This window comes from Streptomyces sp. NPDC051322 (assembly GCF_040689485.1).
Taxonomy (GTDB): Bacteria; Actinomycetota; Actinomycetes; order Streptomycetales; family Streptomycetaceae; genus Streptomyces.
Genome location: NZ_JBFBAK010000004.1, coordinates 398,471 through 451,609 on the forward strand (window position 1 = coordinate 398,471; position 53,139 = coordinate 451,609).

Genomic DNA, 53,139 nt, shown 5'->3' on the forward strand with positions numbered 1-53,139 from the left:
GCCCCGTCCCTAGGTTGAGGAGTGGAATCAGGGCAACGGTTCAATCCCCCTTTCGGAGGCCTTCGGTGACTACGCGAGCGCAGCGGCAGCAGCGCCCGGCACACCCCCTCGTCGGGGCGTTCGTGCGCTTCGTCGTCTGCGGCGGCGGGGTCGGGCTCGCCTCCAGTGGTGTGCTGTTGCTGCTGCACGGGCGGATACCTCTGGTGGTCGCCAATGCGCTGATCACGGTGGTGTCCACGGTGGTCGCGACCGAACTGCACGGCCGAATCTCGTTCCGCGACGAACACACCGCACGGGGCACGGCACGCGGCTGGAGCGGCTGGGCGGTCCATCTGCAGTCGGGGCTGACGGTGGCGGTGAGCTACGGCTTCACCACGGTCGCGCTGCTCGGCCTGTACGCGGTGCGGTCCGGTCCTTCCGCCCTCACCGAGCAGGCCGTGTATCTCGCGGCGTCCGCGCTGGCGGGCATCGGCCGGTTCGTCGTGCTGCGGGCGGTGGTCTTCGCCGGCCGCGGCGCCACCACGGTGGAACCCGTGGGCGGCGCTGCGGCCGCCGGACCGATGGTGATGGCTGCCTGACCCGGGCGCCACGGCCGGGTCCACGCAGCTCAGTCGGTCAGCTCAGTCGGTCAGTTTCCGAGGCCTTCCACGACCACCGAACCGGGCAACGAGGCGATGGCCTTTCCGGGCACGATGAGCTTGCCCCTGCGGCGTCCGCTGCCCACCAGCACCCACTCGAGATCGACGACGGCCGGGTCCACCAACAGCGGCCAGTCGCCGGGCAGTCCGACCGGGGTGATCCCCCCGTACTCCATGCCGGTCCGGCCGATGGCGGTGTCCATCGGAGCGAAGGACGCCTTGCGGGCGCCGAGTTGCCTGCGAACAGCGCCGTTGACGTCGAGCCGGGTGGTGGAGAGCAGCAAGCAGGCAGCGAGGGACACCTCCCCGCCGCGCTTGCCCGCGACCACGACGCAGTTCGCCGAAACGCCGAGCAGCTCCTGGCCGTAACGCTCCACGAAGGCGGCGGTGTCAGCGACCTCCGGGTCGCTGTCCACGTACACCAGTTCCTCTGCCGGAACACCGCCCCGCCAGTTGCGTACGGCGTCGGCCACCGGCGCGGGGAGCAGTTCGAGGCAGTCGGGAGCAGGGCGTACATCGTCGAACGTACCGATGGGAGCGCGCATACGGCTCACGCTAACAGCCGGCGCGCGCCGTCCGGTGCGGTGTGGTGCGGGCTCCCGTGTCTCAGCCGACGGGCGGGATGGAGACGGCCATCGTCATCTCGACCGTCTCCGCGCCTTCGTTGCGGTAGGCGTGCGGCACATTGGACTCGAAGGTCGCCGAAGTGCCCGCGGGCATCGCGTGCGCCACTCCGTCGACGACCAGCGTCAGTTCTCCGGCGTCCACATGCAGCAGCTCCACGGTGCCCGGCGGGTGGGCGTCGGACGCGCTGCCGTCGCCGGGCATCAGGCGCCAGGACCACAGCTCGAGCGGCCCCCGGGCCTCGGTGCCGACGAGCAGCGTGGTGTGGCTGCCCCCTTCCGTCCACCACATGCGGACCGCCTGATCCTCGGGCACGATCCTGACCTGTGGCCCCTGCTCGTAGTCGAGCAGGGTGGTGATGCTGACACCCAGTGCGTCGGCGAGTTTCACCGTGGTGCCGACACTGGGGTTGGTGCGGGCCTGTTCGATCTGGATGATCATGCCCCGGCTGACCCCGGAGCGCGCGGCGAGGGCGTCGAGGGTGAAGCCACGTTCGCCCCGCCAGCGCTTCAGGTTGCGGGCGAGCGACTGCGTGAGCTGGTCGAGGTCCGACACATTCCGTCCATTATTGTAGATGGAAGAGTTCAATATCTTGTACTACGGTGTGGTGCACCCGTTGATTCACCGCACTGTACTGCGAGGCCTTGATGACAGCCCTGTTCGCCCTGGCCACCAGCCTGCTCTGGGGGCTGGCCGACTTCGGCGGCGGCCTGCTGACCCGGCGGGCGCCCGCGATGACCGTGGTGGTCGTCTCACAGTCGGTGGCTGTGCTGGTCCTGGGACCGATCGTGCTGGCCACCGGCGGGTGGAGCGAACGCGGACCGCAACTGTGGTTCGCGGTGGCCGCCGGCGTGGTGGGGCCGGTCGCGATGCTCAGCTTCTACAAGGCGCTGGCCCTGGGGCCGATGGGTGTCGTGTCACCGCTCGGTTCACTCGGCGTCGCCGTCCCCGTCGGCGTCGGCCTGGTGCTCGGCGAGCGGCCCGGCGTCCTGCAGTTCGCCGGGATCGCCGTGGCGGTGGCCGGTGTGGTGCTCGCCGGAGGTCCCGAACTGCGCGGAGCAGCGGTCCAGCGCAGGGCGGTCGCCCTCACTCTGGTCGCGGCCGTCGGATTCGGGGCGGTGATGTCCCTGATCGCCGAGGCGTCGTCCACGCTCACCGGTCTCTTTCTCGCCCTGTTCGTCCAGCGGGTGGCCAACGTGCTGGTGGGTGGCACCGCCCTCTTCGTTTCGGTCAGGCGTGGTACAGCGGCACTGCCCGAGGACGGCGGCCTGCGACTGATCGGGCGCGCGCTGCCGGCGCTGGCCTTCGTCGGCCTGGCCGACGTGGCGGCGAACGGCACCTATTCGCTCGCCGCCCACGCGGGTCCGGTCACCGTGGCCGCGGTGCTCGCCTCGCTCTATCCGGTGATCACCGCAGTGGCCGCGCGCGGGCTGCTCAAGGAGCGGCTTCGCGCCGTCCAGGCGGCCGGCGCCGGGCTCGCCCTGGTGGGCACCCTACTGCTGGCGACCGGCTGATCCGGCCGGCTTCGGTGACCGCTCGGGCGGCGCCTATGAGGTTTCCGGCTCCAGGTCGCCGAGCTCCGGGCCGCCGAGCTCCAGATCGCCGAGGGCCAGCAGTTGTTCCGGCGTGATCCCGGCCGGAATCGGTACGGGCGCAGGGGTACGCAGCGGTGGCTGCCAGCCCTGCTCCGGGTCCCAGCGCCGCACCACCCGGGCCGGCGCACCGGCCACCACGGCGTGGTCGGGCACCTCGCCCCGTACGACGGCCCCGGCGGCCACCACCACATTGCGGCCGAGCCGGGCACCCGGCAGGATGACCGCTCCGGTACCCAGCCAGCAACCCGACCCGATGCTGACCGGCTCCATGCGCGGCCACTGCTTGCCGATGGGCTCGTGCGGATCGTCGTAGCTGTGATTGGTCGTGGTGATGTAGACGTACGGGCCGCAGTACGTGTCCGATCCGACCGTGACCGTGGTGTCGGCGATGACATGGCTGCCGCGCCCCAGCACCACGCCGTTGCCCAGGGTGAGCACCGGCTCGGGACCGAGGTTCAGGTCGGGCATCATCCCCGCGGTCAGCGTGACCTGCTCGCCGATGACGCAGTGGTCACCGAGCTCGATCCAGGGCTCGCCGAACACCGTCCCCTGAGGGAAAGCTAGCCGGGTGCCCGTCCCGATGCGCCCGAAGCGCAGCCGCCCCGGACGCTCCGCCGTCACCGCACCCGCCCGCTGGACCCAACGCCAGCCGGTGTGCAGCACACGGGAGGTCAACGATGAGAACGTGTTTCTGCTCCTGAGCACCTGCCTACCGTACTCAGACTGCCCGGCCCCGATCGGACGCCCGGCTGTGATCTTCAACCCAGCTTCGCTTACGGTGCGTGGTGCGCGGCTGCAAGATCCGAGCGCGCGACGCCGCGGAAGTGCGGGAGCAAGGGAGACAGTGATGGCGGAGAAGGCATTGATCAGCGGTGTGGGCGGCAGAAGGCCGCGCATCGACCCCGCCGCCTTCGCGGCACCGACGTCCGTCGTCCTGGGCGATGTGACCCTCGCCGCCGGCTCCAGCGTCTGGTATCACACCGTGCTGCGCGCCGACTGCGGTCCGATCGTGATCGGCGCCGAGACCAACATCCAGGACAACTCCACCGTCCATGTGGACCCGGGTTTCCCCGTGACCATCGGCGAGCGGGTCTCGGTCGGCCACAATGCCGTCCTGCACGGCTGCACGGTCGAGGACGACGTCCTGGTGGGGATGGGCGCGACCGTGCTCAACGGCGCGCACATCGGCGCGGGATCGCTGGTCGCCGCCCAGGCGCTGGTCCCCCAGGGCATGCGGGTGCCGCCCGGGTCGCTGGTAGCGGGTGTCCCCGCGAAGGTCAGGCGCGAGCTCACCGATGAGGAACGTGAGGGCATCAAGCTGAACGCGGCGGTCTATCTGGACCTGGTGAAAGCGCATCGGGAGGCGGACGGAGGCTGACCGCCCCTCAGGTCCGACAGTGCACGGGGCGAAGCGTCAAACGGCTAGTCTGACGTGCATGTTCATACTGGAACTCACTTACCCCGGGCCCCCCGAGCGCGTCGACGAACTGCTCGACGAGCATGTCGCCTGGCTCAACGCGGGGTACGAGGCCGGCGTCTTCATGGCGTCCGGCCGCCAGAATCCGCGGGTCGGCGGCGTGATTCTGGCTGTCGGGGACGACCGCGCAGAGATCGAGAAGCTCACGGCCACCGATCCCCTCTTGATCGGTGGAGCCTGCACCTACCGGATCATCGAGTTCTTCGCGACGATGACCGCGCCCGCCCTTGCCCCGTATCGCCAGCAGCTTCCCTGACGCGCGGGGTCACGCTCGCCTGCCGCGTGGGGGCGCTGGGCGCGGGAACGCACATCAGTCGGCGGTCACGGATTCCGAAGCGGTTTCGGCCGCCGACTCGGCGCGGGCATGGGCCTTCTTGGCGCGGTTTCGCAGGACGAGCATCGAACCGACCCCGACGAGGGCCGCGAGCGCCAGACCGGCGTACGAGAAGTTCTTGAACCAGGACTCCGCGACGACGCCCACGTAGTAGACCGCGGCGGTCGTGCCGCCCGCCCACAGGATGCCGCCGAGCATATTGGCGATGAGAAACTTCCAGTACGGCATGTGCAGGACGCCGGCCAGCGGCCCGGCGAAAATCCGGAGCAGTGCGATGAAGCGGCCGAAGAACACCGCCCACATACCCCACTTCTCGAACGACCGCTCCGCCATCGCGATGTTCGGCTCGCTGAAGTGCCCCGGAAACTTCCGGCCGAGCCAGGCGATCAGTGGTCGCCCGCCCTTGCGGCCGATGGCATAGCCGATCGAGTCACCGATGATCGCTCCCGCCGAGGCGCAGGCACCCAGCACCACCGGGTCGATGTGACCCTCCTGGGAGGCCAGCAGAGCCGCGCTCACCAGCACGATCTCCCCCGGCAGCGGAATCCCGAGGCTCTCCACCCCGATGACCGCCCCCACCAGGAGGTAGATACTGATCGCCGGAACCGTCTCCAGCCATGCCTGGATATGCAACGCCGGCCCCTACCCTTCGAAGTGCCCGTGCCCGGCAGGGCGCCCCCGCGCCGCCTGCGGGAAGCCTACCTGCTAGCCCGGCCAGGAGTTCGGACAGCGGAAAGGCGCCCCAGCCAAGGGGGGCGCCTTCTGGTGCTGCGAGATCCGCATCGCGGGGTCGGTGCGGTCAGGAGTTGGGCCGCAGCGTCCAGACCACCGTCATCTCACCGGTCACCGCGTCGTCCGCACGCCGGATGGAGATGAGGACGGGGAATTCGGGACGCTCGCCCGCGTCGAGTTCGGCCACCACGTCAGCCGCCGGCCGGCCCAGTGTCGCGGTCGCGGTCACTCCTCCCATCGCGAGCTTCTTGTAGTCGATCTCGGCCCGGACCGCGAGCGGCACGGCCCGGTTGAGCTGGTCACCGAACGCAGCGATCACGATCGCACCGCTCGCCGATTCCGCGAGGGTGAACATGGCTCCGGCGTGCGGGCCGCCGATGTGGTTGTGGTAGGCGGCCTGGTCCGGCAACCGGACGACGGCGCGCTCCGCCGTCGTCTCCAGGAACTCCAGGCCGAGAGTCCCGACCATCGGAACGGTGGCAGCGAGCAACTCGCCTGCGGACATCTGATCTGCGCTCATGAGAGGATGTTACCCACGAGTAGGCTACCTTGGCCATCCCTCCACAGGGGCGGACGTAGCAACGCCCCGGTCTCCCCTCTATCGTTACTCGCCATGTGGCCAGGACAGCAGCCGCCCGGGGGCGAGCAGAACCCGCAGGACCAGAACCCGAATCCCTATCAGCAGCCTGGCTCTCAACAGCCGAGCTATCAGCAACCGGGATTCCAGCAGCCGGGATTCCCACCGCCCGGCTCTCCCCAACCGGGGTACCAGCAACCGGGGAGCGACCAGCCGAACCCGTACCAGCAGCCCAATCCGTACCAGCAGCCGACGGTGCCGCAGTACGCCGCGGCGACGCCGCCCGGCGCTCCGCGGCCGCCGGGTGACGGCAAGCGCAGGACCACGATCATCGCCATCGTCGCCGCGACGGCCGTGGTGGCCACCGCGGTGATCACCGGCGTGGTCGTGTTCAAGGGCGACGGCGACAACGGCAAGACGGTTCAGGCCGACAACAAGAAGAAGTCGTCGCCCGCAGCGTCCGACAAACCGACCACCGCGACGTCACCGAGCGCCAATCCGCGGGCCGGCGGCGCGGTCAAGCCGGTCATCGCCGGCTGGAAGGTCGTCGTCAACCCGAAGTGGGGCACCGCGTTCGACGTACCGCCCGACTGGGAGGTCGCCTCGTCGGGGCTCACCTCGGGCTTCGAGGACGACAAGGGCAAGCCGCTCATCGTCCAGTCGGCGCCCGCGTTCTACAAGTCGAAGTGGTGCACCGACGACGCCGACAAGGACGGGAACTCGGAGGACACCGGGCTCGGCGGAGCGGGCACGAAGGGGGCGGACGGGGCGAAGAACACCCAGGAAGTGGCCGAGAACCAGGTGCCCTGGTGGGTCTACGGCGCGTACACCCAGCCCAACAAGAAGCTGGTGAAGACCTCCAAGTCGAAGCCCTACACGACCAAGGCCGGGGTCAAGGGAAGCCTGGCACGGGCCTGGGCGACGGGAGTGCCCAAGAAGAGCAAGTGCAGCACCGACGGACAGGCCATCACCTTCGGCTTCAAGAACTCCGCCGGCGACTTCGTGGCCTTCTCGCTGTACAACAGCACGGGCGTCAAGGGCGCCCTCGAGCAGGGAACCATCGACAAGATCCTCAGCACGGTCCGGCTTGCCGGTGACCCGACGGGCTCGGACGCCGGCTGATCGGGAGCGGCCCGCCGTTCTCCTGGCCGCTTGACGGGGCGGGGGTGGTGAAACCCTTCGGGGCTCTCACCACCCCTGCCGCGCTACCGCCGCCCCCCTGCGTGTCAGCCGATGCCGAAGGCCCCTTCGGGCGGCTCGGGCGACGCGACCGCTGTCGAATCCCGTACGGCCTTCGCATCGCCGGTGAACCGGGCCAGCGGAGCGCCGTACACAACGCGGGCGGGGAAGACGTCCGACGCCGTGCGACGCGCCAGCCGAGCCGTATCGAGCTCGGTGTGCGACGCGAGCAGCACCGCGTTGCCGAACCGTCGGCCGCGCAGTACGGACGGTTCGGCGATCAGCGCGGTTTCCGCGAAGACCGCGGCGAACGTGGCCAGCTGGGAGCGCAGAAAGGTGAACGGCGCGCCGTCGGCGAGATTGGCCGCGTACACGCCGTCGTTGCGCAGCACCCGCGCGGCGGCCCGTGCGTACTCGACCGAGGTGAGATGCGCGGGGACCCGCGAACCGCCGAAGACATCGGCGATCAGCAGGTCCGCGGAGTCCGCCGGTGCGCCGGTGAGCCAGCTGCGGGCGTCCCCGGCGTGCACGCTGATGGCCTGCCCTTCCGGCAGCGGCAGATATTCGCTGACCAGCTCGATCAGCCCCCGGTCCGCCTCCACCACCTGCTGCCGGGACCCGGGCCGGACTGCCGCGGCGTAGCGGGGCAGGGTGAGTGCGCCGCCGCCGAGATGGACCAGGTCGAGCGGTCGGCTTTCTTCCGCGGCGCAGTCGACGACATGGCCCAGCCTGCGGGCGTACTCGAATTCCAGCTGGGCCGGGTCGTCCAGATCGACGTATGACTGGGGTGCTCCGTCGACCGTGAGCAGCCAGGCCCGGGCCCGGTCCACATCCGGCATCAGTTTGGCGGTGCCGCAGTCCACTTCCCGGATCACCGCTATCGGATCGTTCACCGCCCCATTGTGCCGCCCGCCCCGACTCCCGGCATCGCTCCCCCTACGCGTCGCGTGCCGGTGTTCCCTGGTGGAAGTACATCCGCCAGCCTGTGGACGTGCGACGCCACAGCGAGCTGCGGCGAACCCGGCGGCCCCGATTGTCCGCCAGGTAGGTCAGATGAACGACGCCGGGTGCCGGCACGGTTCCCGACATCTCGCTGACCTCGACCGGCGACTCGGGGTCCACCGATCCGGAGCCGGTCACGGTGAGGATCGATGTCGCGTCCCAGAGCCGGCCGGAGGCTCCGATCTCGGTGAACGCGGGGTCCAGCAATTCGGTGACGAGAGCCTCTGAGGCACGGACATCGGGGTCGAGAAGCCTCAACTCCCCGTCGATGGCCGCGCGCACGGCCCGGGCGTCTTCGTGATCCATGCCCCGCAGGCTACGGATGTCACGCACAGGCAGGAAGCGAGGTGCCGTAATACGGGCGGTCCGGCCACCCAGGTCTTCCCGGGTGGCCGGACCGTCGTGTCGGCTAGGAGACGGTCGGGTCGACGTCCGTCACCGTGCCGGCCCCGACCGTGCGTCCGCCCTCGCGGATCGCGAAGCCGAGGCCGGGCTCCAGCGGTACCTCGCGCCCGAGTTCGACGGTCATGGTGACCGTGTCGCCGGGGCGTGCGACCACCGTCTCGCCGAGATCCACGTCGCCCACGACGTCCGCGGTGCGGATGTAGAACTGCGGCCGGTAACCCGTGGAGACCGGGGTGCTGCGGCCTCCCTCGCGCGTCGACAGTACGTACACCTGGGCGGTGAAGCGGCGGCGCGGCACCACGCTGCCGGGCTCTGCCACCACGTGCCCGCGGCGCACCGCATCGCGCGGCACACCGCGCAGCAGCAGCGCCACGTTGTCTCCCGCCTGGGCCTCCGTCATCGGCTTGCCGAAGGTCTCCAGACCGGTGACGACGGTGGTGGCCGCGTCGAGGTCGGCGCCCAGCACCTGGACCCGGTCGCCGACGCGCACGGTGCCTCGCTCCACGGCGCCGGTGACGACCGTGCCGCGACCGGTGATGGTGAGCACGTTCTCCACCGGAAGCAGGAACGGTGCGTCGGTGTAGCGGACCGGAACCGGCACAAAGGTGTCGACCGCGTCGAGCAGCGCCTCGATCGAAGCGGTCCAACGCGGGTCGCCCTCCAGCGCCTTGAGCCCCGACACCCGGACCACGGGCGCCGCGCCCCCGCCGTACCCGTGCGCGTCCAGCAGCTCACGGACCTCCAGTTCGACCAGGTCGGCCAGCTCCTCGTCCCCGGCGTCCGCCTTGTTCAGCGCGACCACGATGTGGTCCACGCCGACCTGACGGGCCAGCAGCACGTGCTCGGCGGTCTGCGGCATGATCCCGTCGAGCGCGGAGACCACCAGGATCGCCCCGTCGAGCTGGGCCGCGCCGGTGACCATGTTCTTGATGTAGTCCGCGTGCCCCGGCATGTCGACATGAGCGTAATGGCGGGTGTCGGTCTCGTACTCCACGTGCGCGATGTTGATGGTGATGCCGCGCTGAGCCTCCTCCGGGGCCCGGTCGATCCGGTCGAAGGGCACGAAGGAGCTACCGCTGCCGGCCCGGTCGCTGAGGACCTTGGTGATGGCGGCGGTCAGCGTGGTCTTGCCGTGGTCGACGTGGCCCATGGTGCCGATGTTGAGGTGGGGCTTGGTGCGCACGTATGCCGTCTTGGACATGGCTTTCTTCCTCGGAAATGTCGAAGCGTGACGGGACCCCCCGGCCTGGCCGACCCTCCCCCTGCGGGGTCCGCCGGACGATCCGGGAAGGGTCAGCTTCGAGCGCCGCCGATGTGCGCGGCCGCTGCGGGTGCGGCTGCCGCCGGTGCGGCTGCCGTGCGGGCCGCTGCGGTCATCGCGGAATCCGGGAAGCCGGCAGCCTTCGGCCCGCCCGCGACTGCGGACGGCGCTGCGAGGAAGGCGTACCGGAACATGCCGCCGATCATGCCTGCCCGATGCCGGGCACGTCGACAGATTTTTCCGGCGAGCGAGCCGGACGAGCCCGGTTACGACGATCATATGCGGGTTTCGGTTAGTCTCCCCGGATGCTGGAGTCCGCTGCCCCACCCGCCGCCGGCCGTGCCGCGCGCTGCGCCAGGACCCTCGTTTCCCCTTGGTCGCGGCTTTCGCTGCTGGTGGTCGTGCTACTGGCCGGCGCGACCACGATGCTGCTTCTGCAGCCGCAGCATCTGATCGCCGCCGGCTGGCCGCCGCAGCTCAGCGGCGTCTCCGCGGTCGTCCTCTTCGCCGCGGCGTATGGCGGCTGCACGGCGGCTTTCGTACCGCGGCCGTTGCTCAACCTGGCGGCAGGCGCCCTCTTCGGCAGCCAGGTCGGGCTCGGCGCAGCCATCGCCGGGACGGTGCTCGGTGCGGGGATCGCCTTCGGTCTCGGCCGTGGGCTCGGCCAGAGCGCGTTGCGCCCGCTGCTGCGCGGACGCTGGCTCAAGGCGGCCGACGGGCAGTTGAGCCGGCACGGGTTCCGCTCGATGCTCGCCATCCGGCTTTTCCCCGGCGTACCGTTCGCCGCCGCCAACTACTGCGCCGCGGTGTCCCGGATGGGCTGGCTGCCGTTCCTGGTGGCCACGGGGCTCGGATCGATTCCGAACACGGCGGCCTATGTGGTGGCGGGCAGCGAGGCGTCCTCCCCGACCTCCCCCACTTTTCTGCTCGCCATGGGCTTCATCGCGCTGTCGGGTCTGGGAGCCGCGGTGGTCGCCTGGCGCAAGCGCCACCGGCTGAGCGGGTCCTGACTCAGCCGCGCAGGGCCGACAGGAAGATGCCCGGCAGCCTGGCCGCCTTCGGGTCCGCGGTGCAGGGACGGCGCGGGTTCGGCTGCTGCGGACGGCGGACCGATCAGCAGGGCTGCCCCGGTAAGCGCGGCGGCCGCCCACGCGGCGGGTCTGCGCAGGGGCGAGCGAGGTAGGTGCATCGGGGTACTCCTCCGGGAACGTAGGGAGAACCCCGACGCTGGAGACGCACCGTTATGTGCTGCCGCCGATCTCCGGAGGACGCCCGTCGTCGGTCGCGGGATTCGCCGCCTCAGCGGGCGGCACGGGCTCGAACCGCACAGGCGACCCGGCCGCATCGGACGGCTCGGGCTGCCCGGTTTCCGGCTGAGCAGTCTCCGGCCGATCGATCCCCGGCTGATCGGTCCCCGGCTCGCCGGGCAACTGCTGGCCGGGCAACTGCTGCTGGGCACGCTCGAGGAAGCGCAGCAGTTCGACCGGGAAGGGCAGCACCAGCGTGGAGTTCTTCTCGGACGCGACCTCCACCACGGTCTGCAGCAGCCGCAGTTGCAGAGCGGCCGGCTGGTCCGACATGACACCGGCCGCCTCGGCCAGCTTCTTCGACGCCTGCAGTTCGGCGTCCGCGTTGATCACCCGGGCCCGCCGCTCCCGGTCCGCCTCGGCCTGCCGGGCCATCGACCGCTTCATCGTCTCCGGCAGCGACACGTCCTTGATCTCCACCCGGTCGACCTGCACGCCCCACCCGATGGCCGGGCTGTCGATCATCAGCTCCAGGCCCTGATTCAGCTTTTCCCGGTTGGAGAGAAGATCATCGAGATCGCTCTTACCGATGATCGAACGCAGCGAGGTCTGCGCCATCTGGGACACCGCGAAACGGTAGTCCTCGACCTTGATGACCGCGTCCGCCGCGTCGACCACTTTGAAGTAGACCACCGCGTCGACACGTACGGTCACGTTGTCGCGGGTGATGCCCTCCTGCGCGGGCACCGGCATCGTGACGATCTGCAGATTCACCTTGTGCAGCCGGTCGACGAAGGGCACCACCGTGGTGAATCCCGGGCCCCGCACGGCATCCGTCAGCCGTCCCAGCCGGAAGACCACACCGCGCTCGTACTGTTTGACGACTCGGGCTGCCGAAGCCGCGTACAGGGCTCCGAGGCACACGACCACCACGAGTGCCGTCACCAGATCTGCGACCATAACGCGACCACCTATCCGAGTTCGTCTCATTTACACGATAGGCCCGATATCATCCCTCGGTCGAGGAAGCATCAGTCAGCCGAGCATCCGCCGCGCTGCGCCGCCTCCGTAGCGGACGGGTCACCCGCCACAGCGCCGAGAGCGCGAACAGCAGCACGCTGATCACCAGCCACCGCAGCAGGAACACTCCGCCGGGCAGCGCGGTGGCCCGCTCATAACGGGGGTCGGGGCCCAGGATCAGGGGGAACCACACGAGCAGCAGCAGCCCGGAAAGCGCCGCGGGCACCCGTACGGTGTTGGTCAAGCCCCTGCGGCGGACGCCCGGCACCCTGCGCAGAGCCCGGTCGGCCACCCCGTACAGTGGCACCAGGAGCAGGTCGTGCAGGACAGCCGCGCCGACGAACCATACGGCGATCGCGAACCAGTCGCCGTCCAGCAGACGCGCCCCGGCATACCCGGCCACCGCCAGGGACGCCGACAGCGCCACGAAGTGCAGCGGCCCCTCGCCGTACCAGCGCCTCATTCGCTTCACGACAGCTCTCCGAAGGTCACCGACGCCACCCATTTCGTATGGAGCACCCCCGGCGCGGCCGGGACGGTGATCCGGGCCGGATAGCCATGGTCGAGTGAGAGCGCGGCGCCATTGACCCGCAGCGCCAGCAGCGACCTGGGGTCGCGTACCTGGTTGGCCCGCAGTGCTGCCACCCGGAAGGAGCCATGCAACTGCAGCGAGCGCACCAGCGCCTCCGGCGGCCGGTCGCCCGCCCCCACCAGGGCGGCCAGGTCCCGCAGCCGTACGCCGGACCAGCCCTGGTCGGGCGTCGACCAGCCCTCCACGCAGGCGATCGGAAGCCGTGCGCCGTGCTGGGGAAGACGCAACAGATCGTCCCGGCTGAGACGCACCGTGCGGCCATCGGGACCGTGCACCGTCAGGCGCCAGTCGTCGCCGGTGTCCGTGGCCCTGATGCCGACGCCGTGCGCGGTCTTGTTGATCTGGAAACCGTCGGGACCGGCAGCAGGCTCCGGACCGCCGTGCGGGGCCAGCAGCGCCAGTCCGCGCAGGGGGCCACCGATACTCTGTCCGGCCGTCACCACGAACAACAGCAGCGATCCGCCTCCGACCAGGCCGAGCAGACCGCGCCGCGAGAGCGTCGGTGGGTCCGGGCGCGGTGCCACCAGACCGAAAGCGTCCGGCGGTTCCTGCTGCGAGGCTGCGGGCTCACGCAGCGGACCGCGCAGCCCGCGTTCCCGCAGCACCCGCATGGCCAGCGGGAAACGCAGCACCACATGAGCGACGAAGGCCCCGATGAACACCCAGGCGCCGTAGAAGTGCAGCGGGTAGAACGACCCCGGGAAGACGTAGTCGAGCTGGACGTTGAGCAAGCCCGTGGCGAACTCGAAGAGCACCCCGCCGACCAGCAGGAGCAGTGAGATCCGCTCGATCGCATGCGCCACCGATCTCGCCGGGGGCAGCGCGAACAGCTTCGGGACGACGGACCACAATTTGGCCAGCAGCACCGGAACCAGCACCACACCGAGGGTGACGTGCGTCCCTTGAGTGAGGCGGTAGAGCCAGTGCGGATGGGTGGGCCAGGAGAAGAGGTAGAAGCCGAGCAGCCCCTTGTCCGGCGTCTTGTCGTTGACCGCTGCCACATTCGGGTTGTACGCGGCGTACGACAGCAGCCCGGTCACGATCAGCACGGTGATCCCGGCCAGCAGCACCACCCCGAGCAGCGCCGTGAGCCACGGCCCGCGCAGCGGGCTGCGCCAGAATTCCGGCCCGGCGGGGGACGGAATCCGCGCGACCCGTTGCCTGACGGCGGACTTCCGTCCGGTGGTTGCCCTCTGTTTGACGCCCATGGCACTTCCTCGGCGGTCCCGGTGGCGGTCGTGCACCGCCGTGCCCCGACGCTAAGCCGGGGCACGGGCCGGCGGACCGCTGCGACCCATGACGAAACGCTGACGTCGTGCCGACGGCACAAGCACCGGCAGCGAGATCTGACGGTTCGGTGACGTGCGGCGGCGGCGCCGTCGTACAGGCAGGTCGGGGCCCTAGCGTGGCGCCGTGACTGTCCCCGCCCCCGCCGCCCAGGACCAGGTCGCGCCCGTGCGACACGTGCGTGACGGGCGCCGCCCCGACGTACTGGCCGCCGTGGGCGGAGCTCTTCTCGTGGTGGCGGCCGTCATCGTCGGCACCGCCATCGAACATGCCGATGGCACCCTGCGGGTCGGGTGGCCTCCGCTGCTGGCCGACTGGCTTCCGCACGCGGGCCCCGGCACGCCCGGCGCGATCGCCGTCGCCGCCGCGGTCATCGGCTACGCCCCCGGGTTGGCCGGCCGGCTCCGGTGGCGCACGCTCGTGCTGGGCTGCTGGGGCGTCGCGATGGCCTGGATCTGGTCGCTGGCGCTGATCGACGGGTGGTATCGCGGCATCGCCGAGCAGCTCACCACCAAGAACGAATACCTGCGCGTCATCGGTGATTTCGCCGCCATCGGGCCGACGCTGCGGGGCTTCACCCACCACATCCTGATCGGCACCCCACACAACTGGCCCGCACACGTGGCAGGCCACCCGCCCGGAGCCACTCTCACCTTCGTCTGGCTGGACCGGATCGGGCTGGGCGGCGGCGGATGGGCGGGCGTCTGGTGCATCACCGTCGGCAGTTCGGCGGCGGCCGCCGTCCTGGTCGGCCTGCGGGCTCTCACCGACGAGAAGACCGCCCGGAGCGCCGCACCGTTTCTGGTACTGGCTCCGGCCGCTGTCTGGATGGGCACATCGGCGGACGGCTACTTCGCTGCCGTCGCCGCCTGGGCGCTGGCCCTGCTCTCCGTCGCTGCCTCCCGGACGGCCCGCCACCCCGTTCTCCTTTCGCTGGCGGCCGGTCTGCTCTTCGGCTGGACGCTCTACGTCTCCTACGGGCTGACGCTCGTCGCCGTGCCCGCCGCCGCTGTTCTCCTGCTGACCCGTACGCTGCGCCCGGTGGTGCCGGTGCTGGCGGGGGTGGCACTCGTGGCGCTGCCGTTCACCCTGGCGGGGTTCAACTGGTGGGAGGCATACCAGCTGCTGGTGGAGCGCTACTACCAGGGCTCGGGCGGTGTCCGGCCGCAGAGCTACTGGGTCTGGGGCAACCTCGCCAACGCGGTGATCATCACCGGGCTCGCGTCGGTGGCCGGTCTGCGGCGGGCGCTGGCGGGCGCTCCCGGCGCCGTACGAAGGCTTCACAGCCGCCGGAGCACTGCCACCGACCGCCTGGTGGTGCTGGTGCTCGCCGCGCTGCTGGCCCTGCTCATCGCCGACCTTTCGGGCATGAGCAAGGCGGAGACCGAGCGCATCTGGATCCCGTTCGCCGTCTGGCTGCTGCCCGCGGCGGCGCTGCTGCCGTCCCGGGACGCGCGCCGCTGGCTCGCCCTGCAGGGCGTCCTCGCCCTGCTCGTCAACCATCTGCTGCTCACCGGGTGGTAACGACCTGCCGGTCGGTTCTCCTGTCAGGCGATCAGGTCGGGTCGCAGCGATCACGCGTACCCCTTGGCCGGAGGCCGCCCCTGCTGGAGACTGAGCCGATGACGCAGCGCGTGGAACTCGCTACCGTGATGGACCGGCTGGACATCGACGAACTGATCACCGGTTACGCGGTGGCCGTGGACGACGGCGAGTGGGCCGACTACCGCGCACTCTTCAGCGCGGACGGCCGAGCCGACTACCGCGCGGCCGGCGGAGTGGAAGGGCCGGCCGCCGAGGTCGCCGACTGGCTCGCGGAGACCCTGCGCCTCTTCCCGGTACGGCAGCACCTGATCGTCAACCGACGGCTGCACATCCAGGACCTGGGCGGCTACCCCGGCGACCGGGCCGAAGTGCAGGCCGACTACCTGAATCCGATGCGGCCCGCCGCCACCGGACTCGACGACGCCGGCTTCCTGTCCGGTGGCCGCTACGCGTTCAGCCTGGTGCGCACCGACGGCGGCTGGCGGCTGCGCGATGTCGTCGTCCGGGAGAAGTGGCGGCGCGCAGCGGGGGCGCCCGGCGCAGCCTGACCCGCCGCTTCCGGCCTGTTCGCGCAGCCCGCGTTACCCGGCGTACTCCGCAACACTGAGGGAAGACTGCACACGGGGCCGAGTGCGAGGAGGCGCCGATGCGGATTCGGCTCGGCCGGCCGGAGCGGCAGGTCCTCCCGCTCCGGTGGCAGGACTCAGCCTGGTGGCGCGGCGCGGCGGTGCTTTCGGCCGGCGCGCTGCCCTCCCTGGCGTTCCCCGCGCCGTCCCTGTGGTGGTTCGCCTACGTCTCGCTGGTTCCCTGGATGCTCCTGGTACGTGCGGCGCCCACCGCCCGGCGGGCCGCACTCGACGGCTGGCTGGGCGGCACCGGTTTCATGCTCGCCGTGCACCACTGGCTACTGCCGAGCCTCAACGTGTTCATCGTGGCCCTGGCCGCGCTGCTCGGGCTGCTGTGGGCGCCGTGGGGCTGGCTGGTGCGCCGGATGCTGGGCGGAGTGGTGGTCGCTTCGCGGGTCGCCGCCGCGCTGCTCGTGGTGCCCTCGGGCTGGCTGATGGTCGAACTGGTCAGATCCTGGCAGGGGCTCGGCGGTCCCTGGGGGCTGCTCGGCTCCAGCCAGTGGCAGGTGGGGCCCGCCCTGCGGCTCGCCTCCGTGGGCGGTGTCTGGCTGGTCAGCGTCCTGGTGGTGGCGGTCAATACCGCGGTGGTGGCGCTGCTCGTGGGGGGCTCTGCGCGGACGACGGCCGCGACCGGAGTGGTGGCCTGCGTCGTCGTCACCGGGGCCGCCTCGCTGTGGGCACCGCGGCCGGCGGAGAACGGCCGTACCCGTATCGCCGTGGTCCAGCCGGGCATCGTCGAAGGTGAAGACGCGCGCTTCGCCCGCAGCGAGGCGCTCACCCGCGAACTGGCAGAGCACCACGTCGACCTGGTGGTGTGGGGAGAGAGCAGCGTCGGCCACGACCTCGCGACCCGGCCGGATCTGGCCCGCCGGATCGCCGCGCTCTCCCGGCTGACCGGCGCGGACATCCTGGTGAATGTGGATGCCAGACGGTCCGACGAGACCGGCATCTACAAGAGTTCCGTGCTGGTCGGCCCGGCCGGGCTCACCGGTGACCGCTACGACAAGATGCGTCTCGTTCCCTTCGGCGAGTACGTCCCGGCCCGTTCGGTGCTCGGCTGGGCGACCGCGGTGGGCAGGGCCGCCGGCGAGGACCGCAGGCGCGGCACCCGGCAGGTCGTGATGACACTGCCGGACGGTCTGCGGGTGGGGCCGCTGATCTGCTTCGAAACCGCGTTTCCCGACATGCCGCGGCAGCTGACGCGGGACGGCACCCAGGTACTCGTCGCTCAGTCGGCGACCTCGTCCTTCCAGCACAGCTGGGCGCCCGAACAGCACGCTTCACTGGCGGCGCTACGGGCAGCGGAGACCGGACGGCCGATGGTGCATGCCACGCTCACCGGAGTGAGCGCGGTGTACGGGCCGGACGGCCGGCGCGTCGGTTCCCGGCTCGGCACCGACCGCAGCGCTGCCGCGGTGTACGACGTTCCGCTGAGTGAGGGGACGACGCTCTACGTCAGATTCGGCGACTGGCCGGTCCCGGCCGCGCTGGCCGTACTCGCCCTGCTGTGCGCGGTGGAGGGGCTGCAGGCGCTCAGGCGGCCTGTTCCAAAGCCCGCAGCACCACACGCTCACACAGCTCGTGAGTCCGCAGAGCCTCCTGAGCGCTGAGCAACTCGCCCGCCCGGACCGCGTCGAGGAACGCTGTGACGCACTGCTCGATGCCACGCTGGCGGGCCACCGGTACCCAGTCGCCGCGCCGGCGTACGCTCGGCTGGCCCTTGTGATCCACGATCTCGCCGAGGTTGAACACCTGCCGCTTGGTTTCCTGGCCGGAAACCTCGAGGATCTCCTCGGTGGAACCGTTCATCCGGTTCATGGTGCCGATGGCCGAGAAGCCGTCGCCGGAGAGGTGCAGCACCACATGGTGCATCAGGCCCCCGCGGATCCGCGCCTGCACATCCATCCGCTCGACAGGGCCCGGTGCCAGGAAGCGCAGCGTGTCCACCACGTGGATGAAGTCGTCGAGAACCAGGGTGCGCGGGTCCTCGGGGAGCCCGACGCGGTTCTTCTGCATGAGGATCAATTCGCGCGGATGGTCGGCGCACTGGGCGTAACCGGGGGCGAACCGCCGGTTGAAACCGACGGCCAGACTGACGCCCCGCTGCTCGGCGAGGCGCACAAGGCGCTCGGAATCGGCGAGTCGGTAGGCGAGCGGCTTGTCGACATAGGTCGCCACACCGGCCTCCAGCAGCCGGGCGACGATATCCGGGTGGGCAGCGGTCGAAGCGTGCACGAATGCCGCGTCGAGACCTTCGGCGAGCAGCCCGTCCAGGTCCGCGTGACACCGGTCGGCCGGGATCCGGTAGGTCTCTGCGGTGCGGCTGAGGGTGGCGGGTGTCCGGGTCTGCAGATGCAGCTCGATGCCCGGCGTGGTGGTCAGCACCGGCAGGTACGCCTTCTGCGCGATGTCCCCGAGCCCGATGCAGCCGACCTTCACAGGGCCTCCTCTCGCTCTGTCATGTCCGGTTCCGTGTCTGCGCAGCATACGTGTGCTGCGGCGGCTGCCAGTTCGCGATGTCCGCGAAGGTGCGGAGCACCAGGCGGGGCCCGAGGCGGGAGACGGCGGCGATGACGGTGTCGCGCAGGGCCACCGCCGGGGCGCTGCGCAGGGTGGTCAGCCTCCCGGTTCTGGCCGCGCGGCGGGCGATGGCAGTGGTGCGCGGCAGCCGCTCGGCCGTATAGGCGGCGAGCGCCGGGCCGGGGCCGGCCCCGGGCAGGGCATGGTGAGCCAGCACGATCGCATCTTCGATGGCCTGATTGCCGCCCTGTCCGAGGCTCGGTGTCATGGCATGGGCGGCGTCACCGAGCAGGACGACCCGCCCGTGGTGGTGGGCCGGCAGCGCCTCGGCCAGATGACGGACGTCGTGGCGCAGCACCTGCCCGGGCTCGGCGGCTGCGATGACCGCGGGGATCGGATGGTGCCAGTCGCCGAAGCGCCGCCGCAGTTCGCACTTCTCGTCGTCGGGCGCGTGGCCGCCCTCGGGGACCGCGGCCGCCGCGTACGCGTAGATGCGGCCGTCCTTGAGCGGCTGGCTGCCCCAGAGTTTGCCGCGCCCCCAGGTTTCGTGCGGCGGGAAGGGGCGCTCCGGTGCGGGCACGATGACCCGCCAGGTGGTGAACCCCGCGTACACCGGGCCCGGGTGACCGGGAAAGAGCACCCGGCGCACACCGGAGTTGATGCCGTCGGCGGCCACGACGAGGCCCGCCTCGATCTCCTCCTCCCGGGTGCGGACCACGGCAGGGCGGTCGGCAGAACCGGGATCCGACAGCTCGGCCGGTGCGCCCACACGGACACACCCGGCCGGCAGCAACGAGGTCAGACCCTCCACCAGCATGGCGCGATGGAGCAGCACCAGTGAGCCGCCGAAGGCCTTCGCGGCGGCTTCCGCATTCGTACGGGAGAGCCAGCGGCCGCCGGGGGTGCGCATCCCACCGTCGCCCTGCCAGGCGGAGAGCCCGCGGATCTCGTCACCGAGCCCGATGACATCGAGGGCGCGCAGGGCATTGGGCGCAAGGGAGATGGCCGATCCCACCGGTTCGAGGGAGGGCGAGCGCTCCAGCACACTCACCCGCCAGCCGCGCCGGTGGAGAGCTGCTGCGGCGGCCAGCCCGCCGATACCGCCACCGATCACGATGGCGCGTGAGGTGAACTCCTCGTCGTGCATGACGCCTCCTCATCCGTCCGGCCCGAGCCGGACGGTCCACTACAGATGTAGTAGCCACTACCGTACTACAGACGTAGTGCCTCCGGTAGATTGACGGCATGATGGCCGCATCCCGCATCGGCGCGCCCCGTGCCGAACTCATCGCCGACTCCGCCCTCGAGCTGCTCGCCCAGCGCGGCATGCGCGGCCTCACCCACCGGGCGGTCGACGAGTTCGCCGGCCTCCCCCAGGGCTCGACGTCGAACTACGCACGCACCCGGCAGGCCCTGCTCGAGGTCGCGGTCCGGCGGCAGGCGGAGCGCGAGGCCGCGGTGCTCACGCCGGACGCGATGCCGGTTCCCGCCGATGTCGCCGCACACGGCAGGGGCGATCTGGCCGCATCGCTTGCCACCGCGCTGCACCGGTATCTGACCCGCCACCCCGAACTGCTCGTCTCCCGCTACGAACTGGCCCTCGAGGCCACCAGACGCCCCGAACTGCGGGAGTTCTACGACAGGGCGGGACGGCAGTTCCGTGAGCCACTGGTGGCCCTGATGAGGGGGGCGGGGTCCTCTGAGCCGGAGCGGCACGCCTTGTCGCTGGTGGCCTGGTGCGAGGGGCTGATGTTCTCCTGCGCGGCCGGCTCGTACCACGATGTCGTTCCCAGCCGAGAGGAGCTCCGCCGCGGCTTCGGCGAACTGCTGCACGGGATGCTGGCCGGCTGAACGGCGCAGGCCCCCCGCGGTCATTCACCCTGGCGGCCGAGCCGACCGGTGCGCGAAGATGGTGCGCATGACTGAGCCGCAGCGCAGCGAACCGCCCGTGACCGCCGATGAGCGCACGATGCTCGAGGGGTGGCTGGAGTACCACCGGGACACCTTGGCCATGAAGTGCGCGGGGCTCGACGACAAGCAGCTTCGTACCGCGTCCGTGCCCCCGTCCGAGCTGTCCCTGCTCGGTCTCGTACGGCATATGGTCGAGGTGGAGCGCGGCTGGTTCCGCAAGGTGCTGGCCGATGAGGAGACCCCGCCGCTCTACTACAGCGAAGAGGACCCGGACGGGGAGTTCCATCTCACCGAGGCGGACACCTGGGACGAGGCGTACGCCACGTGGCGGGCGGAGATCGCCCACGCCCGCCGACTGGTCGACGGCCGTTCGCTCGACGACTTGTCCACGGGCCGGCACCGCAGTGGCGAGCAGTTCAATCTGCGCTGGATCTACACGCACATGATCGAGGAGTACGCCCGCCACAACGGGCATGCCGACCTTCTCCGCGAACGGATCGACGGCGTCACCGGCGATTAACCCATGTCACTCATGCGGGCATAATTCTCCCCTCTGACTCGCCGAACCGGTGGTTCACGCAGCAGAGTTGGGTGAGTGCACCGAACGAAGATCATCGCTATCGCCCTGCTGGGCGCCGCGGTCTCGGCCGTCACTGGTTGCGTGGCCGTCCCCGCCGGTCCCTCTCCCGTACCGTCCCCGCAGACCGGCCGTCAGACGCCGGACGTGAGGCCACAGATCGTGCAGGGACCAGGGACGGAAGAGCTGGGGACGGTAGCCCCGGCGCCTTCGCCGACCCGTCGGCCCGTCCCCGCCGCGCCGCGGCCCGTAACACCGCGGCTCGCAACACCGCGGTCCGGACCAGCAGCGGGCGAAGGCCCCGCCGAGCGGGTCCGTCCACGGCCCGTGCACTCCGGGCACCGCGCGGCCCGGCTGCTACCGCCGCACGCCGCCCCGCGACCCGCGGCCACCGTCGACGTCTGTGCGCTCGGCAAGACGTACGGCGGCTGGCGACCGGACAGCCCGCAGGCGCAGATCTGCCGCCGGACGTACGGGAACTGAGTCCGGCCGGTGCCCGCGGCGCCGGGCGTCACTCCGTCAGCCGCCACTCAAGACGGTCGATCGCCGCGCGGATGCCGTTGCCGTACCCGTCGTCGGCCAGGGCGTCCGTCGCGGACCGGGCACGGGCCAGGTGGTCACGTGCGGCCTCGCTGCGCCGCAGCTTCAGGTAGTCGGCGGCGAGACTGAGGTGCAGCGACGGATAGAAGCCGCGGACGGCGACAGCGGTGTCGTGCCGGGCGACCCGCTTGTCGTCGAGCGTGTCCGCGGCCGCCAGTGCCCGCAGATCCCAGAGCAACTCGTCCTCGGGGTCGTCCTGGGTGTCCGCCATGTAGTGCGCGAGAGTGCAGCGGTGCAGGGCGTCACCCGTCTCCGCGATCTCCGTCCACAGGGCCCCGAACCGGTTACGGGCCTCTTCCCGGTCCCCGCCGTGCAGCAGCATGATCACTTGGCCGATCCTGGTCATGACGGCGTCCTCCGGCCCGTCCTGCTGCGACTGCGCCACTGCTGCCTCCTCCGGCCGTGCACGAATACGGTCGCTCCGCGCTACTGCCGCGCTCTTGATCGCCCCCGGTCAGCCCAAGTCCGGGATACGCCAGTCGATGGGCTCGTGCCCCTGTGTGGCAACCGCTTCGTTGATCCGGCTGAACGGCCGGGAGCCGAAGAACCGCTTCGCGGAGAGCGGGGAGGGGTGGGCGCCCTTGACCACCGTATGCCGCTCCTCGTCTATCAGCGGGAGCTTCTTCTGCGCGTAATTTCCCCAGAGAACGAAGACTGCGGGATCCGGCCTCGCCGCGACGGCACGGATCACCGCGTCCGTGAACGTCTCCCAGCCCTTGCCCTTGTGGGAGTTGGCCGCCGAAGCCCGCACCGTCAGCACCGCGTTGAGCAGCAGCACGCCCTGCTCGGCCCATGGCATCAGATAGCCGTTGTCCGGGATGGGATGGCCGAGGTCATCCCTCATCTCCTTGTAGATGTTCCTGAGCGACGGAGGCGTCCTGACGCCCGGGCGCACCGAAAAACACAGACCGTGCCCCTGGCCCTCGCCGTGGTAGGGGTCCTGACCGAGGATCAGCACCTTTACCCGGTCGTAAGGCGTGGCATCCAGAGCGGCGAAGACCTCTTCACGCGGCGGATAGACCGGCCCCTCGGCACGCTCTTCCTCGACGAATTCGGTGAGCTCCTTGAAATAGGGCTTCTGCAGCTCTTCGCCGAGGACGCCGCCCCAGGACTCGGGCAGCATGTCGATTGCGGTCACGTCCACGAACCTCCGGTGTGCGATGCGTTCTGATCAAAGAACCTACCGGCGACCACTGACATCGATACCCGGAGGCAGCGACCCCGGGCGGTGGCCCGGGGTCGCGCGGTGAGCACACGGAGGGCGAGCAGCCGGGTCAGGCGACGCCCGCGTTGAGGAAGATGCCGCCGTCGACGACCAGTGTCTGACCGGTGACCCAGCCCGACTGGTCGGAGGTGAGGAAGGCGGCAGCACCTCCGATGTCCTCGGGCACGCCGAGCCGACCCAGCGGATAGGCGGCTGCCGCTTCCGCCTCGCGGCCCTCGTACAGTGCCTCGGCGAACTTGGTCTTCACCACGGCGGGGGCGATGGCGTTGACCCGGACGACCGGAGCGAACTCATGGGCCAGCTGGAGGGTCAGATTGACCATCGCCGCCTTGCTCATGCCGTACGCACCGATGAACGGCGAGGCGGAGACTCCGGCGACCGAGGCGATGTTGACGATCGCCCCGCCGTGCTCCCGCTGCCAGGCCTTCCAGGTCTGCTGGGCGAAGCCGAGCGCCGAGATGACGTTGGTCTCGTAGACCTTGCGGGCGACATTCAGGTCGAGGTCCGCCATCGGGCCGAACACCGGGTTGGTACCGGCGTTGTTGACCAGGAAGTCGACGCGGCCGAAGGCCTCCATGGCGCGCTCGACCGCCACCGCCTGGTGCGCCTCGTCATGCGCCTTTCCGGCGACACCGATCACCCGGTCGGCGCCGAGCTTCTCCACCGCCGCCTTGAGCGCGTCCTCGTTGCGGCCGGTGATGCAGACCCGGTCTCCGCGGGCGACGAGCGCCTCGGCGATGCCGTATCCGATCCCGCGGCTGGCACCCGTGATGAGTGCTGCCTTCCCGCTGTCCTGTGCAGTCATGTCTGTTGTTTCCCTGTTCAGTTGAGCGGGCCGCCGGCGACATACATGACCTGGCCCGAGACGAACCCCGCGTCCTCACCGGTGAAGAAGGCGATGGCGTTGGCGATGTCCTCGGGCCGGCCGACGCGCTGCACGGGGATCTGGGTGGCCGCGGCCGCCTGGAACTCCTCGAAGCCCATACCGACGCGGGCGGCAGTCTGGGCGGTCATCTCGGTGACGATGAAACCCGGGGCAACGGCGTTGGCGGTGACGCCGAACTTGCCGAGCTCCTTGGCGAGCGTCTTCGTGAAGCCCTGCAGACCCGCCTTGACGGCGGAGTAGTTCGCCTGACCGCGGTTGCCGAGAGCGGAGCTGGACGACAGGCTGACGATCCGGCCGAACTTGGCGTCGACCATGTGCTTCTGCACGGCCTTGGCCATCAGGAACGCGCCCTTGAGGTGCACGTTCATGACCATGTCCCAGTCGGACTCGCTCATCTTGAAGAGCAGGTTGTCGCGCAGTACGCCGGCGTTGTTGACGAGAATCGTCGGAGCACCGAGCTCGGCCACGACCCGCGCCACCGCGGCTTCTACCTGAGCGCTGTCGGAGACGTCACAGCTCACCGCGATGGCCTTGCCACCGGCGGAAGTGATCTTCTCGACGGTGTCCTTGCAGGCGGCCTCGTCGAGGTCGAGTACGGCGACGGCGCGGCCTTCCGCCGCCAGACGTACCGCGGTGGCTGCGCCAATACCGCGCGCCGCCCCGGTCACGATGGCAACGCGCTGCTCGGTGGTGGACATGCTGGATCTCCTCGCCCTCGGATCGCGGCCCTCGATCACTGAGCGACCGCTTAGTACCTTCAGCAGACGAGACGCTAGAAGGCCTGGCACCCCGTGTCAACGCCACGCCGCGTCAACGGTGAACGTCACACCCCGGTCGCCGACCCGCTCAGCGCACCAGGAGGTCGAGCAGCCGCTCGACCTCCGCCGCCGGATCCGCGGTCAGTCCGGTATGGACGGGCCCCGGCTGAACGACCGTCGAGCGTGGCGCGATGAGCCACCGAAAGCGCCGCCCGGCGTCGTCCGGAGCAGCCTGCCCCGCGGCGCTGCCGCCGTGGCAGATCCCTTCGACGGCACGCAGCGCGGCCCGTACCCCGAGGACATCGGCGTGCGGATCCAGCAGCGTCAGCTTCGCCTCGTCAAGGTGCGTCCGGGCCGCAACGAACGACTTGGCGCGGCAGTAGACCATCACCCCCGCATTGAACACCTCTCCGCGTTCCACCCGGGGCATCACACGCACCAGTGCGTACTCGAAAACGTCCCGATCGTTCATCGGACGCCACCCCCGTCCGACGTCTCGGCGGTCTTCTCGGCGGAGTCCTTGACCGGATGCGGCCAGGGAGTGTCCTGGCCGGTGAGCCAGCCGGGGGCCTGCGAGGGTTTGGTCTCACTCTGCGGCCCGAAGACGATTCCGGTGTGGATGCCGGCGGCCCGCTCCAGCAAGACCTCCACGTAGGCGCGGCGCAGTGCGTCGGTGGTGTCGAAACCCGCCTCGCTGTCCAGCCAGGCGTCGGGGATGTCCGCCGCGACCTCGGTGAGCAACTCCTCGGTGACCAGCGGGGCCAGCTCGGCGGCAGCGGCCGCCACATCCGGCTCGAAGGGCGCCAGCACGTGATCGGACGCGTCGTACGGCTTGGTGCCGTAGTTCTTGGCCGAGGGCCAGTTGTGGTGCCAGATCATGGTGGCGCCGTGGTCGATGAGCCAGAGATTTCCGTGCCATACCAGCATGTTCGGGTTGCGCCACGAACGGTCGACATTGTTGATCACGGCGTCGAACCACACGATCCGCCCCGCCTCCACGGGGTCCACCTGATAGGCCAGCGGGTCGAAACCCAGCGATCCCGGCAGGTAATCCATACCGAGATTCAGACCCCCGCTCGCCTTCAGCAGTTCCTGCACCTCCTGGTCCGGCTCGGAGAGTCCGATGACCGGATCCAGCTGCATCTGCACCAGCTCGGGGACGCGCAGGCCCAGCCTGTGGCCGAGCCGACCGCACACCACCTCGGCGACGAGTGTTTTGCGGCCCTGTCCCGCGCCGGTGAATTTCATGACATACGTGCCCAGGTTGTCGGCCTCGACGATCCCGGGCAACGATCCGCCCTCCCGCAAGGGCGTGACGTAGCGGGTGGCGGTGACTTCGGTGAGCATTTCCCCAGGCTATACGGCTCGGCTTTCTGGACATCACCCGATTTGCCCAGGGGAGAATCACCTCGGGCCGATTCAGGCGTGCTGTTCCGCCGCGGCGCAGGTGTGACACACGATGCGTCGCACGTCGCGGGGCATCGCGGTCAGACCACTGCCATGCGCTGATCCCCGCCGTCAAACGGGTCTACCTGGACCCGACACCGCGTCGCCACGGTGTTTGAACCGCTGTCGTCCAGCCAGAAATGGCCCTTCGGGGACGCCGGAAAACAATGGGGCCCGTTCCCGGGAGCGGGGCCGACCCTTGGGAGTCGTCCGGGCTGGTGAGAAGATGCCGGACATGGACATCCGAAACAGGAACCGCATACGCGTCGTGGGCCCCCAGAACGGGCCGACGGTGGTGCTGGCCCACGGGTTCGGTTGCGACCAGAACATGTGGCGCCTTGTCCTGCCGACCCTGGCCGAGCACTACCAGGTGGTGCTGTTCGACTACGTCGGCTCCGGCGGTTCGGACCTGTCCGCCTGGAGCCAGGAGCGTTACACATCGTTGGAGGGGTACGCCCTCGATGTCATCGAGGTCTGCCAGGAGCTGGATCTCGAGCGGGTGGCGTTCGTGGGGCATTCGGTCAGCGCCATGGTGGGTGTCCTGGCCGCACGGGCCGCGCCGAAGCGGATCGGGTCGCTGGTGATGGTCGCTCCGTCGCCGTGCTACATCGATGACGGAGACTATCGGGGCGGTTTCAGCGCGGAGGACATTGACGAGCTGCTGGCCTCGCTGGAATCGAACTACCTGGGCTGGTCCTCCACGATGGCTCCGGTGATCATGGGCAATCCGGAGCGGCCCGAGCTGGGACAGGAGTTGACCCACAGCTTCTGCGCCACCGATCCCGACATCGCGCGGGTCTTCGCCCGTACCACGTTCCTGTCCGACACCCGCCAGGATCTCAAGAGCGTGAGCGTCCCGACGCTGGTGCTGGAGTGCGCCCAGGATGTCATCGCCCCCCGAGAGGTCGGCGCCTACGTGCACGCCGCGATTCCCTCCTCCCGCCTGGTCACCTTGGACGCCACCGGCCACTGCCCGCAACTGAGCGCCCCCGAAGCCACCGCCCAGGCGATCACCGAGTTCCTGGGACACTTGCCGTGATGTGCCGTGCTGGACGGGACCCGGACTTCGAGACCGGTGACGGGGCCGACACGAACGCCATGTTCACCGCCCTGCTGGAGGACAGTGCCGAGGAGCTGTACGAGTCCGCTCCGTGCGGATACCTGTCGACGCTGATGGACGGCACCATCGCCAGGATCAACTCGACTCTGCTGGGCTGGCTGGGCCTGACGAGCGAGGCCGTAGTGGGCCGTATGCGCTTTGCGGATCTGCTGACCGTCGGCGGCAAGCTCTACCACGAGACCCACTTCGCCCCGCTGCTGGGTATGCAGGGTGAGATCAGCGGCATCGCCCTGGAGTTGAAGACCGCCGCGGACGCCCGTCTTCCGGTACTGGTCTCCTCCGTGGTCAAACACGGTGACGAGGGCGAGCCGCTGCTGATCCGCACCACTGTCTTCGACGCCTCCGACCGGCGTGCTTATGAAGAAGAACTCCTGAGCCGCAGCCAGGAAGCCGAACAGGCCCGGCAGGATGCGGAGGAAGCGCGTCGGCAGGCGGAGGCCGACCGGGCCCGTCTGACCGACGCGCTCACCGTTCTCCAGCAGGCACTGCTGCCTCCTTCTCTGCCCACGGTGCCGGGTCTTGATGCGGCCTCCTACTACCACACCGCCTCCGTCGATCAGCTCGGTGGCGACTTCTACGACCTGTTCCCCCTCAGCGGCACACGCTGCGCGTTCTTCCTCGGCGACGTCTCCGGCAAGGGCCCCCGCGCCGCAGCCGTCACCTCGCTGACCCGCTACACCCTGCGCGCCGCCGCTCTCCACGACCCCGAACCCGCCACGGCGCTGGCCACGCTGAACGCCGTCCTCCACGAGCGCTACACCCACAGCGGCGACCCGCGCTACTGCACCGCCATCTTCGGCATCCTCGACATCGACACCGAAAGCGGCCACACGACCGTCCGCCTCGCCTCGGGCGGCCACCCCTCGGCTCTGGTCCTGCGCGCCGACGGGCACACCGACTTCCTGCCCACCCCCGGCGGCATGCTCGTCGGGGCGCTGCCCGACGCTTCCTTCACCACCGCCACCGCCACCCTCACCCCGGGCGACAACCTCCTGCTCTACACCGACGGCCTCACTGAAGCCCGCACCGGCCCCGACCGCACGGCCCTGTACGGCGACGACGCACTGCGTACCTTCGCCGCATCCCACGCCGGGGCCTCGTGCGATCAGGTGATCACCGCGTTGAGCAGCCTGCTGGACAGTTTCGGCGACGGCCTGGACGACGACACCGCCCTGCTCGTCCTCGGGGCTCCCGCCACCCGTCCGCATCCCCGCCCGACTACGAAGAACCCATGATGAGCCCGCTGAACATCTCGGCCAAAGATGCCGCCACCGGCCCGGTACTGGAAGTGACCGGCAACCTCGACTTCGAGCACGCCACCGCCCTGCGACAGCAGATCGAGCGCCTCACCCTGCGCCGGGGCCAGCGTCTCGTCCTCGACCTGGCAAGTATGGAGTTCTGCGACTCCAGCGGCATCGCGGTCCTTATCGCCGCCCGCCGACACGCCGTCGCTGCCGGTGCCGAGCTCGCCCTGGCCGCTGTCCCCGCCAACACCCTGCGCGTCCTGGCCATAGTCGGCCTCGACCAGGTCTTCACCTTCCACCCGGACACCGCCACAGCGACCGCCGTCTGAACCCGCGGCGCGCGCATGCTCTACGCGGACGGGGGTAAGCGACGAGTCGTCGGCCCATCAAAAGGCAGAGGTCGGGCCGACGGTGATGAAGGAGAGAGGCATGACGGTAGCAGCGATATCGCAGGCGGGTACTGACATACGTATCGTTGAACTGCCGGAAGTGGCCGACCCTGGGAAGGTCGCGCCGAAGGACGCGCGGGCACTGTCCAAGCTGTTCTTCGAGCAGCTGGGGGTGCTGGAGGAGGGCACGCACGAGTACCAGTACGCGCGCAACACCCTCATCGAGATGAACATCTCCCTGGTCCGCTATGCGGCGGGGCGTTTCCGCGGTCGCGGCGACGACATGGAGGACATCGTCCAGGTCGGCACAATCGGCTTGATCAAGGCGATCGACCGCTTCGAACTGTCCCGCGAGGTCGAGTTCAGCACCTTCGCCGTCCCCTACATCGTCGGTGAGATCAAGCGGTTCTTCCGGGACACCTCCTGGGCGGTCCACGTGCCCCGCCGCCTGCAGGAAGCACGGGTGGAACTCGCCAGGGCGAACGAAGAATTGGGCAGCCGCCTGGGCCGTACGCCCACGGTCAAGGAACTGGCCGAGCTGATGGGCCTCACCGAGGAAGAGGTCATCGAGGCACGCCTGGCCGCCAACGGCTACAACTCCTCCTCCCTGGACGCCGCGCTGAACGGCGACGAGAACGGCGAGGCGGCCCTGGCCGACTTCGTCGGCAGTGAGGACCCCGCGATGGAACTCGTGGAGGACTTCCACGCCCTGGCCCCGCTCATCGCCGGCCTGGACGAGCGCGACCGGCAGATCATTCACATGCGGTTCGTCGAAGAGCTCACCCAGTCCCAGATCGCTGAACACCTGGGCTGCTCCCAGATGCATGTCTCCCGTCTGCTCTCGCGCACGCTGACGCGGCTGCGCGAAGGCATGCTCACCACTCGCTGAACCACAGAAGGGCTCGGGGCGGTTCGGGCACCGGTGTGCCCGAACCGCCTTCTGCCGTGCAAGCACGAAGGGAAACCGTGGTATGAGCGAACACTCCGAGAACCGGACGGCCGGCACATCCGGCCCGGCGGTCGATGCCCACCTCGAGGTTCTGCTCCGGCTGGTGGCGTCGCAGCCGGACGCCAGGATGGCGATTTGCCTGACGACATCCGGCGGCATCATCGGCGGCCAGCTGGTCAGCCCGGTGACCTGGGCGGACCGTTGGGAGGAGGTGGTGTCCGAGGCAACGGCCCGGCAGGAACGGTCCGAGCTGATGGCCCAGTTGCCTCACACGGTCCAGGACGCCCTACGGCAGATGGGGGCCGAACCCGACGGGCGGCAGTCCTTCATCCATCTGGTGGACGCCACCTTCATGTCCGCCCCGACAGCACCCACCGCGCCGGTGTGGCGCGGCCGGGTCAGCGACATTTCCGGCTGGTCACTGGGCTCCCCGTCCTGATCTCTCGACGCCGGTGGCACAGGAGGCGCCTGACGGTTACGACCCTCCGGTCTCCGAGGAGGTCACACCATCAGGCGGCCGATGGCCTGCGGGTCCAGGCCGGTCAACTGAGCGATGCGCGGCGCGTCGATCCCCGCGGTCAGCGCCCGGTGGACGAGAGCCTCCCAGTCCTGGGTCGTCTCCCGGAACTCCAGCAATTCGCCTTCCATGTCCGTGACGGACTGTGGCGCGCACTCCTTCCGGACCCGCCACGTCTCCTCCTCGCTCAGCGGCACCGGCAGGCGCTCCGCCTCCTCAGGGATGAGCGCTTCCGCCTCGGCGGGAAGGATCCGAACCTGCTCGGAGGAGAGGGAGACGTCGTGGGCCTGCAGCCAGCCGTGCACGGCCGGTGTTTCCGCGCACTCCACAACGCCGACGGCGGCAAGGGCCGCCCCCAGCCGTGGTTGCCGGTCCGGGAGGAGGAACAGGTAAGCGTCGTCGGCCATGCGCGGAATCGCCTTTTCAATCGGACATATGCGGCGCACTGATGCTAGCGCCCCGTGCGCGACAACCCTGCCCCCGCGCACCCATCGTGGCGCCCGGGCAGAGCGCGCTGCTTCGCCGGCCGGCCAGGACGCCGCCCGAACCATGGCCGGCGGTAGCTGCCCCTTGGCTGTATTAGTCACGCCCGTGCCAGTCGAGGCAGACGACCATGGCGTCGTCTTCCGATTGTGAGGGGCCGCGGTGTCCCGACACTTCCTGGAGGATCGCGCGGGGGACTTGTGAGGGGGGCAGCAGTCGAGTGTTCATCGCGGCTCGGGCCAGAGCCCTTTCGATGTAGCGCTCCCCTTGTGGGGAGGCGACGTCGTAGACGCCGTCACTGACGAACAGCAGCCGGTCGCCGGGCATGACCTGAAGGCGCTGCACGGTGTAGGGGGTCTCTTCGAACATCCCCAACGGCAGCTGGGCCTCCAGGTCAACGGGTTCGAAGGTGCCTTTGCGCATCCGCCAGATTTTCGGTGACCCGGCGTCGATAATCTCCACCAGGCCGGTGGAGAGCTCGAAGCGCAGAAGGAGTGCGGACAGGTGGACGGCGCCTCCGTGTTGCCCGTAGAGAGCCTGATCGGCAAGGCACGCCTGGTCGGCGAGGCCGAGGCCGGCGCGTCGGGCGTTCCGGAGAGCATTGATGGCGAGGTTGGTGAGCAGGGCTGCTTCGATGCCTTCGCCCATGCCGTTGGTGACCGTCAGGGTGAGGTGATCAGCCGACGTCGACCAGTCGAAGTTGTCACCGTAGATGGCATAAGCGGGTTCCAGCTGGGCGCCGAGGTCATATTCGGGGCGGGAGCAGGAACGGCCCGGGAGAAGCTGCCACTGCATTTCCGCGGCGAGCGTGAGCCGTTCCGCTCGGCGGGCCTGGACGTAGACGTCGGTGTCGCGTTCGGCAACCATGATCTCGTGGCCGAGCACCTCTGAGATGTCGGCGAGTTCTCGAATGACCTCGGGCGTTCCCTGGTCGGGGGGCAGAGTGACGCACAACACGCCCAGGCGATCACCGCGCACGGTGACGGGCAGATGCACCGTGACGCTCGGCGGCCGATCGCTCGAACGCACGTATGGTTCTTGAGCGCCGAAGGCTCTGCCGGGTGCGCTGTTGTGGACAGAGACCGGTTCCGCAGTGTACGGGAGAGCAGAGACCGGTTGGAGTATCGTCATGGCGTAGTCAGCCATCAGCAGGTCCACGATGGTGGCCGCGTAATGCTTCACCAAGGCGTGGCGTACCGCATCGAGAAGCTCATGGGGGGCTGCAGTACGCAGGGCGCGCTCTGCAGCCGAAAATCTGTCCACCGTACGCGACTGCTTTCTCGAATGACGTGTCCAGCGCTGGACACCGTCCGGGTCATGGAGCTGACAAGTCTGATTGGGAGCGTCACAGTATGGCCGTTCATCCCGCTGATCCCCACACGCGGTCCCAGGATGCGGCCGAGGTGGCACGCGAAGTGATCGAACTGCTTGACGTCCTGCTGGAACACGGACGCGACGCAGCGTCCACAGCCCCCGTGTCTTCGTCGCAACTGCGGGTCATGTACATCCTGGATCGCGGTGAGGGAATCAATCTCCGCACGCTGAGCGAGGTGCTGGGGGCGACGCCGTCCTCGGCGAGCCGTCTCTGCGACCGCCTGCAGGCGGTCGGGTTCGTACGGCGCGGATCAAACCCCCTCAATCGCCGAGAGGTGGAGCTGAAGCTCACCAGCCGCGGCCGTTCGCATCTTTACAGCCTGCGCGCTCGCCGCGAGGAGGCGCTCCTGGCCACTGTAGCCAAGATGGACCCCGGGGCACGCGGGGCACTGCTCGATGGCCTCGCAGGCTTCAGGAAGGCGGTCGACGACGAGACGGGGCTGCACCGGCCTCGGATGGATCAGCCGGACGCCTCGCAGTCGGCCTGAACTGCTGGAGCTTCCGCCGGCTCACCGTTCGAAATCTGACTAATACCTGCGGCATGGAAAGTGTTTTTCCCGGCGAGAACCGGCCTGGAGTGCCGAAAGTGCCCATTCACCCGGAGGAGCCCGGCCGCTGTCGCTCAACTCGGCGGGCCGCAGTGTGGGATAGCGTTCAATTCGTGGGTACACGGTATTTCACTGCTGCTCAGGGAGACCAGCTAACGCAGAGCTCCCCTGCCCCGGGGGGTTCCTGTGCGTTGGGGGTCGTGCCGGACGACGGCGGGCGAGCCTCGCGGGGCTCGGAGGCTGAGCCCGACTTCGCGGGGTTGACAACACTCGCTAACATTTGCCGAACGACAACAATTTTCCGGGCTCAGCGGTAGCTGTTCCAGCACGTCCGGTCCCGGTGGATCGGGCCCGCGGCCAGGGCCTCGTAAGTGAAGGGCATCCGAGTGGGTATCAGCGAGACCGTGATACGGCAGCGTGTCAGCAGCGCGTTGCATGACCTGGGTGACACGGTTGCCGACCGCTGGGTTCAGCTGCAGTTGCAGCAGAGCGAGATGGGCGAGAGCGTCAGTGAGGCGGAACTGCGGGAAGAAGCGGACGCGTTGGTGGCCGCCCTGGCTTCCAGCCTGGACAGCACGCTGCCCGTGGATCGTGTCGTCACCGCACACCCCGAGTTGAACCAGGCGGTGACGGAGTTCTCGCTGCGCCGGGCCCGTGGTGGTGCCTCCCCCACGGCCACGTCACTGGCAGTCCTGGCGCTCAAAGAGGCGCTGCTGGAGTCCGTGCAGGAATCGGTGGAGAGGAGCACGGAACTCTACGCGATCGCTCTGCTGGTCAACCGCCTTCTGGATGCCGCGGGCGCGCTGTCGTTCGAGACGTACGTCGAAGGGCGGGAAGAGATCATCCGCCGTCAGAGCCGACAGTTGCTCGAACTCTCCACCCCCGTCGTGCGCTTGTGGCATCACGTCCTCGCAGTCCCGCTGATCGGGACCCTGGACACCACCCGCACACAAGTGATCATGGAGAATCTACTGCAGGCGATCCAGGACCACGAGGCGCTCGTCGCCATCATCGACATCACGGCCGTCCCCACGGTGGATACGGCTGTTGCTCAGCATCTGATGCAGACCGTCAACGCGGTGCGCCTCATGGGCGCGGACTGCGTCATCAGCGGCCTCCGGCCCCCCATCGCTATGACCATCGCACAGCTCGGGATCGACCTGTCCACCATCATCACCAGGGCCACCCTCGCCGACGCCCTGTCCGAGGCGATCAAAATCACCGGGAACGGCTCACCGCAGAGCGAAGCCGCGGTGCCCCGATGAGCACCCCGATGGCAGGTGTGCCGATCCTGCGACTGGGGAGCGTGCTGGTGACCGGGCTTCTCAACGAACTCGACGACAAAGCGGCCACGGCTTTCGCGGACGAACTGACCGAACGCATTGCCGCAGACGAAGCCCAGGGCGTCCTCATCGACATCTCCCGGCTCGAGCTCATCGACTCCTTCGTCGCCCGCATGCTGATGGAGCTGACGACCATGGCACGGCTGCTGGGCGCACGCGTCATCGTGGCGGGCATGCGGCCTCCGGTAGCGATCACCCTGGTCGAGCTGGGCCTGCAACTGGCCGGGGTGGAAACCGCCCTCAACGCCGAACAGGGCATGGCCTCCCTGGGATGGAAGCAGAATCTACAGCTCCCCGAAGGGGCGCCCCGTGCCGCTCTCCGCTGAAAACACAAGCACCCTGGCGACTCGCCGGCCCGGCGAGAGCGACCGGTGCGAGCCGTCCACTTTCCCGGTACGCACGGAAGAGGATCTGCTGACGACCCGCCATGCTGTCCGCGCTGCCACCCTCGCCGTCGGCTTCGGCATCGTGGATCAGACCCGCGTGGTCACCGCTGCCAGCGAGCTGGCCCGCAACGCCTACATCCACGGTGGTGGCGGCACCCTCACCGTCGAGCACCTTCAGGGCTCCCGCGGCCGCGGACTGCGGCTGACCATCAGCGATGACGGACCCGGTATCGCGGACGTCGAGAGCGCCCTCACCGACGGTTACACGACGGGAGCAGGACTCGGTCACGGCCTGGGAGGTGCACGCCGTCTCATGCACGAGTTCGACATCCGCAGCACACCGGGCGAGGGCACCACGGTGACCGCCACGCGATGGACGGCTCCGTGACACCGACGTCCACGGTGTCGACGGTCCAGATCCGGATCGATCACCGCAGCGCCGTTCACCTCGCGGCTGCGGCAGCTCGCACCCTCGCTCAGCAGTGCGCGATGCCCGGGGCCATGCCGGAGCAGGCCGCGGTTCTGGCTTCCGAACTGGCCAGCAATCTCGACAAACACGCCAGCGGCGGCAGTCTTTACCTCCAGCCGATGCTGTTCGGCGGCGGCCTGGAGATCCTCGCTGCCGACCACGGCCCCGGCATGCCCGATCTGCGCAGGGCACTCACGGACGGCTACACCACCACGGCCACACTGGGAGCGGGACTGGGAGCAGTCGGCCGCATCGCGACGGATTTCACCATCCGCACCCAACTCGACACCGGCACCCGGGCGTGCGCCCGACTCACCACACCCGGCACCCCACACCCGGGCCAGGACATCGGCTCCATGTGCCTGCCCGTCGAAACCGAACAAGACTGCGGTGATGCCTGCGCCGCCGCCGACACCGGGGGCGCCCGCACCGTCATCGTCGTCGACGGACTCGGACACGGCCCCCGGGCAGCCGAGGCCGCACAAACAGCCCTACGCGTCTTTCACCGGGCGCCCGACCACCCGCTGGCGGAAATCCTCACCACCATGCACCGCGCTCTGCGCCACACACGTGGCGCGGCCGTCGGCGCCCTGCGGCTACGGCCCGAGCAGGCCGAGTTCTGCGGCATCGGCAACATCCGCGCCTCAGTTCTCTCCCACCACACCGCCCACCACCGCCTCACCGGCCAGCCCGGCGTCGTCGGCCTGAACATGCCGGCCCCCCGGACCCACAGAATCACCCTGGAACCGGGTGCCACGACCGTGCTGCATTCCGACGGCATCGATGAGCGCTGGACGCACTCACCCTCCCGCTTCCTGCTGGGTCTTCCGCCCAGCCTGCAGGCCCTGTCCCTCGCACACAGCTACCGGCGAACCCGCGACGACGCCGGCGTCCTCGTCGCCAAAGCCCCGGGAAAGCTTGATGCCTGACACCTACCAGGAGCTGCCGCCGCTGCGCCGCACGGTGCGACAACTCGCCGCCGCACACCGGCTGCCCGCCGAGCTCAGGGCACGCCTGGTGCTGTCCGTCAGCCTTCTCGCCGGCCAACACATGGAGGCAGGGCGCGCCGTCACCCTCAGCACCTGCTACGAAAACGGCCCGCAAGAAGCGACGATCTCCCTCGCCGTGACCCTGCACTGCTCCGAGTCCTCCGCCCCCCTCCTGCTCCCGGACCTGCCGCTGCCCGCACAGGCCGTGTCCCAGGACACCGCCGCCTGGCACATCCCCCTGACTGACCCGGCGCAACCGCCCGGCGCAGCCATGACGGAAGCGGACGCCATGGAAGAAGAGCTACGAGCCGCCCTCGCCCGTGCGGATTCGTTCGAGGCCGAACACCGACGCCTCAAACACGAACTCGCCGAAACCAACAGCGGGGTCCTCGCCCTGTACGTCCAACTCGAGGAACGCGACGAACAAATCCGCAAAGCCCACGGCCGGATCCTGCAAGAACTCGAAGACGCCCTGCGTCCGCAGCCGATCAAGGTCGACGGCCTGGAACTCGCCGTGCACTACGAACCCGCCGACACCGGCGCACCCACCGGCGGAGACCTCTACGACTGGTTCGCGATGCCCGACGGCACGGTCCACATCACCGTCGTGGACGCCCTCGGACACGGCATCACCAGCACCCGCAGCGCCCTCAACGTCACCCACGCCGTACGCACACTCGCCCTGGAGGGCCATCCGCTGCAATCGATCGTCGCCCGCACCAACGAGATCCTCATGCCTCTGGACCGCGAGCTCATGGCCACGGTGCTCCTCGCACGGATCAACCCCTCGACAGGCGACCTGCACCTGGCCAACGGAAGCCATCCGCCGGCCCTGCTCGTACGCACCGACCACACCTGCGAGTACCTCGAAGCACGCGGCCGGGGCATCGGTTACCCCCTGCCCGGCAGCGACGGACTGCACCACGCCCGCCTGAACCCGGGCGACCTGCTCCTCCTCTACACCGACGGTCTCACCGAAAGCCGCAGAGACCCGCTGGAAGGCGAAGCCCGGCTCCGTACCTCCGCCAGGCGACATCTCGACAAGCCGATAGCGGAAATCCCCGGCGCTATCGCCGACGACATGCTCACCGTCATACTCCACCCCGACGACACCCTGGCCCTCACCGCCCGCGTGGAAGACCGCCGAAGCCGGAGTGATCTCCCAGCAGCTCACCGTGATCGATAGGGCCTGCCAGCAGGGCGAGGTTGGACAGCCACAGCCAGATCAGGGAGACCACGACGCCGGCCAGTGATCCGTACAAACGGCTGTAGGTGCCCAGGAGTGCGGTGTACCGGGCGAAGCCGGCGGATACGGTCAGCCACAGGACAGCGGCCAGGTCGCCGCCGGGCAGGCTGTGGTCGCGGCGACGTGCGAGTGCGGGACCGGTATGGAAGACGACCACGACCAGCACGGCCACGAGACACAGCAGTACCGGCCAGCGTGCCAGGCTCCGGAGAAATGCGGCTGGGCCTGGGGGGAGTCAGTGCACGTGCTGGATGTGGTGTGAGTGGTGTGAGTTGTGGCTGAGTCGTACGCGCGCCTCCAGGTGGTACGGGGCGACGGCCCGTTCGGCTTCCGCGGTCACGGTGGTGAGCACATCGAGGACTGCTTCCGGGTCATCGGCGGCTCCGTACGAACATCTCCCGCAGGTCTTGCACCTGACCGCCGCCCTCCAGCCAAGCGCCTGCCGCGTAACCCACGCCGCCCAGGGCCGCGACGAGCAGGAAGGCACCGAAGCCGCCGAAGTAGCCGGCGAAGGCCAACGCCATCCCTGCGATCATTCCCATGAGTGCTCTGCTCATTGTTCATCCACCTCCGCGCGGTGTGGCCCTACGCGACACGGGTTTCGCCCGGCGTACCGTCGTCGTCCTCGGGCAGGTGGACGTCGTTGACGGTGATGTTGCCGGCTCGACGCGTTCGCCGCCACCGGCGTGTTCTGCTGCGTGGTCATGGCAAGATCCCTCCGTCGAGCGCCGTCATCAGCCGACGCCGCGAGCTGCTGTCACTTGGATAGACACCACCCGGCGACGGTTGTTACTCACCTTCCCGGAAATTGTTCTGCCGGCCGCCTCCTCCTTGGAGCAATGCCGCGTCACAGAACACCGGCTGTGCCGTCCAACGAGTAGGACCAACGAGAGGAGCCACCCCGTGTCGGCGGACCGCACACCGATCAGGCCGCCGGATACGCAGGCCGGTCTCGACGACGCGCTGCTGACGGTACGAGCGGCGGAGGGGGACGAGGAATCCTTCGCCGTCCTGGTACGCCGTCACGCCCCGGCGCTGGTCCGGCTGGCCACTCGGCTGCTCGGCAGCAGATCCGAGGCGGAGGACGCCGTGCAGGACGCGTTCATCAGCGCCTGGCGCAGACTGCCCGAGTTCCGCGGTCAGGCCTCCTTCGGCACCTGGATGTACCGCATCGTCACGAACCGATCCCTGAACACCCTGCGCGCCCGCCCACCCCAAGTACCCCTGGAGGCAGTCAACGAGATGGCCGCGCCCGAACACACCGTCGCCCCCGACCGGATCGCCGAAGCCCGCGCCGCGGTGCGCGACGTGCACCAGGCTCTGTCGGGGCTGTCGGCCGAGCAGCGCACCTGCTGGGTGCTGAGAGAATTGGACGGCCAGTCCTACGCATTCATCGCGGACACGGTCGGTATCACCCAGCAAGCCGTCCGCGCCCGCGTCTTCCGCGCCCGACGATACCTGACCGACGAACTGGGGGACTGGCGATGACCACCCGCATCTACCCGCCCGGCTCCCCCCCGCCCGATGACTCCGACGACGAAGAGCTCCCCTGCGGACGGCTGCTGTCGCAGGTGTGGAGCGCCTGGGAAGACGGGGCCACCGACACCCACCAACGCACCTGCCTCCACTGCGGTGAGGCGAGGCGGGACCTGGAGGAACTGCAGACCACCGTCCGGCAGCTGCGCGACGACGCCGACAGGTCCTCCGGCTTCGACGCTGCTGCGCTGGTGCAGCGCGTCATGGGCGTCGTGCGTCTCGAACTGCGGCCAGGACGTCCACTGCCCCTGGGCGAGCCGGGCGACAACATGTGGATCATGGAGTCGGTCGCGGCCCGCACCCTGCGTGCCGCCGCCGAACAGGTACCGGGCGTCCGTGCAGGCTCCTGCCGGATCACGCCGGACGTAACTGCCGCCACCGGTCGGGTCACCGTCCGTCTCGGCATCTACGCACCGCTGTCAGCCCCCGATCTGCGGGAGCTGGCCGACCGGGTCCGCCGCGCTGTGCAACAGGCCGCCGATCAGCGCCTCAGCATGGACATCGCCGGTATCGACGTCCACATCAGCGACCTGGTCGAGACGCCGGGCGACAGCACCGGGAAGGGGGCCGACCGTTGACCCAGCAGGCTGTTCCGACCGAGGCACCGGCCACGGCGGTGCTGGAGGTACCGGGCGTCGCCTTCTTCAAACCCTGCGTGGCCCAGCGGCTGCGCTCGGCGCTGCCACAGCCGGCCCGGCGACCGTGGGCTGTGGAAGATCGACGTACAGATCGTCACACGTGCCGAAGCCCGATCCCTCGACGTCACCCGGGCCATCCGGAGCGCCATCGATGCCTGCCTCACGGCGATGGCTCCGGCGGAAGCCACGTACATCACCCTCACGGTCACCGGCATCGTGTGATGCGCCCTTCAGACGGGCGGCAGGCCGCTTCGAGCGGTTCATCCGGGCCACAGCCGCATGGATCGACGGAGCCACCGACCAGACCGCTGCCTGGGATGTCAGCGCCGTGCTCAGCGTGGTGGCCGACACCGTCGGCGAAGACCTGATGAACCGGATCCTGCTTCAGCTCCCTGCCGGTTACGACCTGCTGTTCGGACGCCCGAAGCCGGCCTGACTCCGCGAGCGAGGTGTCACCGCCAACCGTCCGGTGTACTGGGGCTCGTACAGGCCGTAGCCGTAGGGTGCCTTGATCTGCTCGCCTCAGGGGCCGCCACGACGAAACCCATGGAGACCGATGGGCCTCACTGATTTTCCCCGCCAGTTCGCCAGAACCCGTCGCTTCGCTCTCGGCGTCCCCCAGCAGTTCACCGTCTCACCCGACGGTGAGCGGGTGCTGTTCGTACGCTCCGCTTCCGGTACCGAACCACGCGAGCTGCTCTGGCTGCTCGAGAACGGTCAGGAGCGGTTGCTCGTCGACCCGCCGCCCTCCTCAGCGGGGGTGCACGGCTACGCGACCGACCGGGCCGCGCGGCTGGCCGTCTACGCCATGGACGGCGCGCTGTGGACCGTGACAACCGACGGCGGCGAGCCGCCGCGGCGGATCCCGGCGGCCGGCCCGGTGACCGCGCCGCGGCTCTCCCCGGACGGGGCGATGATCGCCTACGTGACTGATGGCGCCCTGCGTGTGGTGCGGGCCGACGGGACGGGCGACCGGCTGCTCGCCGCCGAGGAGGACCCGGCGGTCACCTACGGTCTGCCCGATTACGCGGCGAGCGCCTCCATCGGCAGATCGGGCGGCTTCTGGTGGTCTCCGGACAGCGATGCGCTGCTCGTCGCCCGGGTAGACACCTCGATGGTGCGACGGCGGTACATCACGGACCCGGCCAACCCCGGTCTGCCACCCCGGTCGTTCCCCTATCCGGCCGCCGGAACCCCGAACGCGGAGACGTCGCTGCTCATCGTCACCATCGACGGAGAGCGCACTCCGATACGCCTCCCGGGCAGCGCGCAGCCGGAGCAGGCAGCGCCGGGGACCTGGCACGCTCCGGCCTTCGAGTACCTGGTGGCCGCGGACTGGCAGCGCGCAGACCCCGTCGTCACCCTGCACACCCGCGATCAGCGCACGGCCTGGTTGCTGGCCGTCGACCCGGCCACCGGTGAGGTGGAGCCGTCGTACCGGCTGACCGATCCGGCGTGGGTAGAGTTCCAGCCGGGCATACCGCTGCACACGGACGCCGGGGTTGCGGTCGTCCCCTCGGTCCGGGCGGACACCCGGGGTATACGGGTCGGCGACACCGTCAGCCCGGACGGACTCCACATCCGCGAAGTACTGGGCGCGGTCGGTGAGCGGGTCTTCTTCACCGCCAGTGAGGAGCCGACGGAGACTCATGTCTGGTCGTACGACCGGGAGAGCGGCTTCGTCAGGCTGACCGATGAGCCCGGCGTGCACACCGCTGCCGCCGGCGGTGGCACCGTCGTCATCGACAGCAGCACGGCGGACGGCCGGACGGTGACGGTGCGGCGGGACGGCGAGCCGGCCGGTCGGATCGGGGTTCTCGCCGAGGAACCGGTGGTCGCCGCCGCCCCGGTACATCTCGTACTCGGCGAGCGCGCGCTGCGTTCCCGGCTCCATCTGCCGTCCTGGTACACCCCGTCGCAGACACCGGGAAGCGGTCCGCTGCCCGTACTGCTCAGTCCGTACGCCGGACCCGGGATGCAGGTCGTCACCCGGGCCCGGAGGTGGTACACCGCCGTGTGCCAGTGGTTCGCCGAACAGGGCTTTGCCGTGCTGGTCACCGACGGCCGCGGCACGCCGGGGCGGGGTGTCGCCTGGCAGCAAGCGATCATCGGCGACCGGCTGGGCCCTGTCCTGGAGGACCAGATCGACGCACTGCACGCGGCCGCCGAGCGGTACGACCTTGATCTCGGGCGAGTGGCTGTCCGGGGGTGGTCGTTCGGCGGCTACCTGGCTGCGGGCGCCGTCCTGCACCGGCCGGACGTCTTCCATGCGGCGGTGGCCGGAGCCCCGCCCACCGACCGACGGCTGTACGACACGTACTGGGAGGAACGCTTCCTCGGCCACCCGGACGTCCAGCCCGAGGGGTACGAACGTTCCTCGCTGCTACCGCATGCCCATCGGCTCAGCCGGCCGCTGATGCTGGTGCACGGACTGGCGGATGACAATGTGGCCCCGGCACACACCCTGCAGCTCTCCGCGGCGCTGCTCGCCGCCGGCCGGCCGCACGCCGTGCTGCCGCTGTCCGGGGCGGGGCACACGGTCGCCGCCCGGGAGGGCATGGCGGACAACCTGCTGCTCCTGGAACTCGATTTCCTCAAAAAGTCATTGAACATGTGAACAAGCCGCCGCCGCTTCCCGTACCCCTTCGGGAACCGGCCCGTCCGACGGCCGGCTGTTGAAGGGAAACCGGCATGACCGCAGCACAGGAACCCTCGCACGCTTTCGACCGCAGGACCGTGGTGGCGGCGGTGGGTGCGACCGGGATCGCCGCCGTGCTCACCGCGTGCGGAGGTTCGGACCAGGCGGGTGCCTCCGAGGCGGTGAAGCCGGCCGGTGGCGGCGGCGCCGCGGCCGGCAGCGGCGCCGCTCTCGCGAAGACCTCGGACATTCCGGAGGGCGGCGGAAAAATCTTCGCGGACCGGGGCGTTGTCGTCACCCAGCCGACGGCGGGCCAGTTCAAGGCGTTCTCGTCCAAGTGCACGCACCAGGGCTGCGCCGTGACGTCGATCGCGAACGGCACGATCCACTGCCCCTGCCACGGCAGTCAGTTCGCCGTGGCGGACGGCAGCGTGAAGCACTCCCCGGCCACGGAGCCGCTGCCGGCCGTGGCGATCAAGGTCACCGGGGACTCGATCACGCTCGCCTGAGCCGCCGTACGGCCGGCCCGGCCCGGGTCGGTGCTCCCTCGGTCAGCCGGTCAGCCGGTCAGCCGTCCCGGACGCCCGGCTGATCGGTGACTCCGGCGCCGGCCGTCAGCAGGGCATCCACCGCGGCCCTGATCGACGGCCTGCGGTCCGCGTCGGCGCGCCAGATCGCGTAGACGTGGCGCCGCAGCGCGTCCCGGACGGGGACCACCCGGACTCCGTCGGGCACCGGACCTCGCCCCAACCTGGGGGCCACCCCGACTCCGAGGCCTGCGGCGATCAGCGCCATCTGGGTGTGGTGTTCACCCGCCACATGTGAGATCCGGGGCTCGAAGCCCTTGCCGCCCAAGGTGAACATCAGCCATTCCCGGCAGAACTCGCCCTCCGGCCAGGTGATCCATTCATCCTGAGCGAATTCCTCCAGATCCACCTCGGCGGAGCCGGCAAGCCGGTGATCGGCCGGAACCGCGATGTCGGCGATGTCGTCGAGCAGCGCCCGCTTCGCCATCCCCTCGGGCATCGGCAAGGGCTTGTTGTACCAGTCGAGCACGACGGCAAGGTCGAGATCGCCGCGCACCACGCCACGGACTCCGTCCTCGCCCTCCAACTCCTGAGAGCAGACAGCGAGTTGTGGATGGCCGACGCGGAGTGCGGCGAGTGCGACGGGAAAGAGGCCGCGGGCCGCGGTGGGGAAGGCGGAGATCCGCAGATCCCCGACGACCCGTCCGCGCTGGGCCTCCAGATCGGCCTGGGCGACCGCTACCTGGGAGAGGATCCGCGCGGCGTGTTCGGCGAGCAGCCGCCCCGCGTCGGTGAGCCGCACCCCGCGGCCGTTCTTGGCGAGCAACGGCTGACCGGCCTCCCGTTCCAGCTTGGCCAGTTGCTGGGAGACGGCAGATGTGGTCACATGCAGACCGTCGGCGGCTCCGCTCACCGAGCCGTGCCGGGCTACCGCATCGAGGGTGCGCAGACGCTCCAAGTTCAACATGTAAGCAATACTAAGCGAACCGCTCCACGAAATCTCGCTTGTGCTACGAGGTGCGATCGTCGCACAGTGGTCCGCATGAGCACCACGCCCTCGCCCGCCACGCCGCCCGTACGTCTTTCTACGAACCCCCCGGCTACGATCCCCACGACTCCCCGGATGCCCACGACCGGGTCGGAGCCGGCTTCCCCGCCGGACGCCACCCCCACGCTCCGACGCGCGCTCAACTGGCGCACTCGTTTCGTGGTGCTCTCGCTCATCTGGGGCTTCAGTTTCCTGCTGATCAAGGTCGGCACCGACGGCTACGCACCGTTCCAGGTCACCTTCGGGCGGCTGTTCTTCGGCACCGCCGTGCTCGCGGGGGCGATCGCCGTCAAGCGGGAGCGCCTGCCTCGCGGGGTACGGACCTGGGGGCATCTGACGGTGGCGGCGCTGTTGCTCAACGCGGCGCCGTTCTCGCTCTTCGCCTACGCGGAGCAGACCATCCCCTCGACACTCGCCGGGATCTGCAACGCCACCTCACCGCTGTGGGGCATGGCCCTGTCCCTCGTCGCGCTCTCCGAGGACCGGCCCACCCGGCGCCGTGTCGCGGGACTGGGTATCGGATTCCTCGGTGTGCTGACCGTCCTCGGGGTCTGGCAGGGCTTCTCGGGACTCGACTTCCGAGGCACGGCGATGGCCCTGCTCGCGTCGCTCTGCTATCCGGTCGGCTGGATCTACGTACGCCGCACGCTGGCCGGGACCGGGCACTCCAATGTCTCCATCATCGGCTCGCAGCTCTTCGTCGCTACCCTCGAACTCGCCCTGATCACTCCGCTGTTCACCAGCATGCCCACCTCGTTCCCGGTTCTGCCGCTGCTCGCGGTGGCCGCTCTGGGCGCCCTGGGGACCGGCCTTGCCGTGCTGCTGCAGTACGGCCTGGTGACCGAGGTCGGCCCGACGACCGCGCAGATGGTCACCTACTTCATTCCGGTGATCGCCACTGCCGCGGGTGTGGCTCTGCTGAACGAGCACCTCAGCTGGAACACTCCGGTCGGCGCGGTCGTCGTACTCGCCGGTGCGGCGCTCACCCAGAGCCGGCCGAGGAGGTCCCGGCAGCGGGACGCCGCGGGTCAGTCGTAGCGTCTGCCCGGCACGGGCGGCGCCACCGCCGATGCGATCGCATCGGCGGCCGGGACGATGTCGTCCGGGGCCAGGGCCGACACGGTGACGCGGATACCGGGGGGCGAGGCCGTCCGGAAGCGCGCGCCGGGGGCGACGGCCCACCCGGCGTGCAGCAGCCGGGAGACCGCGCCGGTCTCGTCGGGCACCGGCACCCAGACATTCATCCCGGTGCGGCCGTGGGCCTCGATGCCCCGCTCGCACAGCGCCCGTACCAGTGCGTCCCTGCGCCGCCCGTATGACCGGCCGACACCGGCCGGTTCCGGCCCTTCCGAGGACCAGAGGTGGACCACGGCCCGCTGGGTCACTCTGCTCACCCATCCGGGGCCGAGCCGCTGGCGGCCCCGTACCCGGTCTACGGTGGTCGCGTCCCCGGTCAGCACCGCGAGCCGCAGATCGGGACCGTACGCCTTGGACGTGGACCGGACGAAGGCCCAGTGGCCGGCGACCACGGCCAGCGGGTGCGGCGGGAGGTCGACGATGCCGTGGCCGTGGTCGTCCTCGATGAGCAGCACATCGGGACGCGCCCGCAGCACCTCGCGCAGAGCCTGTGCACGGCACGCGCTCACCGCGGCGCCCGTCGGATTCTGCGCGCGGACTGTGATGATCAGCGCGCGGGCCCCGTCCTGGAGCGCCCGCTCCACCGCTTCCGGCAGTGGCCCCTCGTCGTCGAGCGCGACGGGCACCGCGCGCAGCCCCAGGGCGGGGATCAGGTCGAGCAGTGAGCCCCAGCCCGGATCCTCCACCGCGACGGCGTCGCCCGGTCTCAGGTGCGCGGCGAGCACGCGCTCGATGCCGTCGAGTGAGCCCGACAGCACGGCGACAGGGCCGGCCGGCACCCCGGCGGCGTCGAGGGACGCCCGGGCGGACAGCGCCAGCTGCGGATCGACGGTCTCCTCGCCGTACAGCAGGGGCCGCTCGTCGTAGCTCGCCCCCGCTGCGGCGAAGGCGGGGCCGAGCTTCGGCAGCAGCGCCGGATCAGGATTACCCGACGCGACGTCCCGGACGCCGGCCGGAACATCGCGCCGGATGGCCTCGCGCGCGGTACTCGCGGGCCGGGGCCGCACCCGGCTGCCTCTGCGCCCCGCAGTCTCGATCACGCCGCGGTCGCGCAGCGTCCGGTAGGCGGCGGCCACGGTGTTCGGATTGACACCGAGATCCTTCGCCAACTCCCGCAAGGGAGGCAGCAGTTCACCGGGCTCCAGCGTGCCGGAGCCGATCGCGCGCTCCACGCTCGCGGCGATGTCCGTTGCACGGCGCCCTTCGATCCCATATTCTCCTAGCACAAAGAACACTATGCACTAGTGCAATGGAGAGCGCAATGCCTGATACGGGAATGCCGGAGACCGCACCCTACGAACCCACCGTGCGCACCGTGCCGACCCGCTCACGTGCACGCGCGGCCTACGACCGCAAGCTGGTGCACTCGATACTCGACGAGGGGTACGTCTGCCATCTCGGCTTCGTCAGGGACGGCGCCCCGGTCGTACTGCCGACGCTGTACGGACGGGTCGGTGAACGCCTGTACGTCCACGGCTCGACGGGTTCACGTCCGCTGCGGATGGCAGGCGAGCAGGATCCCGGCCTCGCCGTCTGCCTGACCGTCACCCACGTCGACGGTCTGGTGCTCGCCCGTTCCGCCTTCCACCACTCGATCAACTACCGCTCCGTGGTGGTCCACGGCACGGCTCGACAGGTCACCGAGCCGGCCGAACGGAGCATGGCGCTCGACGCACTCGTCGACCATGTCGTGCCCGGCCGTTCCTCCGACTCCCGGCCCGCCAACGAGAAGGAACTGGCGGCGACCGCCGTGCTCCGCCTCGACCTGGACGAGGTCTCGGCGAAGGTCCGCACCGGCGGCCCGAACGACGAGCCCGAGGACGCCGCACTGCCGCACTGGACAGGCATCGTCCCGCTGGTGCGCGGATACGGCGCGCCGGTCGCTGCGGACGACCTTGATCCGGCCATCGCGCTGCCGGACTACCTCGCCGGACTCTGAGGGGGGCTCTGAGCGCATACCATGCTGATCCATCCGTGGGACGCCGCGCAGAACGACGCCGAGTGGCAGCAGTGGCTCGCCGTCCACGACTTCGGCCAACTGGTGGTCAACGGACTGCCCGGCCAGGCCCCTTACAGCCAGCCGCTGCACTTCGTGTACGACGCGGAACGCGGTGACGTCCTCACCCACCTCGCCCGGCCCAACCCCGTCTGGCCGGCCATCGAGGCGAACCCGCGGGTTCTGCTGAGTGTCGTCGACGACTACGTCCACGTCCCCGGGCCCTGGCAGGCGCCGATGGGCACACCGTCCGAACACGGCGTGCCGACGAGCTTCTACGCGGCCGTCCAACTGCACTGCACCGCCCACCTCATCGACGCTCCCGAGCAGAAGGCGGAACTGCTCAACCGACAGGTGTCGCACTTCCAGCCGGAGGGCGGTTCGGCGGCCGCCGCGGTCGGCCGGCAGCCGTACGGGCGGATGCTGTCCGGGATCCGCGGGCTGCGCCTCGAAGTGACCGAGGTGCGGGCGAAGTTCAAGTACGGCAGCCACAAACCGGCCGATGTGCAGGACCGGACAGCGGCCGGCCTGGCCGGTCGGGGCGGCGCGCGCGACGAAGCCGCGCACGCCCACCACCTGCGACGCCGGTCTCCTTCCGGTCAGGCCGGCACCGGCTGACGGCGCGCGAGGGCGGCCGCGCGCGCCTCCCCGTACGCCAGGCCGACGACCGCGGTGAGCAGACACAGGGTGCCCAGCACGACAGCCATGGTGAGCCGCTCGCCCAGCACCGTGACCGCGATGACGGCCGCGCTGACCGGTTCCAGCAGCATGATCACGGAAACCGTGGCGGACCTGACCACCGCGGCGCCCGCGAAGTACAGGCCGTAGGCGAGGGCGCTGGGCACCACGGCCACATAGGCCAGCAGACCGATCACCCTGGCGAGTTCGACGGTGTGCGGGAGCAGGCCTTCGGCGAGGGCGAACGGCAACAGACAGACGGTACCCACACCGAACGACCAGGCCGTCGTCGCCAGGGCGTCACCGCCGCCGGCCCGGCCGAACCGCCGCGTCAGCAGCGTCATGACGGCGTATCCGACCGCTGAGAGCAGCGCCCAGCCGACGCCGGCGGGGCGCACCGTGCCGCCACCGCTGCCGAGCACCAGCACCACGAGTCCGCCGAGCGCCCCGGCGACGGCGGCGATCCCGGCGGCCCCCAGCCGCTCCCCGAGGACCGGCCGGGCTCCGACGGCGATGAGCACGGGCCCGGCGCCGAGGGTCACGACAGTGCCCACCGCCAGACCGGTGTCCTGCACCGCTGCGAAGTAAGCGGCTTGGAAGACCGTGAACGCGAGCCCCACGACCGCGATCCGCAGCGCCGTGCGACCGCCCGGTCCTGCAGGTCGCGTCCGCGGACGGGACACGGCGCGCGGCCGGCGAGTCGCCCGCACGGCGAGCAGCAGGACCAGGCCGCCGGCGCAGCGCCAGAAGGTGAGGGCCATCGGGCCGAGGTCGCTGGCCCGGTAGAGCAGCGAAGCGGCTGCCCCGGCCGTGCCCCAGGCGGCGCCGGCGATGATCAGGTAGGTGAGGCTTCGCCCGACGGACGGGCCGGCACCGGCGTTCGACGCGTACGTGACGCGGTGCGCGGGCGTCGGAGCATTCATGTACTTCTCCACGTGGAAGTGCGGGGATGGTGGTCGCTGAGCTCCGCGCGCGGGCAGCGACGAACCGCTCGAGGACACCCCGAGCCCGGTCTTCGTCAGTGGATGCGGCCGCCCGCGCTAGTCGACGGGAGGCGGCAGTACGGTCGAATGCATAGGGGACACCTTAGGGCGCGGTCCGGCCGACGGACAACTCGGCCGGCTCCCCGCCGACGCCGCCGGCCACCGGGCCCGATGGGGGCTTCGGCGCCGAGGACTGCGCGATGAACGCGCCGAGCAGTACCACGGCTCCCCCGGCGATCTGCGGGGCCGAGAGGTGTTCGCCGAGCAGGACCCAGGCGAACACGGTGGCGATGACCGCCTCGAGGCAGGCGACCACCCCGGCCACCTGCGGGGAGAGCTTGCGCACCGAGACCACCCCGAAGACATAGGCGACGACCGTGGCGATGAGGACGATCCAGCCGAGCAGCAGCCAACCGGGCACCTGGGTGCCGTTCATGTCCGTACGGCCCGCCAGCAGCGACCAGTCCATCCGCCAGGGACGGGCTACGGCGGTCAGGACGGCCGTGCCGACGAGGAGTCCGTAGGCGATGACGCCCAGCGGATCGGCGGCGTCCGCGCCGTCGCCGCCCTGGTCGGACAGGACGAAGTAGCCGACCTGGCAACAGGCGGCGCCCAGCGCGAGCAGCAGCCCGACGACGTCGAAACTCAGTCCCGACCACACCTCGACCACACAGGCGAGGCCTCCCACGGCGAGCAATACGCCGACGGCTGCCGCGCGGGTCACCGGCCTGCGCTGGACGAACCGGACCCAGCCGAGGACGAGAGCAGGCGCCAGGTATTCCACCAGCAGAGCGACACCCACCGGAATACGGGAGAGTGCGGCGAAGTAACACGCCTGAACCCCGGCCACCGCGAGGAGCCCGAATCCGACCAGCAGAGCGGGCCTGCGCCGCACGAGGTCGCGGTGCCGCCAGGCGACCGGCAGCATGGCCAGCGCGGCCCCGGTCACCCGCAGCCACACCACATGCAGCGGGTCGAGCCCGGCCTCGATCAGCGGCTTGGCCGCGACACCTGATCCACCGAACGCGAAGGCCGACACCAGGGCAAGTCCCAGGCCGACGCTCTTCCCCTGAGACACCTGCATCGGGCCATCATGTCAGCTGCCGGACAGCACCGTCACCCCTGATGCACCTGTTGAGAGCCGTCCCCCCGACAGCCGTCCTCGTCGAGTCGTCGCGACAACACGTCCAGGTCGATGCCCGCACGCTTCAGCACCTCGGCGGCGCGACAGTCTCCGTCCTGCGCGAGCGCGGCGAGCAGGTCGGGCCCGCTCGCCTGCCCCTCACCACGCGCGTCTGCCCGAGCCAGCGCGGTGTCCATCGCGGCGACGGCAGCGGGAGACCACCCCGCCGCACCGGGGTCCGCCACCACGGGGACCGCTCCGGACTGCTCGACGGAGCTCTGCCAGCGCAGTCCGTAACCGATGCTGCGCTGCACGAGGTAGCCCAGCACCTTGGCCACCTGCGCTCCCCCGGTGAAGGCGGTCCGTGCGTCGGGGTCCGTCTCGATCACCGAGTGGAGCAGATGTGCGGTGTCGATCTGTCGGTCGCCGTCGCGCAGCGCACGCCGGCGTGCGCCTGCGACGACCGTCGCCAGTCGCACGGAGAGCCGGGTTTCGATTCCGGGGCGGGGCGCGGCGGCACCACCGTCCGGCCGCATGGGGTTGTGCACGGGTCCCACCCCATCAGCCGTTCGTAGCGGGAACATCCCCGGCGGGGAGCATTCGGGTGTCCGGCAGAAGGTGGGCAGGTGTCACCCGTCCGTCCTCCTTACGGATGAGATGACGGGCTCCACCCCGACAGGGGCCCACATGGGGCGGCGCCGCACGGGTTTCCGTACGGCGCCGCTGTCACACCGGTGGCCGGTGCGGATGATCAGGCCTCGTCGGCCAGGATCAGATAGAGCTTCTTCTTGGTCTCGCCGATCAGGGCGATCGCCTTCTGCCGCTGCTCCGGGGTACCGGTCCGCCAGACCTGGCCGAATGCTTCCATCACACCGAAGCCCTCCTGCCGGATCTCGTTGATGGTGTCCCAGTCGCCTCCGCGCCCGGCCGCTTCCCAGGGGGCTTCCGGCCCCTCGTCGGCCGCCGTGCGCCCGGATCCGGTGAGCGTGAACAGTTTCTTGCCGCCTTCGCTCGCGCTGGTGATCAGACCTTCGTCCTCGAGCAGTTGCAGCGTCGGATAGACCGAGCCCGGGCTCGGTCGCCACGCCCCTCCGCTGCGCTCTCCGATCTCCTGAATCATCTCGTACCCGTGCATGGGCCGGTCCTTGAGCAGCGCCAGGATCGAGGCGCGGACGTCTCCGCGGCGCGCCCTCCCCCTGGGACCGCCCCGGCCGCCGCGCCCCCCGAAGGGTCCGCCGAACGGCGGTCCGAACGGGCCGAAGGCGCCACGCCGTCCCTCGAAGTCGCCCCGACCGCGATGGCCGGGACCGTCGTTTCCATGTCCATGGGAACGCATCGCTCTCACTTCCTTCCATCGTTGATCTGTCGCGATGCGTCAACGATATATCGCTATGTTTCTTTTGACAACACCCTGTGCGGACAGACGGGTCCAACTCCAGCCGATTGGCCGTGGCCCGCGGCTTTCCGCCGCGCCTACGGTCATGACATGCGGATTCGAATCGTTGACGCCTTCACCGACCGTCCCTTCGCCGGAAATCCGGCCGGGGTCCTGCTGCTCGACTCCTTCCCCGACGACGCATGGCTGCAGAACGTGGCAACGGAGGTCAACCTCTCCGAAACGGCCTTCGCCCACCCGCTCGCCGCCGGCGGAGCAGCCGACTGGGCCCTGCGCTGGTTCACCCCGGCCACCGAGGTCGACATGTGCGGCCACGCCACATTGGCCACCGCCCACGTCCTGAACACCACGGGGGCGACCAGCGGCACCGTGCGCTTCGCGGCGCGCTGCGGCGTCCTGGCAGCCACCGCACAGGAGAACGGCACCATCACTCTCGACTTCCCGACCTCGCCGCTCACCTCCGAGATGGTCCCCGACGGTCTGCCCGCGGCGCTCGGCGCGAAGATCCTCGCCGTGCGTGACACAGGGCCCCACGTCGGCGATCTGCTGGTCGAGGTCGCGGACGAGGAGACGGTGCGTGCGCTGTCGCCGGACTTCGCCGCGCTGACCGCGCACTCCCGGCGCGGTGTCATCGTGACCGCCGCGGCGGATCCCGGATGCGGCTACGACTACGTGTCGCGCTGCTTCTTCCCGGGTGTCGGCATCGACGAGGACCCGGTGACCGGCAGCGCCCACACGGCGCTTGCCCCCTTCTGGTCGGCTCGGCTTGGCCGTGACGACCTCATCGGTCTGCAGGCCTCGGCCCGCTCCGGCGTCGTCAGGACCGCGCTGCGCGGCGAGCGCACTCTGCTCACCGGCTCCGCGGTCACCGTCATCGACGGCGAGTTGCACGTCTGACGGCCGGCCGGGGCCCCATGTCCTACGGCCCCCGGGGTACGCCGGTACCGCACCCCGGGGAGCTGGCGCACCGCTCACGCGGTGGGGAGCCAGCCCACCTTCCCGGCCAGCAGCACGTACCCGACGAAGGCCCCTATGTCGAGCAGCGAGTGGGCCACGACCAGCGGACCGATCCGGCCCCACCGGCGGTAGAGCAGGACGAACACCACGCCCATGACCAGGTTGCCGAGGAAACCGCCGACCCCCTGGTAGAGGTGGTACGAGCCGCGCAGCACCGCGCTCGCGAGCAGTGCCGCCATCGGCGTCCAGCCGAACTGCCCCAGTCTGCGCAACAGGTACCCGACGACGATCACCTCCTCGAGTACGGCGTTCTGCACCGCGGAGAGGATCAGCACCGGGATCCGCCACCACACGTCGGGCAGCGACTCCGGCACCACGGTCAGGTTGAACCCCGATGCTCTGGCCGCCAGATAGAACGCGAGCCCCGCGCTGCCGATACCGGCCGCGATCAATGCCCCCCGCCCGAGGTCCGGCCACCGCCGTGTCAGGTCGAACCCGATCGCCCGCAGACCCGAGCCCTCGCGCAGCAGCAGATGCACCACCAGAGCGACCGGCACCAGTGCCGTCGCGATGCCGAAGAGCTGCCAGGCGAGATCCAGCCACGGCCGGCCCGGCGCGTACGACCCGACGAGGGTGGCGGCCTGATGCTTGAGGCCGCCCGGTTTGGTCACCGCACCGACAAAGCTGATCAGTGCCGACACACCACTGGCGCCGAGCGAGAGGGCGAGCACCAGTACCGCCTCGGACCGCAGGAACCGCTGCGGGACCTCCCCGGTGGGAAGAGAATCAGCCACTCGCCCCGCATCCGCCTGCACGCCTGCCTCCTGTTGGCCATCGGCCCGTCATGCCTCGTCCCCGCCACTGTGCTGCCAGGGTCTCAGGCTTCGAGGCAGAGAAGGTCACCGCCCGGGAGAACAAGCTTGCCCGATGCCTGCACGGCGTGCCGCCGACGGGTCAGCGCTGAGCGGGCGACGGTGCGGGGAATCCCACCGGCCAGGAGTGCACGGGTTCCCCCTCCCGCATCAGTTCGATGTAGCGGCGCGTGGTGGCGGCCAGGGCGGCCTCGCGTTCCAGCCCGGCATCGCGCGCCCGGTGGTAGGTGTTCACCTGCCAGGAAGCGCCGTTCGCCCGGCGTCTGCACCGTTCCTCGATGACCCCGAGACAGCGGTCGCGGTCCGCCGGCTCGACGCCCCAGGCGTCCAGCCCTGACGCGGCCAGGGGAAGCAGCTCCTCCCGGACGAGCTGTACGGCAGGCACCCGCGCCACACCTGCGGCACGGCCCTGGCGGGGCCATGCGAGTTCGGCTTCGATGCCGTACCTGCAGGCGGCGTCGAAGTTCTCCGCCGCGGCCTCGAAGGGCA

General features: G+C 70.0%; 62 protein-coding genes and 2 pseudogenes (1 of these 64 running past the window's edge). 32 read left to right on the forward strand and 32 right to left on the reverse strand.

Annotated elements, in window-relative coordinates:
- Positions 1-65: 65 nt before the first annotated feature.
- A complete protein-coding gene (locus AB0436_RS12950; protein WP_366467862.1) occupies positions 66-578 on the forward strand; it encodes a hypothetical protein in 513 nt (170 codons plus the stop codon).
- A 50-nt stretch (positions 579-628) separates the two neighbouring features.
- Here the strand turns inward: AB0436_RS12950 and AB0436_RS12955 are convergent, their stop codons facing one another.
- Positions 629-1,183: a YbaK/EbsC family protein gene (locus tag AB0436_RS12955; RefSeq protein ID WP_366467864.1), complete on the reverse strand. Its 555-nt coding sequence runs from the start codon at positions 1,181-1,183 to the stop codon at positions 629-631.
- A gap of 61 nt (positions 1,184-1,244) precedes the next feature.
- Positions 1,245-1,817, reverse strand: coding sequence for an XRE family transcriptional regulator (locus tag AB0436_RS12960; protein WP_366467865.1), 573 nt, complete (start codon positions 1,815-1,817; stop codon positions 1,245-1,247).
- Positions 1,818-1,909: 92 nt separating this feature from the next.
- Here AB0436_RS12960 and AB0436_RS12965 point away from each other — a divergent pair, with 92 nt between their 5' ends.
- Positions 1,910-2,776 carry a DMT family transporter gene (locus AB0436_RS12965; RefSeq protein WP_366467964.1) on the forward strand — a complete coding sequence of 289 codons (867 nt, stop codon included), beginning with the start codon at positions 1,910-1,912 and terminating at the stop codon, positions 2,774-2,776.
- A gap of 33 nt (positions 2,777-2,809) precedes the next feature.
- Here AB0436_RS12965 and AB0436_RS12970 read toward each other — a convergent pair whose 3' ends face one another.
- Positions 2,810-3,562, reverse strand: coding sequence for an acyltransferase (locus AB0436_RS12970; RefSeq protein WP_366467866.1), 753 nt, complete (start codon positions 3,560-3,562; stop codon positions 2,810-2,812).
- Between the two features lie 142 nt (positions 3,563-3,704).
- Here AB0436_RS12970 and AB0436_RS12975 point away from each other — a divergent pair, with 142 nt between their 5' ends.
- A complete protein-coding gene (locus AB0436_RS12975) occupies positions 3,705-4,235 on the forward strand; it encodes a gamma carbonic anhydrase family protein (protein WP_366467867.1) in 531 nt (176 codons plus the stop codon).
- Positions 4,236-4,293: 58 nt separating this feature from the next.
- On the forward strand, positions 4,294-4,590 hold the full coding sequence (locus AB0436_RS12980) for a YciI family protein (RefSeq protein ID WP_366467868.1): 297 nt from the start codon (positions 4,294-4,296) through the stop codon (positions 4,588-4,590).
- Positions 4,591-4,644: 54 nt separating this feature from the next.
- Here AB0436_RS12980 and AB0436_RS12985 read toward each other — a convergent pair whose 3' ends face one another.
- The gene (locus AB0436_RS12985) at positions 4,645-5,301 is read right to left on the reverse strand and encodes a DedA family protein (protein WP_366467869.1); all 657 of its coding nucleotides are present in this window, start codon (positions 5,299-5,301) and stop codon (positions 4,645-4,647) included.
- Positions 5,302-5,467: 166 nt separating this feature from the next.
- Positions 5,468-5,905 carry a DUF4442 domain-containing protein gene (locus tag AB0436_RS12990; protein ID WP_366467965.1) on the reverse strand — a complete coding sequence of 146 codons (438 nt, stop codon included), beginning with the start codon at positions 5,903-5,905 and terminating at the stop codon, positions 5,468-5,470.
- A gap of 108 nt (positions 5,906-6,013) precedes the next feature.
- On the opposite strand from AB0436_RS12990, the gene AB0436_RS12995 reads away from it, so the two are divergent.
- Complete coding sequence (locus tag AB0436_RS12995; RefSeq protein WP_366467870.1) at positions 6,014-7,099, forward strand: hypothetical protein; 1,086 nt, start codon at positions 6,014-6,016, stop codon at positions 7,097-7,099.
- Positions 7,100-7,203: 104 nt separating this feature from the next.
- On the opposite strand, the gene AB0436_RS13000 is transcribed toward AB0436_RS12995, so the two are convergent.
- The 4 genes from AB0436_RS13000 to AB0436_RS13015 form a co-directional block, all read right to left on the reverse strand.
- Positions 7,204-8,049, reverse strand: a complete 846-nt coding sequence (locus tag AB0436_RS13000; RefSeq protein WP_366467871.1) for a fused MFS/spermidine synthase — start codon at positions 8,047-8,049, stop codon at positions 7,204-7,206.
- Positions 8,050-8,092: 43 nt separating this feature from the next.
- Positions 8,093-8,464 (reverse strand): DUF4440 domain-containing protein, encoded by a 372-nt coding sequence (locus tag AB0436_RS13005; RefSeq protein ID WP_366467872.1) that lies wholly within the window; start codon positions 8,462-8,464, stop codon positions 8,093-8,095.
- Between the two features lie 103 nt (positions 8,465-8,567).
- The gene (gene tuf / locus AB0436_RS13010) at positions 8,568-9,764 is read right to left on the reverse strand and encodes an elongation factor Tu (protein ID WP_366467873.1); all 1,197 of its coding nucleotides are present in this window, start codon (positions 9,762-9,764) and stop codon (positions 8,568-8,570) included.
- Positions 9,765-9,856: 92 nt separating this feature from the next.
- Positions 9,857-10,018, reverse strand: a complete 162-nt coding sequence (locus AB0436_RS13015; RefSeq protein ID WP_366467874.1) for a hypothetical protein — start codon at positions 10,016-10,018, stop codon at positions 9,857-9,859.
- 111 nt (positions 10,019-10,129) lie between these two features.
- Here AB0436_RS13015 and AB0436_RS13020 point away from each other — a divergent pair, with 111 nt between their 5' ends.
- The gene (locus AB0436_RS13020; RefSeq protein WP_366467876.1) at positions 10,130-10,834 is read left to right on the forward strand and encodes a TVP38/TMEM64 family protein; all 705 of its coding nucleotides are present in this window, start codon (positions 10,130-10,132) and stop codon (positions 10,832-10,834) included.
- Between the two features lie 231 nt (positions 10,835-11,065).
- Here the strand turns inward: AB0436_RS13020 and AB0436_RS13025 are convergent, their stop codons facing one another.
- The 3 genes from AB0436_RS13025 to AB0436_RS13035 are packed head-to-tail and all read right to left on the reverse strand — an operon-like array spanning position 11,066 to position 13,891.
- Positions 11,066-12,031, reverse strand: coding sequence for a slipin family protein (locus AB0436_RS13025; RefSeq protein ID WP_366467877.1), 966 nt, complete (start codon positions 12,029-12,031; stop codon positions 11,066-11,068).
- A 49-nt stretch (positions 12,032-12,080) separates the two neighbouring features.
- On the reverse strand, positions 12,081-12,554 hold the full coding sequence (locus AB0436_RS13030) for a hypothetical protein (protein WP_366467966.1): 474 nt from the start codon (positions 12,552-12,554) through the stop codon (positions 12,081-12,083).
- A 5-nt stretch (positions 12,555-12,559) separates the two neighbouring features.
- Positions 12,560-13,891: a molybdopterin-dependent oxidoreductase gene (locus AB0436_RS13035; protein WP_366467879.1), complete on the reverse strand. Its 1,332-nt coding sequence runs from the start codon at positions 13,889-13,891 to the stop codon at positions 12,560-12,562.
- Positions 13,892-14,096: 205 nt separating this feature from the next.
- Here AB0436_RS13035 and AB0436_RS13040 point away from each other — a divergent pair, with 205 nt between their 5' ends.
- The 3 genes from AB0436_RS13040 to lnt all read left to right on the forward strand — a co-directional run bounded on the left by AB0436_RS13040 (position 14,097) and on the right by lnt (position 17,751).
- Positions 14,097-15,494 carry a hypothetical protein gene (locus AB0436_RS13040; protein ID WP_366467880.1) on the forward strand — a complete coding sequence of 466 codons (1,398 nt, stop codon included), beginning with the start codon at positions 14,097-14,099 and terminating at the stop codon, positions 15,492-15,494.
- 98 nt (positions 15,495-15,592) lie between these two features.
- On the forward strand, positions 15,593-16,063 hold the full coding sequence (locus tag AB0436_RS13045) for a nuclear transport factor 2 family protein (RefSeq protein WP_366467881.1): 471 nt from the start codon (positions 15,593-15,595) through the stop codon (positions 16,061-16,063).
- 98 nt (positions 16,064-16,161) lie between these two features.
- Positions 16,162-17,751 carry an apolipoprotein N-acyltransferase gene (lnt, locus tag AB0436_RS13050; RefSeq protein WP_366467882.1) on the forward strand — a complete coding sequence of 530 codons (1,590 nt, stop codon included), beginning with the start codon at positions 16,162-16,164 and terminating at the stop codon, positions 17,749-17,751.
- On the opposite strand, the gene AB0436_RS13055 is transcribed toward lnt, so the two are convergent.
- Positions 17,675-18,580, reverse strand: a complete 906-nt coding sequence (locus tag AB0436_RS13055) for a Gfo/Idh/MocA family oxidoreductase (protein ID WP_366467883.1) — start codon at positions 18,578-18,580, stop codon at positions 17,675-17,677. The two genes, lnt and AB0436_RS13055, sit on opposite strands and share 77 nt — an antisense overlap.
- A 19-nt stretch (positions 18,581-18,599) precedes the next feature.
- Positions 18,600-19,808, reverse strand: coding sequence for an FAD-dependent monooxygenase (locus AB0436_RS13060; RefSeq protein ID WP_366467884.1), 1,209 nt, complete (start codon positions 19,806-19,808; stop codon positions 18,600-18,602).
- A 98-nt stretch (positions 19,809-19,906) separates the two neighbouring features.
- Between AB0436_RS13060 and AB0436_RS13065 the strand changes: the two genes are divergently transcribed.
- The 3 genes from AB0436_RS13065 (at position 19,907) to AB0436_RS13075 (ending at position 21,632) form a co-directional block, all read left to right on the forward strand.
- Complete coding sequence (locus AB0436_RS13065) at positions 19,907-20,512, forward strand: TetR/AcrR family transcriptional regulator (RefSeq protein WP_366467885.1); 606 nt, start codon at positions 19,907-19,909, stop codon at positions 20,510-20,512.
- Between the two features lie 67 nt (positions 20,513-20,579).
- Entirely contained in the window at positions 20,580-21,092 is a 513-nt protein-coding gene (locus tag AB0436_RS13070; RefSeq protein ID WP_366467886.1) for a DinB family protein, read from the forward strand.
- A gap of 384 nt (positions 21,093-21,476) precedes the next feature.
- The gene (locus AB0436_RS13075) at positions 21,477-21,632 is read left to right on the forward strand and encodes a hypothetical protein (protein ID WP_366467887.1); all 156 of its coding nucleotides are present in this window, start codon (positions 21,477-21,479) and stop codon (positions 21,630-21,632) included.
- Between the two features lie 28 nt (positions 21,633-21,660).
- Here AB0436_RS13075 and AB0436_RS13080 read toward each other — a convergent pair whose 3' ends face one another.
- The 6 genes from AB0436_RS13080 to AB0436_RS13105 all read right to left on the reverse strand — a co-directional run bounded on the left by AB0436_RS13080 (position 21,661) and on the right by AB0436_RS13105 (position 25,965).
- On the reverse strand, positions 21,661-22,095 hold the full coding sequence (locus tag AB0436_RS13080) for a hypothetical protein (protein ID WP_366467967.1): 435 nt from the start codon (positions 22,093-22,095) through the stop codon (positions 21,661-21,663).
- Positions 22,096-22,203: 108 nt separating this feature from the next.
- Positions 22,204-22,887, reverse strand: a complete 684-nt coding sequence (locus tag AB0436_RS13085) for a uracil-DNA glycosylase (RefSeq protein WP_366467888.1) — start codon at positions 22,885-22,887, stop codon at positions 22,204-22,206.
- Between the two features lie 136 nt (positions 22,888-23,023).
- Positions 23,024-23,779 carry an SDR family oxidoreductase gene (locus AB0436_RS13090; protein ID WP_366467889.1) on the reverse strand — a complete coding sequence of 252 codons (756 nt, stop codon included), beginning with the start codon at positions 23,777-23,779 and terminating at the stop codon, positions 23,024-23,026.
- A 17-nt stretch (positions 23,780-23,796) separates the two neighbouring features.
- Positions 23,797-24,558: a 3-oxoacyl-ACP reductase FabG gene (fabG, locus tag AB0436_RS13095; protein ID WP_366467890.1), complete on the reverse strand. Its 762-nt coding sequence runs from the start codon at positions 24,556-24,558 to the stop codon at positions 23,797-23,799.
- A gap of 148 nt (positions 24,559-24,706) precedes the next feature.
- The gene (locus AB0436_RS13100; RefSeq protein WP_366467891.1) at positions 24,707-25,090 is read right to left on the reverse strand and encodes a DUF3037 domain-containing protein; all 384 of its coding nucleotides are present in this window, start codon (positions 25,088-25,090) and stop codon (positions 24,707-24,709) included.
- Positions 25,087-25,965: a HipA family kinase gene (locus tag AB0436_RS13105; RefSeq protein WP_366467892.1), complete on the reverse strand. Its 879-nt coding sequence runs from the start codon at positions 25,963-25,965 to the stop codon at positions 25,087-25,089. Before AB0436_RS13105 ends, AB0436_RS13100 begins: the two co-directional genes overlap by 4 nt.
- A 334-nt stretch (positions 25,966-26,299) precedes the next feature.
- Between AB0436_RS13105 and AB0436_RS13110 the strand changes: the two genes are divergently transcribed.
- The 5 genes from AB0436_RS13110 (at position 26,300) to AB0436_RS13130 (ending at position 30,205) form a co-directional block, all read left to right on the forward strand.
- Positions 26,300-27,103, forward strand: a complete 804-nt coding sequence (locus AB0436_RS13110; RefSeq protein WP_366467893.1) for an alpha/beta hydrolase — start codon at positions 26,300-26,302, stop codon at positions 27,101-27,103.
- The gene (locus AB0436_RS13115; protein ID WP_366467894.1) at positions 27,103-28,419 is read left to right on the forward strand and encodes a SpoIIE family protein phosphatase; all 1,317 of its coding nucleotides are present in this window, start codon (positions 27,103-27,105) and stop codon (positions 28,417-28,419) included. Before AB0436_RS13110 ends, AB0436_RS13115 begins: the two co-directional genes overlap by 1 nt.
- Positions 28,419-28,757, forward strand: coding sequence for an STAS domain-containing protein (locus AB0436_RS13120; protein ID WP_366467968.1), 339 nt, complete (start codon positions 28,419-28,421; stop codon positions 28,755-28,757). The genes AB0436_RS13115 and AB0436_RS13120 overlap by 1 nt, the downstream gene beginning before the upstream one ends.
- A 100-nt stretch (positions 28,758-28,857) precedes the next feature.
- Complete coding sequence (locus AB0436_RS13125; RefSeq protein ID WP_366467895.1) at positions 28,858-29,706, forward strand: RNA polymerase sigma factor SigF; 849 nt, start codon at positions 28,858-28,860, stop codon at positions 29,704-29,706.
- Between the two features lie 82 nt (positions 29,707-29,788).
- Positions 29,789-30,205 (forward strand): hypothetical protein, encoded by a 417-nt coding sequence (locus tag AB0436_RS13130; RefSeq protein WP_366467896.1) that lies wholly within the window; start codon positions 29,789-29,791, stop codon positions 30,203-30,205.
- 62 nt (positions 30,206-30,267) lie between these two features.
- Here the strand turns inward: AB0436_RS13130 and AB0436_RS13135 are convergent, their stop codons facing one another.
- Positions 30,268-30,690 (reverse strand): DUF6003 family protein, encoded by a 423-nt coding sequence (locus AB0436_RS13135; RefSeq protein WP_366467897.1) that lies wholly within the window; start codon positions 30,688-30,690, stop codon positions 30,268-30,270.
- A gap of 172 nt (positions 30,691-30,862) precedes the next feature.
- Positions 30,863-32,029, reverse strand: a complete 1,167-nt coding sequence (locus tag AB0436_RS13140; protein WP_366467898.1) for a PP2C family protein-serine/threonine phosphatase — start codon at positions 32,027-32,029, stop codon at positions 30,863-30,865.
- Between the two features lie 89 nt (positions 32,030-32,118).
- Here AB0436_RS13140 and AB0436_RS13145 point away from each other — a divergent pair, with 89 nt between their 5' ends.
- The 6 genes from AB0436_RS13145 (at position 32,119) to AB0436_RS13170 (ending at position 37,061) form a co-directional block, all read left to right on the forward strand.
- Positions 32,119-32,628, forward strand: a complete 510-nt coding sequence (locus AB0436_RS13145; protein ID WP_366467899.1) for a MarR family transcriptional regulator — start codon at positions 32,119-32,121, stop codon at positions 32,626-32,628.
- Positions 32,629-33,074: 446 nt separating this feature from the next.
- Positions 33,075-33,953 (forward strand): STAS domain-containing protein, encoded by an 879-nt coding sequence (locus AB0436_RS13150; RefSeq protein ID WP_366467900.1) that lies wholly within the window; start codon positions 33,075-33,077, stop codon positions 33,951-33,953.
- Complete coding sequence (locus AB0436_RS13155; RefSeq protein WP_366467901.1) at positions 33,950-34,357, forward strand: STAS domain-containing protein; 408 nt, start codon at positions 33,950-33,952, stop codon at positions 34,355-34,357. Before AB0436_RS13150 ends, AB0436_RS13155 begins: the two co-directional genes overlap by 4 nt.
- Positions 34,358-34,370: 13 nt before the next feature.
- Entirely contained in the window at positions 34,371-34,805 is a 435-nt protein-coding gene (locus tag AB0436_RS13160) for an ATP-binding protein (RefSeq protein ID WP_366467969.1), read from the forward strand.
- Positions 34,802-35,815, forward strand: coding sequence for a SpoIIE family protein phosphatase (locus AB0436_RS13165; RefSeq protein ID WP_366467902.1), 1,014 nt, complete (start codon positions 34,802-34,804; stop codon positions 35,813-35,815). Before AB0436_RS13160 ends, AB0436_RS13165 begins: the two co-directional genes overlap by 4 nt.
- On the forward strand, positions 35,808-37,061 hold the full coding sequence (locus AB0436_RS13170) for a PP2C family protein-serine/threonine phosphatase (protein WP_366467904.1): 1,254 nt from the start codon (positions 35,808-35,810) through the stop codon (positions 37,059-37,061). The genes AB0436_RS13165 and AB0436_RS13170 overlap by 8 nt, the downstream gene beginning before the upstream one ends.
- Here AB0436_RS13170 and AB0436_RS13175 read toward each other — a convergent pair.
- A pseudogene (locus AB0436_RS13175) lies at positions 36,997-37,341 on the reverse strand (YhjD/YihY/BrkB family envelope integrity protein); the annotation flags it as partial. The gene AB0436_RS13170 and the pseudogene AB0436_RS13175 sit on opposite strands and share 65 nt — an antisense overlap.
- A 151-nt stretch (positions 37,342-37,492) precedes the next feature.
- Positions 37,493-37,678, reverse strand: a complete 186-nt coding sequence (locus tag AB0436_RS13180; RefSeq protein WP_366467905.1) for a hypothetical protein — start codon at positions 37,676-37,678, stop codon at positions 37,493-37,495.
- 346 nt (positions 37,679-38,024) lie between these two features.
- Between AB0436_RS13180 and AB0436_RS13185 the strand changes: the two genes are divergently transcribed.
- The 5 genes and pseudogenes from AB0436_RS13185 to AB0436_RS13205 all read left to right on the forward strand — a co-directional run bounded on the left by AB0436_RS13185 (position 38,025) and on the right by AB0436_RS13205 (position 42,442).
- A complete protein-coding gene (locus AB0436_RS13185) occupies positions 38,025-38,609 on the forward strand; it encodes a sigma-70 family RNA polymerase sigma factor (protein WP_366467906.1) in 585 nt (194 codons plus the stop codon).
- On the forward strand, positions 38,606-39,235 hold the full coding sequence (locus AB0436_RS13190) for an Asp23/Gls24 family envelope stress response protein (protein WP_366467907.1): 630 nt from the start codon (positions 38,606-38,608) through the stop codon (positions 39,233-39,235). The genes AB0436_RS13185 and AB0436_RS13190 overlap by 4 nt, the downstream gene beginning before the upstream one ends.
- Positions 39,236-39,548: 313 nt before the next feature.
- Positions 39,549-39,731 (forward strand): annotated as a pseudogene (locus tag AB0436_RS13195) (DUF2267 domain-containing protein); the annotation flags it as partial.
- Between the two features lie 120 nt (positions 39,732-39,851).
- A complete protein-coding gene (locus AB0436_RS13200) occupies positions 39,852-41,912 on the forward strand; it encodes a prolyl oligopeptidase family serine peptidase (RefSeq protein WP_366467908.1) in 2,061 nt (686 codons plus the stop codon).
- Between the two features lie 74 nt (positions 41,913-41,986).
- The gene (locus AB0436_RS13205; protein WP_366467910.1) at positions 41,987-42,442 is read left to right on the forward strand and encodes a Rieske (2Fe-2S) protein; all 456 of its coding nucleotides are present in this window, start codon (positions 41,987-41,989) and stop codon (positions 42,440-42,442) included.
- Positions 42,443-42,500: 58 nt separating this feature from the next.
- On the opposite strand, the gene AB0436_RS13210 is transcribed toward AB0436_RS13205, so the two are convergent.
- Entirely contained in the window at positions 42,501-43,427 is a 927-nt protein-coding gene (locus AB0436_RS13210; RefSeq protein ID WP_366467911.1) for a LysR family transcriptional regulator, read from the reverse strand.
- A gap of 156 nt (positions 43,428-43,583) precedes the next feature.
- Between AB0436_RS13210 and AB0436_RS13215 the strand changes: the two genes are divergently transcribed.
- Positions 43,584-44,546, forward strand: a complete 963-nt coding sequence (locus AB0436_RS13215; protein WP_366467912.1) for a DMT family transporter — start codon at positions 43,584-43,586, stop codon at positions 44,544-44,546.
- Here the strand turns inward: AB0436_RS13215 and AB0436_RS13220 are convergent.
- Positions 44,537-45,871, reverse strand: a complete 1,335-nt coding sequence (locus tag AB0436_RS13220) for an aminotransferase class I/II-fold pyridoxal phosphate-dependent enzyme (RefSeq protein WP_366467913.1) — start codon at positions 45,869-45,871, stop codon at positions 44,537-44,539. The genes AB0436_RS13215 and AB0436_RS13220 overlap by 10 nt on opposite strands.
- Positions 45,872-45,906: 35 nt before the next feature.
- Here AB0436_RS13220 and AB0436_RS13225 point away from each other — a divergent pair, with 35 nt between their 5' ends.
- Both AB0436_RS13225 and AB0436_RS13230 read left to right on the forward strand, forming a co-directional pair.
- Complete coding sequence (locus AB0436_RS13225; RefSeq protein ID WP_366467914.1) at positions 45,907-46,584, forward strand: pyridoxamine 5'-phosphate oxidase family protein; 678 nt, start codon at positions 45,907-45,909, stop codon at positions 46,582-46,584.
- 21 nt (positions 46,585-46,605) lie between these two features.
- Entirely contained in the window at positions 46,606-47,259 is a 654-nt protein-coding gene (locus tag AB0436_RS13230; protein ID WP_366467915.1) for an FMN-binding negative transcriptional regulator, read from the forward strand.
- Here the strand turns inward: AB0436_RS13230 and AB0436_RS13235 are convergent.
- The 4 genes from AB0436_RS13235 to AB0436_RS13250 form a co-directional block, all read right to left on the reverse strand.
- Entirely contained in the window at positions 47,241-48,242 is a 1,002-nt protein-coding gene (locus tag AB0436_RS13235) for an EamA family transporter (RefSeq protein ID WP_366467916.1), read from the reverse strand. The two genes, AB0436_RS13230 and AB0436_RS13235, sit on opposite strands and share 19 nt — an antisense overlap.
- Positions 48,243-48,405: 163 nt before the next feature.
- Positions 48,406-49,386 (reverse strand): EamA family transporter, encoded by a 981-nt coding sequence (locus AB0436_RS13240; protein WP_366467918.1) that lies wholly within the window; start codon positions 49,384-49,386, stop codon positions 48,406-48,408.
- A 32-nt stretch (positions 49,387-49,418) separates the two neighbouring features.
- Positions 49,419-49,961 (reverse strand): Clp protease N-terminal domain-containing protein, encoded by a 543-nt coding sequence (locus AB0436_RS13245; RefSeq protein WP_366467970.1) that lies wholly within the window; start codon positions 49,959-49,961, stop codon positions 49,419-49,421.
- 215 nt (positions 49,962-50,176) lie between these two features.
- Positions 50,177-50,761, reverse strand: a complete 585-nt coding sequence (locus AB0436_RS13250; protein WP_366467919.1) for a PadR family transcriptional regulator — start codon at positions 50,759-50,761, stop codon at positions 50,177-50,179.
- A gap of 150 nt (positions 50,762-50,911) precedes the next feature.
- Here AB0436_RS13250 and AB0436_RS13255 point away from each other — a divergent pair, with 150 nt between their 5' ends.
- Positions 50,912-51,718, forward strand: a complete 807-nt coding sequence (locus tag AB0436_RS13255) for a PhzF family phenazine biosynthesis protein (RefSeq protein ID WP_366467920.1) — start codon at positions 50,912-50,914, stop codon at positions 51,716-51,718.
- 74 nt (positions 51,719-51,792) lie between these two features.
- Here AB0436_RS13255 and AB0436_RS13260 read toward each other — a convergent pair whose 3' ends face one another.
- The gene (locus AB0436_RS13260) at positions 51,793-52,593 is read right to left on the reverse strand and encodes a CPBP family intramembrane glutamic endopeptidase (protein WP_366467921.1); all 801 of its coding nucleotides are present in this window, start codon (positions 52,591-52,593) and stop codon (positions 51,793-51,795) included.
- 139 nt (positions 52,594-52,732) lie between these two features.
- Positions 52,733-53,139 carry the end of a glutamate--cysteine ligase gene (locus tag AB0436_RS13265; protein ID WP_366467922.1) on the reverse strand. The gene runs 1,114 nt beyond the window's last position, so the window shows 407 of its 1,521 coding nt (coding positions 1,115-1,521); its start codon lies off the right edge, out of view; the stop codon is at positions 52,733-52,735.

What these genes read in the sequence shown, in the direction of transcription:
- AB0436_RS13100 (WP_366467891.1), bottom strand. Translation starts at nt 25,090, where the DNA reads ATGAACGATCGGGACGTTTTCGAGTACGCACTGGTGCGTGTGATGCCC.
- AB0436_RS13170 (WP_366467904.1), top strand. Translation starts at nt 35,808, where the DNA reads ATGCCTGACACCTACCAGGAGCTGCCGCCGCTGCGCCGCACGGTGCGA.
- AB0436_RS13190 (WP_366467907.1), top strand. Translation starts at nt 38,606, where the DNA reads ATGACCACCCGCATCTACCCGCCCGGCTCCCCCCCGCCCGATGACTCC.
- AB0436_RS13155 (WP_366467901.1), top strand. Translation starts at nt 33,950, where the DNA reads ATGAGCACCCCGATGGCAGGTGTGCCGATCCTGCGACTGGGGAGCGTG.
- AB0436_RS13090 (WP_366467889.1), bottom strand. Translation starts at nt 23,779, where the DNA reads ATGACTGCACAGGACAGCGGGAAGGCAGCACTCATCACGGGTGCCAGC.
- AB0436_RS13245 (WP_366467970.1), bottom strand. Translation starts at nt 49,961, where the DNA reads ATGCGGCCGGACGGTGGTGCCGCCGCGCCCCGCCCCGGAATCGAAACC.
- AB0436_RS12955 (WP_366467864.1), bottom strand. Translation starts at nt 1,183, where the DNA reads ATGCGCGCTCCCATCGGTACGTTCGACGATGTACGCCCTGCTCCCGAC.
- AB0436_RS13020 (WP_366467876.1), top strand. Translation starts at nt 10,130, where the DNA reads ATGCTGGAGTCCGCTGCCCCACCCGCCGCCGGCCGTGCCGCGCGCTGC.
- AB0436_RS13210 (WP_366467911.1), bottom strand. Translation starts at nt 43,427, where the DNA reads ATGTTGAACTTGGAGCGTCTGCGCACCCTCGATGCGGTAGCCCGGCAC.
- AB0436_RS13145 (WP_366467899.1), top strand. Translation starts at nt 32,119, where the DNA reads ATGGCCGTTCATCCCGCTGATCCCCACACGCGGTCCCAGGATGCGGCC.
- AB0436_RS13230 (WP_366467915.1), top strand. Translation starts at nt 46,606, where the DNA reads ATGCTGATCCATCCGTGGGACGCCGCGCAGAACGACGCCGAGTGGCAG.
- AB0436_RS13255 (WP_366467920.1), top strand. Translation starts at nt 50,912, where the DNA reads ATGCGGATTCGAATCGTTGACGCCTTCACCGACCGTCCCTTCGCCGGA.
- AB0436_RS13065 (WP_366467885.1), top strand. Translation starts at nt 19,907, where the DNA reads ATGATGGCCGCATCCCGCATCGGCGCGCCCCGTGCCGAACTCATCGCC.
- fabG (WP_366467890.1), bottom strand. Translation starts at nt 24,558, where the DNA reads ATGTCCACCACCGAGCAGCGCGTTGCCATCGTGACCGGGGCGGCGCGC.
- AB0436_RS13215 (WP_366467912.1), top strand. Translation starts at nt 43,584, where the DNA reads ATGCCCACGACCGGGTCGGAGCCGGCTTCCCCGCCGGACGCCACCCCC.
- tuf (WP_366467873.1), bottom strand. Translation starts at nt 9,764, where the DNA reads ATGTCCAAGACGGCATACGTGCGCACCAAGCCCCACCTCAACATCGGC.
- AB0436_RS13115 (WP_366467894.1), top strand. Translation starts at nt 27,103, where the DNA reads ATGTGCCGTGCTGGACGGGACCCGGACTTCGAGACCGGTGACGGGGCC.
- AB0436_RS13135 (WP_366467897.1), bottom strand. Translation starts at nt 30,690, where the DNA reads ATGGCCGACGACGCTTACCTGTTCCTCCTCCCGGACCGGCAACCACGG.
- AB0436_RS13125 (WP_366467895.1), top strand. Translation starts at nt 28,858, where the DNA reads ATGACGGTAGCAGCGATATCGCAGGCGGGTACTGACATACGTATCGTT.
- AB0436_RS13080 (WP_366467967.1), bottom strand. Translation starts at nt 22,095, where the DNA reads ATGACCAGGATCGGCCAAGTGATCATGCTGCTGCACGGCGGGGACCGG.
- AB0436_RS13060 (WP_366467884.1), bottom strand. Translation starts at nt 19,808, where the DNA reads ATGCACGACGAGGAGTTCACCTCACGCGCCATCGTGATCGGTGGCGGT.
- AB0436_RS13105 (WP_366467892.1), bottom strand. Translation starts at nt 25,965, where the DNA reads ATGCTCACCGAAGTCACCGCCACCCGCTACGTCACGCCCTTGCGGGAG.
- AB0436_RS13005 (WP_366467872.1), bottom strand. Translation starts at nt 8,464, where the DNA reads ATGGATCACGAAGACGCCCGGGCCGTGCGCGCGGCCATCGACGGGGAG.
- AB0436_RS13045 (WP_366467881.1), top strand. Translation starts at nt 15,593, where the DNA reads ATGACGCAGCGCGTGGAACTCGCTACCGTGATGGACCGGCTGGACATC.
- AB0436_RS13070 (WP_366467886.1), top strand. Translation starts at nt 20,580, where the DNA reads ATGACTGAGCCGCAGCGCAGCGAACCGCCCGTGACCGCCGATGAGCGC.
- AB0436_RS13025 (WP_366467877.1), bottom strand. Translation starts at nt 12,031, where the DNA reads ATGGTCGCAGATCTGGTGACGGCACTCGTGGTGGTCGTGTGCCTCGGA.
- AB0436_RS13015 (WP_366467874.1), bottom strand. Translation starts at nt 10,018, where the DNA reads ATGTTCCGGTACGCCTTCCTCGCAGCGCCGTCCGCAGTCGCGGGCGGG.
- AB0436_RS12980 (WP_366467868.1), top strand. Translation starts at nt 4,294, where the DNA reads ATGTTCATACTGGAACTCACTTACCCCGGGCCCCCCGAGCGCGTCGAC.
- AB0436_RS13120 (WP_366467968.1), top strand. Translation starts at nt 28,419, where the DNA reads ATGAGCCCGCTGAACATCTCGGCCAAAGATGCCGCCACCGGCCCGGTA.
- AB0436_RS13205 (WP_366467910.1), top strand. Translation starts at nt 41,987, where the DNA reads ATGACCGCAGCACAGGAACCCTCGCACGCTTTCGACCGCAGGACCGTG.
- AB0436_RS13110 (WP_366467893.1), top strand. Translation starts at nt 26,300, where the DNA reads ATGGACATCCGAAACAGGAACCGCATACGCGTCGTGGGCCCCCAGAAC.
- AB0436_RS12975 (WP_366467867.1), top strand. Translation starts at nt 3,705, where the DNA reads ATGGCGGAGAAGGCATTGATCAGCGGTGTGGGCGGCAGAAGGCCGCGC.
- AB0436_RS12965 (WP_366467964.1), top strand. Translation starts at nt 1,910, where the DNA reads ATGACAGCCCTGTTCGCCCTGGCCACCAGCCTGCTCTGGGGGCTGGCC.
- AB0436_RS12995 (WP_366467870.1), top strand. Translation starts at nt 6,014, where the DNA reads ATGTGGCCAGGACAGCAGCCGCCCGGGGGCGAGCAGAACCCGCAGGAC.
- AB0436_RS13240 (WP_366467918.1), bottom strand. Translation starts at nt 49,386, where the DNA reads ATGCAGGTGTCTCAGGGGAAGAGCGTCGGCCTGGGACTTGCCCTGGTG.
- AB0436_RS13030 (WP_366467966.1), bottom strand. Translation starts at nt 12,554, where the DNA reads ATGAGGCGCTGGTACGGCGAGGGGCCGCTGCACTTCGTGGCGCTGTCG.
- AB0436_RS13130 (WP_366467896.1), top strand. Translation starts at nt 29,789, where the DNA reads ATGAGCGAACACTCCGAGAACCGGACGGCCGGCACATCCGGCCCGGCG.
- AB0436_RS13035 (WP_366467879.1), bottom strand. Translation starts at nt 13,891, where the DNA reads ATGGGCGTCAAACAGAGGGCAACCACCGGACGGAAGTCCGCCGTCAGG.
- AB0436_RS13235 (WP_366467916.1), bottom strand. Translation starts at nt 48,242, where the DNA reads ATGAATGCTCCGACGCCCGCGCACCGCGTCACGTACGCGTCGAACGCC.
- AB0436_RS12990 (WP_366467965.1), bottom strand. Translation starts at nt 5,905, where the DNA reads ATGTCCGCAGGCGAGTTGCTCGCTGCCACCGTTCCGATGGTCGGGACT.
- lnt (WP_366467882.1), top strand. Translation starts at nt 16,162, where the DNA reads ATGCGGATTCGGCTCGGCCGGCCGGAGCGGCAGGTCCTCCCGCTCCGG.
- AB0436_RS13180 (WP_366467905.1), bottom strand. Translation starts at nt 37,678, where the DNA reads ATGAGCAGAGCACTCATGGGAATGATCGCAGGGATGGCGTTGGCCTTC.
- AB0436_RS13225 (WP_366467914.1), top strand. Translation starts at nt 45,907, where the DNA reads ATGCCTGATACGGGAATGCCGGAGACCGCACCCTACGAACCCACCGTG.
- AB0436_RS13200 (WP_366467908.1), top strand. Translation starts at nt 39,852, where the DNA reads ATGGGCCTCACTGATTTTCCCCGCCAGTTCGCCAGAACCCGTCGCTTC.
- AB0436_RS13250 (WP_366467919.1), bottom strand. Translation starts at nt 50,761, where the DNA reads ATGCGTTCCCATGGACATGGAAACGACGGTCCCGGCCATCGCGGTCGG.